59 protein-coding genes, 1 tRNA gene, 1 other RNA gene and 1 pseudogene (2 of these 62 cut by a window edge) are annotated in these 57,671 nt (G+C 38.7%); 16 read left to right on the top strand and 46 right to left on the bottom strand.

Annotation, left to right across the window (positions count from 1 at the left end; genetic code table 11):
- The 11 genes from FS458_RS10830 to FS458_RS10880 form a co-directional block, all read right to left on the bottom strand.
- Window positions 1–533 carry the 5' portion of a DUF2515 family protein gene (locus FS458_RS10830; protein ID WP_144700464.1) on the bottom strand. Its footprint begins 685 nt before the window's first position, so the window shows 533 of its 1,218 coding nt (coding positions 1–533); it begins with the start codon at window positions 531–533; the stop codon falls past the left edge of the window.
- Between the two features lie 90 nt (window positions 534–623).
- Window positions 624–1,196 (bottom strand): DUF502 domain-containing protein, encoded by a 573-nt coding sequence (locus FS458_RS10835; protein ID WP_144700466.1) that lies wholly within the window; start codon window positions 1,194–1,196, stop codon window positions 624–626.
- A 20-nt stretch (window positions 1,197–1,216) separates the two neighbouring features.
- Entirely contained in the window at window positions 1,217–2,083 is an 867-nt protein-coding gene (gene dat / locus FS458_RS10840; protein ID WP_144700468.1) for a D-amino-acid transaminase, read from the bottom strand.
- A 214-nt stretch (window positions 2,084–2,297) separates the two neighbouring features.
- Entirely contained in the window at window positions 2,298–2,549 is a 252-nt protein-coding gene (locus FS458_RS10845) for a hypothetical protein (protein ID WP_137789510.1), read from the bottom strand.
- Between the two features lie 90 nt (window positions 2,550–2,639).
- Complete coding sequence (nadE, locus tag FS458_RS10850) at window positions 2,640–3,461, bottom strand: ammonia-dependent NAD(+) synthetase (RefSeq protein ID WP_144700470.1); 822 nt, start codon at window positions 3,459–3,461, stop codon at window positions 2,640–2,642.
- A 51-nt stretch (window positions 3,462–3,512) separates the two neighbouring features.
- Window positions 3,513–3,887, bottom strand: coding sequence for a kinase-associated lipoprotein B (locus FS458_RS10855; protein ID WP_144700472.1), 375 nt, complete (start codon window positions 3,885–3,887; stop codon window positions 3,513–3,515).
- Window positions 3,884–4,201 (bottom strand): hypothetical protein, encoded by a 318-nt coding sequence (locus FS458_RS10860; protein WP_144700474.1) that lies wholly within the window; start codon window positions 4,199–4,201, stop codon window positions 3,884–3,886. The genes FS458_RS10855 and FS458_RS10860 overlap by 4 nt, the downstream gene beginning before the upstream one ends.
- A gap of 147 nt (window positions 4,202–4,348) precedes the next feature.
- The gene (locus FS458_RS10865; protein WP_144703503.1) at window positions 4,349–5,257 is read right to left on the bottom strand and encodes a rhodanese-related sulfurtransferase; all 909 of its coding nucleotides are present in this window, start codon (window positions 5,255–5,257) and stop codon (window positions 4,349–4,351) included.
- A gap of 136 nt (window positions 5,258–5,393) precedes the next feature.
- Window positions 5,394–5,468 (bottom strand) — tRNA-Arg (locus FS458_RS10870).
- A gap of 79 nt (window positions 5,469–5,547) precedes the next feature.
- Window positions 5,548–5,922, bottom strand: a complete 375-nt coding sequence (locus FS458_RS10875; protein WP_186320521.1) for a DUF2203 domain-containing protein — start codon at window positions 5,920–5,922, stop codon at window positions 5,548–5,550.
- Between the two features lie 100 nt (window positions 5,923–6,022).
- Window positions 6,023–6,307 carry a hypothetical protein gene (locus tag FS458_RS10880; protein WP_144700478.1) on the bottom strand — a complete coding sequence of 95 codons (285 nt, stop codon included), beginning with the start codon at window positions 6,305–6,307 and terminating at the stop codon, window positions 6,023–6,025.
- 188 nt (window positions 6,308–6,495) lie between these two features.
- On the opposite strand from FS458_RS10880, the gene FS458_RS10885 reads away from it, so the two are divergent.
- Window positions 6,496–7,236, top strand: coding sequence for a DUF6081 family protein (locus tag FS458_RS10885; protein ID WP_144700479.1), 741 nt, complete (start codon window positions 6,496–6,498; stop codon window positions 7,234–7,236).
- Window positions 7,237–7,375: 139 nt separating this feature from the next.
- Window positions 7,376–8,830, top strand: a complete 1,455-nt coding sequence (locus tag FS458_RS10890; RefSeq protein WP_144700481.1) for an amidase family protein — start codon at window positions 7,376–7,378, stop codon at window positions 8,828–8,830.
- A gap of 274 nt (window positions 8,831–9,104) precedes the next feature.
- Here the strand turns inward: FS458_RS10890 and ltaE are convergent, their stop codons facing one another.
- Together ltaE and FS458_RS10900 are read right to left on the bottom strand one after the other, a co-directional pair.
- A complete protein-coding gene (gene ltaE, locus FS458_RS10895; protein WP_144700483.1) occupies window positions 9,105–10,127 on the bottom strand; it encodes a low-specificity L-threonine aldolase in 1,023 nt (340 codons plus the stop codon).
- Window positions 10,128–10,163: 36 nt separating this feature from the next.
- Window positions 10,164–10,934, bottom strand: coding sequence for a class I SAM-dependent methyltransferase (locus tag FS458_RS10900; protein WP_144700485.1), 771 nt, complete (start codon window positions 10,932–10,934; stop codon window positions 10,164–10,166).
- Window positions 10,935–11,079: 145 nt separating this feature from the next.
- Here FS458_RS10900 and FS458_RS10905 point away from each other — a divergent pair, with 145 nt between their 5' ends.
- The 3 genes and pseudogenes from FS458_RS10905 to FS458_RS10915 form a co-directional block, all read left to right on the top strand.
- Entirely contained in the window at window positions 11,080–13,266 is a 2,187-nt protein-coding gene (locus tag FS458_RS10905) for an MMPL family transporter (RefSeq protein WP_144700487.1), read from the top strand.
- Window positions 13,267–13,356: 90 nt separating this feature from the next.
- Window positions 13,357–13,944 (top strand): glycerol-3-phosphate 1-O-acyltransferase PlsY, encoded by a 588-nt coding sequence (gene plsY / locus FS458_RS10910; protein WP_144700489.1) that lies wholly within the window; start codon window positions 13,357–13,359, stop codon window positions 13,942–13,944.
- A gap of 317 nt (window positions 13,945–14,261) precedes the next feature.
- Window positions 14,262–14,375 (top strand): annotated as a pseudogene (locus tag FS458_RS10915) (YjcZ family sporulation protein); the annotation flags it as partial.
- 162 nt (window positions 14,376–14,537) lie between these two features.
- Here FS458_RS10915 and FS458_RS10920 read toward each other — a convergent pair.
- On the bottom strand, window positions 14,538–14,969 hold the full coding sequence (locus tag FS458_RS10920; protein ID WP_144700491.1) for a BrxA/BrxB family bacilliredoxin: 432 nt from the start codon (window positions 14,967–14,969) through the stop codon (window positions 14,538–14,540).
- Between the two features lie 55 nt (window positions 14,970–15,024).
- A complete protein-coding gene (locus tag FS458_RS10925; protein WP_144700493.1) occupies window positions 15,025–15,696 on the bottom strand; it encodes an NAD(P)H-binding protein in 672 nt (223 codons plus the stop codon).
- Window positions 15,697–15,755: 59 nt separating this feature from the next.
- On the opposite strand from FS458_RS10925, the gene FS458_RS10930 reads away from it, so the two are divergent.
- The gene (locus FS458_RS10930) at window positions 15,756–16,820 is read left to right on the top strand and encodes an SDR family oxidoreductase (protein WP_144700495.1); all 1,065 of its coding nucleotides are present in this window, start codon (window positions 15,756–15,758) and stop codon (window positions 16,818–16,820) included.
- Window positions 16,821–16,944: 124 nt separating this feature from the next.
- Here the strand turns inward: FS458_RS10930 and FS458_RS10935 are convergent, their stop codons facing one another.
- On the bottom strand, window positions 16,945–17,625 hold the full coding sequence (locus FS458_RS10935) for an MgtC/SapB family protein (RefSeq protein WP_137789525.1): 681 nt from the start codon (window positions 17,623–17,625) through the stop codon (window positions 16,945–16,947).
- A gap of 209 nt (window positions 17,626–17,834) precedes the next feature.
- Between FS458_RS10935 and FS458_RS10940 the strand changes: the two genes are divergently transcribed.
- Together FS458_RS10940 and FS458_RS10945 are read left to right on the top strand one after the other, a co-directional pair.
- Window positions 17,835–18,170: a DUF485 domain-containing protein gene (locus FS458_RS10940; RefSeq protein ID WP_144700497.1), complete on the top strand. Its 336-nt coding sequence runs from the start codon at window positions 17,835–17,837 to the stop codon at window positions 18,168–18,170.
- On the top strand, window positions 18,167–19,708 hold the full coding sequence (locus FS458_RS10945; RefSeq protein ID WP_144700499.1) for a solute symporter family protein: 1,542 nt from the start codon (window positions 18,167–18,169) through the stop codon (window positions 19,706–19,708). The genes FS458_RS10940 and FS458_RS10945 overlap by 4 nt, the downstream gene beginning before the upstream one ends.
- Before the next feature lie 18 nt (window positions 19,709–19,726).
- Here the strand turns inward: FS458_RS10945 and FS458_RS10950 are convergent, their stop codons facing one another.
- The 4 genes from FS458_RS10950 to FS458_RS10965 all read right to left on the bottom strand — a co-directional run bounded on the left by FS458_RS10950 (window position 19,727) and on the right by FS458_RS10965 (window position 24,166).
- Window positions 19,727–21,145, bottom strand: coding sequence for an amino acid permease (locus FS458_RS10950; RefSeq protein WP_144700501.1), 1,419 nt, complete (start codon window positions 21,143–21,145; stop codon window positions 19,727–19,729).
- Window positions 21,146–21,330: 185 nt separating this feature from the next.
- Entirely contained in the window at window positions 21,331–22,191 is an 861-nt protein-coding gene (locus FS458_RS10955) for a CvfB family protein (RefSeq protein WP_144700503.1), read from the bottom strand.
- 82 nt (window positions 22,192–22,273) lie between these two features.
- Window positions 22,274–22,423, bottom strand: coding sequence for a YycC family protein (locus FS458_RS10960; protein ID WP_082861366.1), 150 nt, complete (start codon window positions 22,421–22,423; stop codon window positions 22,274–22,276).
- Between the two features lie 54 nt (window positions 22,424–22,477).
- A complete protein-coding gene (locus tag FS458_RS10965) occupies window positions 22,478–24,166 on the bottom strand; it encodes a formate--tetrahydrofolate ligase (RefSeq protein WP_144700505.1) in 1,689 nt (562 codons plus the stop codon).
- A 179-nt stretch (window positions 24,167–24,345) separates the two neighbouring features.
- Between FS458_RS10965 and FS458_RS10970 the strand changes: the two genes are divergently transcribed.
- Window positions 24,346–24,672 (top strand): 2Fe-2S iron-sulfur cluster-binding protein, encoded by a 327-nt coding sequence (locus tag FS458_RS10970; RefSeq protein WP_137789531.1) that lies wholly within the window; start codon window positions 24,346–24,348, stop codon window positions 24,670–24,672.
- A gap of 452 nt (window positions 24,673–25,124) precedes the next feature.
- Here FS458_RS10970 and FS458_RS10975 read toward each other — a convergent pair whose 3' ends face one another.
- Genes FS458_RS10975 through FS458_RS10985 form a run of 3 tightly spaced genes read right to left on the bottom strand, consistent with a single transcriptional unit; the run spans window position 25,125 to window position 26,792 of the window.
- Entirely contained in the window at window positions 25,125–25,769 is a 645-nt protein-coding gene (locus FS458_RS10975; protein WP_144700507.1) for an HD domain-containing protein, read from the bottom strand.
- A 2-nt stretch (window positions 25,770–25,771) separates the two neighbouring features.
- Window positions 25,772–26,071 (bottom strand): DUF6123 family protein, encoded by a 300-nt coding sequence (locus FS458_RS10980; protein ID WP_137789533.1) that lies wholly within the window; start codon window positions 26,069–26,071, stop codon window positions 25,772–25,774.
- Window positions 26,072–26,123: 52 nt separating this feature from the next.
- Window positions 26,124–26,792: a reverse transcriptase-like protein gene (locus FS458_RS10985; RefSeq protein ID WP_144700509.1), complete on the bottom strand. Its 669-nt coding sequence runs from the start codon at window positions 26,790–26,792 to the stop codon at window positions 26,124–26,126.
- A 70-nt stretch (window positions 26,793–26,862) separates the two neighbouring features.
- On the opposite strand from FS458_RS10985, the gene FS458_RS10990 reads away from it, so the two are divergent.
- Window positions 26,863–27,270, top strand: coding sequence for a reverse transcriptase-like protein (locus FS458_RS10990; protein ID WP_144700511.1), 408 nt, complete (start codon window positions 26,863–26,865; stop codon window positions 27,268–27,270).
- A complete protein-coding gene (locus FS458_RS10995) occupies window positions 27,263–28,192 on the top strand; it encodes a DMT family transporter (RefSeq protein ID WP_144700513.1) in 930 nt (309 codons plus the stop codon). Before FS458_RS10990 ends, FS458_RS10995 begins: the two co-directional genes overlap by 8 nt.
- Here FS458_RS10995 and FS458_RS11000 read toward each other — a convergent pair.
- From FS458_RS11000 to FS458_RS20720, 3 genes are all read right to left on the bottom strand, one after another.
- Window positions 28,189–29,076 carry a 5'-3' exonuclease gene (locus FS458_RS11000; RefSeq protein ID WP_137789537.1) on the bottom strand — a complete coding sequence of 296 codons (888 nt, stop codon included), beginning with the start codon at window positions 29,074–29,076 and terminating at the stop codon, window positions 28,189–28,191. The two genes, FS458_RS10995 and FS458_RS11000, sit on opposite strands and share 4 nt — an antisense overlap.
- Before the next feature lie 81 nt (window positions 29,077–29,157).
- A non-coding RNA gene (gene ssrS, locus FS458_RS11005) (6S RNA) lies at window positions 29,158–29,342 on the bottom strand.
- A 30-nt stretch (window positions 29,343–29,372) separates the two neighbouring features.
- Window positions 29,373–29,513, bottom strand: a complete 141-nt coding sequence (locus tag FS458_RS20720) for a hypothetical protein (protein ID WP_186320522.1) — start codon at window positions 29,511–29,513, stop codon at window positions 29,373–29,375.
- A 106-nt stretch (window positions 29,514–29,619) separates the two neighbouring features.
- Here FS458_RS20720 and FS458_RS11010 point away from each other — a divergent pair, with 106 nt between their 5' ends.
- Complete coding sequence (locus tag FS458_RS11010; RefSeq protein ID WP_144700515.1) at window positions 29,620–29,871, top strand: DNA alkylation repair protein; 252 nt, start codon at window positions 29,620–29,622, stop codon at window positions 29,869–29,871.
- Window positions 29,872–29,919: 48 nt separating this feature from the next.
- Here FS458_RS11010 and FS458_RS11015 read toward each other — a convergent pair whose 3' ends face one another.
- From FS458_RS11015 to FS458_RS11085, 15 genes are all read right to left on the bottom strand, one after another.
- Entirely contained in the window at window positions 29,920–31,350 is a 1,431-nt protein-coding gene (locus FS458_RS11015) for a hypothetical protein (protein ID WP_144700517.1), read from the bottom strand.
- 34 nt (window positions 31,351–31,384) lie between these two features.
- A complete protein-coding gene (locus tag FS458_RS11020) occupies window positions 31,385–31,771 on the bottom strand; it encodes a hypothetical protein (protein WP_144700519.1) in 387 nt (128 codons plus the stop codon).
- The gene (locus tag FS458_RS11025) at window positions 31,764–32,837 is read right to left on the bottom strand and encodes a hypothetical protein (protein WP_144700521.1); all 1,074 of its coding nucleotides are present in this window, start codon (window positions 32,835–32,837) and stop codon (window positions 31,764–31,766) included. The genes FS458_RS11020 and FS458_RS11025 overlap by 8 nt, the downstream gene beginning before the upstream one ends.
- A gap of 140 nt (window positions 32,838–32,977) precedes the next feature.
- A complete protein-coding gene (gene gabT / locus FS458_RS11030) occupies window positions 32,978–34,285 on the bottom strand; it encodes a 4-aminobutyrate--2-oxoglutarate transaminase (RefSeq protein WP_144700523.1) in 1,308 nt (435 codons plus the stop codon).
- On the bottom strand, window positions 34,282–35,544 hold the full coding sequence (locus tag FS458_RS11035; protein ID WP_144700525.1) for a peptidase: 1,263 nt from the start codon (window positions 35,542–35,544) through the stop codon (window positions 34,282–34,284). Before FS458_RS11035 ends, gabT begins: the two co-directional genes overlap by 4 nt.
- Before the next feature lie 19 nt (window positions 35,545–35,563).
- Entirely contained in the window at window positions 35,564–36,226 is a 663-nt protein-coding gene (locus FS458_RS11040; protein ID WP_144700527.1) for a 3-oxoacid CoA-transferase subunit B, read from the bottom strand.
- Complete coding sequence (locus FS458_RS11045; RefSeq protein WP_144700529.1) at window positions 36,169–36,900, bottom strand: CoA transferase subunit A; 732 nt, start codon at window positions 36,898–36,900, stop codon at window positions 36,169–36,171. The genes FS458_RS11040 and FS458_RS11045 overlap by 58 nt, the downstream gene beginning before the upstream one ends.
- Window positions 36,901–36,914: 14 nt before the next feature.
- Window positions 36,915–38,282: an aspartate aminotransferase family protein gene (locus FS458_RS11050; protein WP_144700531.1), complete on the bottom strand. Its 1,368-nt coding sequence runs from the start codon at window positions 38,280–38,282 to the stop codon at window positions 36,915–36,917.
- Window positions 38,283–38,463: 181 nt separating this feature from the next.
- Window positions 38,464–38,736 carry a YokU family protein gene (locus tag FS458_RS11055; RefSeq protein ID WP_144700533.1) on the bottom strand — a complete coding sequence of 91 codons (273 nt, stop codon included), beginning with the start codon at window positions 38,734–38,736 and terminating at the stop codon, window positions 38,464–38,466.
- Window positions 38,737–38,749: 13 nt separating this feature from the next.
- A complete protein-coding gene (ablA, locus tag FS458_RS11060; RefSeq protein WP_144700535.1) occupies window positions 38,750–40,177 on the bottom strand; it encodes a lysine 2,3-aminomutase in 1,428 nt (475 codons plus the stop codon).
- Window positions 40,178–40,336: 159 nt separating this feature from the next.
- The gene (locus FS458_RS11065) at window positions 40,337–41,743 is read right to left on the bottom strand and encodes a sigma-54 interaction domain-containing protein (protein WP_370629975.1); all 1,407 of its coding nucleotides are present in this window, start codon (window positions 41,741–41,743) and stop codon (window positions 40,337–40,339) included.
- Window positions 41,744–41,790: 47 nt separating this feature from the next.
- Window positions 41,791–42,645: a putative beta-lysine N-acetyltransferase gene (ablB, locus tag FS458_RS11070; protein ID WP_144700539.1), complete on the bottom strand. Its 855-nt coding sequence runs from the start codon at window positions 42,643–42,645 to the stop codon at window positions 41,791–41,793.
- A 224-nt stretch (window positions 42,646–42,869) separates the two neighbouring features.
- Window positions 42,870–43,466 carry a trimeric intracellular cation channel family protein gene (locus FS458_RS11075; protein WP_144700541.1) on the bottom strand — a complete coding sequence of 199 codons (597 nt, stop codon included), beginning with the start codon at window positions 43,464–43,466 and terminating at the stop codon, window positions 42,870–42,872.
- Window positions 43,467–43,537: 71 nt separating this feature from the next.
- Complete coding sequence (locus FS458_RS11080; RefSeq protein ID WP_186320523.1) at window positions 43,538–44,368, bottom strand: PHP domain-containing protein; 831 nt, start codon at window positions 44,366–44,368, stop codon at window positions 43,538–43,540.
- A gap of 47 nt (window positions 44,369–44,415) precedes the next feature.
- Complete coding sequence (locus FS458_RS11085; RefSeq protein ID WP_144700545.1) at window positions 44,416–45,255, bottom strand: sulfurtransferase; 840 nt, start codon at window positions 45,253–45,255, stop codon at window positions 44,416–44,418.
- A 94-nt stretch (window positions 45,256–45,349) separates the two neighbouring features.
- On the opposite strand from FS458_RS11085, the gene zwf reads away from it, so the two are divergent.
- On the top strand, window positions 45,350–46,852 hold the full coding sequence (zwf, locus tag FS458_RS11090; protein ID WP_144700547.1) for a glucose-6-phosphate dehydrogenase: 1,503 nt from the start codon (window positions 45,350–45,352) through the stop codon (window positions 46,850–46,852).
- A gap of 3 nt (window positions 46,853–46,855) precedes the next feature.
- Window positions 46,856–47,467: a cyclase family protein gene (locus FS458_RS11095; protein WP_144700549.1), complete on the top strand. Its 612-nt coding sequence runs from the start codon at window positions 46,856–46,858 to the stop codon at window positions 47,465–47,467.
- Between the two features lie 59 nt (window positions 47,468–47,526).
- Here FS458_RS11095 and FS458_RS11100 read toward each other — a convergent pair whose 3' ends face one another.
- Window positions 47,527–48,786, bottom strand: coding sequence for an MFS transporter (locus FS458_RS11100; protein ID WP_144700551.1), 1,260 nt, complete (start codon window positions 48,784–48,786; stop codon window positions 47,527–47,529).
- A gap of 161 nt (window positions 48,787–48,947) precedes the next feature.
- On the opposite strand from FS458_RS11100, the gene FS458_RS11105 reads away from it, so the two are divergent.
- Together FS458_RS11105 and FS458_RS11110 are read left to right on the top strand one after the other, a co-directional pair.
- Entirely contained in the window at window positions 48,948–50,105 is a 1,158-nt protein-coding gene (locus FS458_RS11105) for an aminotransferase A (RefSeq protein WP_144700553.1), read from the top strand.
- A gap of 128 nt (window positions 50,106–50,233) precedes the next feature.
- Window positions 50,234–51,688 carry a UDP-N-acetylmuramoyl-L-alanyl-D-glutamate--2,6-diaminopimelate ligase gene (locus FS458_RS11110; protein WP_186320524.1) on the top strand — a complete coding sequence of 485 codons (1,455 nt, stop codon included), beginning with the start codon at window positions 50,234–50,236 and terminating at the stop codon, window positions 51,686–51,688.
- Between the two features lie 146 nt (window positions 51,689–51,834).
- On the opposite strand, the gene FS458_RS11115 is transcribed toward FS458_RS11110, so the two are convergent.
- The 4 genes from FS458_RS11115 to FS458_RS11130 all read right to left on the bottom strand — a co-directional run.
- A complete protein-coding gene (locus FS458_RS11115) occupies window positions 51,835–55,356 on the bottom strand; it encodes a dynamin family protein (RefSeq protein ID WP_144700557.1) in 3,522 nt (1,173 codons plus the stop codon).
- Window positions 55,357–55,427: 71 nt separating this feature from the next.
- Entirely contained in the window at window positions 55,428–56,003 is a 576-nt protein-coding gene (locus tag FS458_RS11120; protein WP_144700559.1) for a GNAT family N-acetyltransferase, read from the bottom strand.
- A gap of 61 nt (window positions 56,004–56,064) precedes the next feature.
- On the bottom strand, window positions 56,065–56,565 hold the full coding sequence (locus FS458_RS11125; protein ID WP_144700572.1) for a metallophosphoesterase family protein: 501 nt from the start codon (window positions 56,563–56,565) through the stop codon (window positions 56,065–56,067).
- 140 nt (window positions 56,566–56,705) lie between these two features.
- A protein-coding gene (locus FS458_RS11130; RefSeq protein ID WP_144700574.1) for a DEAD/DEAH box helicase crosses the window boundary here: on the bottom strand, window positions 56,706–57,671 show its 3' portion. The gene runs 576 nt beyond the window's last position; 966 of the gene's 1,542 nt are visible here — the last part of the coding sequence; its start codon lies off the right edge, out of view — the gene reads right to left on this strand; its stop codon occupies window positions 56,706–56,708.

Below are 57,671 nucleotides of genomic sequence, written 5' to 3' on the forward strand. Positions count from 1 at the left end.
ATTTTAAAATTAGAACTAAGATGAAACAGAGATATCCCCCTTTTTTTACTCTCTTCGTATAGCAGCAATTGAGGATAAGCATCCTCAAAGATCATACTGTTCCCTTTTTCTAGCATATCGTACAATTTTATTAGAAATGTTTCTTCAAGAATATGTGGTAAGAACTCCCCTTTTAGATCACTCATAAAATAACCAGCGTTTCTAGAAACCATATGTGCTAAAAATGACCATGTGATCTCAGGATGTTTATTATAGAACGTTAAATAAGCTGCAGTACGTGTAACATTATTCTTGTTAAAGCGTTTAGTATCTGCTCTGATTTTTTGAACGAGCTCCTTGCTATTGCTATGAAGATTTATCTTAACTTCTCCATTTCTTCTTTTTATTCTCTTCCATTCATCTTGAAGCAACATTCGCTGCTCTTTACTTAGTTCCCAAATTACTTTTTCTCTATGAAAAAACGGAATGGCGTTTATAACCATTTCGAACGGGATGAGTGTTAACTTTGTCAATAACCGTTTTGAATCAGCCACTCTTAACACCCTCCTTTTCTTTAAATGTATGAGAAAAGGAAAGCGAAAAACACCCTTTCCATTGTAAAGGGTGTTTGTTCATTGACTATATTATTTAGTTGCGACGCCACCCGATAATAAAAACTTCATGGCATCTTCAGGTTTCACATCGAGAACCTTGACCTTGTCTTTTGGTACTAAAAAAGTAAAGCCTGCAATCTGAAACGTTTGAGGGATATATACAGCAACGTGATCTCTTAACTCGTCACTTAAGCTACTTACATCTTCAGTCGTAACAAAACCAACACTTTTTAAATCCAGTTCAGGATATTCGATCAGGACAACCTTCGAGAAAGATCTTTTCTCTCCAAACAGAGAGTGGATCGTATCTTTAATTACAGAATAAATCGTCTTAACAAATGGTGTTTTCTCTAGCACCCGATCGATGAGACTAAATATTTTTCCTGATACATATTGAGTAGACATCCAGCCTAAGACCGTGATGAGAACGAGCGTTGTGATGAGTCCGATGCCGGGTATATAATCTTCTTTTAGAACATCTTTTAGTAAGTTACCAAGGATGCTGTCTAAGAATCCAAAAATCTTATAAATAATATAAACAGCTAACACGATCGGAAGGATGGTCAAGAGTCCATTTATAAAGTACTTGAGTATTTTTTTCATGTTTTCCCCTACATTTAAGACTAGTTAACGACTGAAGTATTCTTTATAATCTGTTTCTTAAAGTCATCTTGCAGTTGTAGAGTTACAGGACCAATGCCGTATGATTGACTCTCTGAGCCTACAAGTTTTGTAACTGGTGTAACTTCCATCGTTGTACTTGTAATGAAAACTTCGTCTGCGTTTAAAAGCTCATCTACCGAAAACGCTTCTTCTAAAACTGATATCCCGTTTTGTTGTGCTAATTTAATCACGATTTGTCTAGTGATACCATTTAAAATTAGGTTCGTACTTGGATGTGTTTTCAATGTTCCTTCTTTTACGATAAATACGTTGGATGAAGATCCTTCTGTTACTGTTCCATCTCTGTGCTGAATCGCTTCTTGACAGTCAAAATCTGCAGCTTTCCGTTTTGCCATTACATTCCCAAGAAGATTTAAGCTCTTAATATCACATCGTAGCCAGCGGATATCTTCTGTTAGATACGTGCTGATTCCGTTTGCTTGAGATTCGGCTATGCTTTCAAGTGAAACAGATTTTGCAAAACCTGTTACAACACTTTGCATATTTCTTTCATAAAGATGATTTCTGGGTGCTACTCCACGCGTCATCTGAACATAAACCATTCCATTTTCAATGTTGTTCTTACTGATCAGTTCATCTGTAAGGTTTTTAAACGTAGAAACATCATAGGGCATTGCCAGTTCTAGTTTCTTAGCACTTTGTTCAAACCTTGTGAAATGCTCTTTAAACGCAAAAGGTTTTTTGTCATAAACAAAGACCACTTCATAGATTCCATCTCCAAAAAGGTAGCCTCTGTCTTGTGGATCAACTGGTATCGATCCGTCTTTAATAATTTGATCATGATACAAAACGTATGAATTATCCATGATTTTACCACCCCATCAATATAATATGTATACAGTTGAGCTTTCATCTACTTTAAATGAAAAAGTGAATGCCTTCAAGAGTCACTTTGTATGTAATCACAGTTGTTTATATATATAGTTGTTTTCATTACAGGTTGCTCGATTTTTCGCGGTAAAACAACACATAACAACAAATCAAACAAAAAACCGCTCTTGATAAGCGGCTTCTTTCTTATTATTGCTTTACAGTTTTTACGACTTTATGATCTTCTACTGTCACGATATATAGTTCCTTGTCCATTTCGATCAGAAAGTCATTATCATATTGTTCTTTTAACTCTTCTTCAATTTTAAAAGGTTTCTTAAAATGCTCGTCGATAACATTTAATCGATCTTTTCTTTCGTTCTCGCGATTAATGGTATCATAAACAAAATATGCTAAAAATACGATACCTAATGAGATGATGATCTTCGCCGTTTTACTCAAAGTTATGTATCCCCTTCCCCTTTATTCCAAGAACAAGTATAACCTAAAAGCGGCAAAACAAAAACACCTGGTTTCCCAGGTGCTCTTTACTTACTTCCACCATGTATCGTGAATGGAAGCAGGATGATTTCTTTTGTGCATGGTTTGGATGTATCTTTTTTCAATTTTTTCTTTAGATTCCAAAGTCACTTCTTTGCCCTCAAGATAATCATCAATTTCTTCATAAGTAACGCCGAGTGCTGTTTCATCAGGAATCAAAGGCTTGTCATCTTCAAGGTCAGCTGTAGGAACTTTTAGATATAGACGTTCTTCTGCGCCAAGTTCTTTTAACAGCTCTCTTCCTTGTCTCTTATTTAAGCCATACAACGGAATGATATCACATGCGCCATCACCATGTTTTGTAAAGAAGCCTGTTATCGCCTCTGCTGCATGATCTGTACCGATGACCAGACACTGATAGGCACCAGCAATGTCATATTGAACTTTCATTCTTTCGCGAGCTTTCGTGTTTCCCTTAAGAAAGTGAGAGAGTTCTTTTTCAGTCGCCTTCATAAACGCACCTACAGAGGCGTCAACTGCTGGTTTGATATCTACTGTTAAGGATACATCTGGCTCAATAAATTTCAATGCACGCTGAGCATCTTCTTCATCTTTTTGAACACCATATGGAAGTCTAACCGCTACAAACGTATACTTTACCCCTGTTTCTTCACTCAGCTCGTTCATGGCGATCTGGGCTAACTTTCCGGCAAGACTCGAGTCCTGTCCACCACTGATGCCGAGAACATACCCTTTTGCACCCGATTTTTTTACATAGTCCTTTAAAAATTGAATTCTCTTTGTAACCTCTTTTTTCGCATCAATCTTTGGTTCTACTTTCAACTCTGAAATAATCTGTTTTTGAAGTTCCAATTCTATCGCCACCTTTATCTCTATAGTATCTCATTCCACTGTCTATCCAATTTAAACAAGTTTATAGTCTTTTTCTAATGAAAATAAACATTCCAACGAACGTTTTGCCCATGGGCTATCGTCCTCTTCTAGCTTCTTTATGTATTGAACTAAGGCTTGTTTTAGAGATTCCTTGTAAGGGGGAAGTTCCCCGTCATAGTTCTTTACTGTATGCACGGGCACCCATGTTTTCTCTCCATAACTCAATGCTCTTCTTTCCTGGAAAAAAGGGACATCTGCTTGTTTGGGATTATGAAGATCACCTTGCCAAGGGTGTGTTTTTACTGCAAGCACTTCAAACAAAACCATCTGGTTTCGTTCTTCTCCTGCCTTTCCAATATACTGCCCTGTTTTATAGCTCGCGATAACAAGATTCTTGGCGCTCATCCTTTTTTCGTCTCCTTCATCGCTTGAATTTCATTGGACACTACAAAGGCAAGGTCATCGTTACCAAACATCGATAAAACCTGAAGCACAGTATCATGAGGAATGTGTTCTGCTTCGTCGATTGAAACAGTTTGCTCTAGCATATGCATCACATACTCATTCTTACTTTGGTCTGGATAAGCTTTAAGATAGACGGCTTTAGGATCGAGCTCATTATTTACACACCATTGACTATAGATGATGATCATCATACCTTCATCTTTTTGATAATTACTTATCACTTGTTCAGAAATATCGTTAACTTTATTATTCAACTCAATCACCTCTTTAATCACTCTTTTGTATCTAGGTTTTGTATCCGTTTTGTTTTCCATATTTAATGTTAAAAGTTTCTACTATATACCGTTTACTTTAAAACAGGAAAATAAAAAAAGCCAGTATAAACACTGGCTTTTTAAAGCTTAAACCGTCTGTTGTTCTTTTTGTTCCGTCTCATAACGGTTACGTGGATGATCTAAACATTCTTTCGAACAAGAACGCTTATGTTTCACTTCACACTCCGGACAGCAAACATGTTGTTTGTTACATTCTGGGTTTGCGCAGTTCACATATCGATCTTCTGTTTTTCCGCAATAATAACATGTAGCAATCACTACATCTTCCTCTGTACGGTTAACGGGAACTGAGATACGTTCATCAAACACATAAAGTTTACCATCCCACAGCTTTCCTTGGACTTCATCGTCTTTACCGTACGTTACGATTCCACCCTCAAGCTGTGATACATCTTGAAACCCTTCTTGAAGAAGAAAGCCTGAGAACTTTTCACAGCGGATACCGCCTGTACAGTACGTTAAAACTTTTTTATCTTTAAACTGGCTGATATTTTCGCGTACCCATTTCGGAAAGTCTCTAGATGCTTTTACATCTGGACGGATAGCACCGCGAAAATGGCCGATCTCATATTCATAGTCGTTACGTCCATCAATTACGATTACATCTTCATCTTGTAACGCTTCGTAAAATTCTTTTGGAGATAAACGTTTACCTGACAATTGGTTCGGATCAACATCATCTTCAAAACGCCAAGTTACGAGCTCTTTTTTATGACGAACAAACATCTTTTTAAACGCATGTTCTTCAACCTCATCTATTTTAAAAACAATATCTTCAAATCGCGGATCTGCTTTTAAATGATCCATGTAGATTTGAGTCTGTTCATACGTTCCTGACACAGTTCCATTGATTCCTTCAGGAGCAACGATTATCCTGCCTAGAAGACCTAAATCTTTACAAAACTTTAGATGCTCGTCTTTGTAGCTCTCTGGATCATCGATCGGAACATACTTGTAATACAAGAGTACTCTCATTTTTTCTGACACAATTAATCACCAACCTGCAACGTTAGTTTATTTTTGTGACGCCAAATAAAAAACCACCGGTCCCAATAGCCTTCCCCGTGGTGAGTACCGGTCTAACCGATATTCTTAGATATTCAATTGGAAGTGGCGCGCCCACCAGGATTCGAACCCAGAATACGAGAGCCGAAATCTCGTGTGATATCCATTTCACTATAGGCGCTAATTACGTCACGATTAATATCATAAGCTTTTTTAGAGAATAATACAAGTGTTATTTACATGAATTCCACAAGCAACCCTTAATTTACCAAATGAAGTGAATCCAGCTTTTCTTCAACACTCTCATAGATCGTGATGACTGGTTCCTCTGGATGCCATTTGAATACACCTTTTTCTCCATTTAATATAGCTGGAAAATGGAGTGTCGATGAGAAGGCATCCTCAAACCATACACCATGAGACAAGATATTTGAAATAAACATTTCAGCTTCAAGTTCCATAAATTGAATTCTTTTTTCCCAGGCAGCTTTTTCTTCAGCATTCAACTGAGGCTCGACCTGCTGAAAAGATTCATACCATAAATCAAACTCTCTTTGCAGATTATGTAAAGAATCAAATTCTTTTGAGAGGACCGGAAGCAATTGGTTGGCTTCTTCTAATGTATAGCGTTTCATTACATCGTTCTCCTTCATCTTCTTGTACGTATTATATCAAATGAAAAATACTTTGCACACAAAAATGACAAGAAGAAAACCTTTTGGGTTTCCCAAAAGGTTAAACGGTAAGACATATTTCTTTCTTTGGATTCTTTAAGTCTAAATAAAAATCTCGAACTGTTTCATCTTCAAGAAGTTCTGGAAAATCCCTTCTATATTCCGAACTGATTAAGATTTGCTCCACTAGATCAACTGATCCTCTTCTTAATAAAAGTCTTAACGTCAACCATTTATCACGTTTAGGTTTCAGATGAAACTTCGTAATAAACAACATGATTCTATCATCACTTGAGAACGTTTTTTCCTTTTCTTTTCGTAAATTAATTTGAGATACCGTTTTCATAGAGAACACCCTCCCTTTAATTTGCGAGCTCTTAATACCATTATTATTCAGTTTTTTCTGAAATATACTTGTCCATCCTAGAAATCTAGTTTTTTGTGGACGGGTATTAATAGAAAAGCCAGCATTTGCCTCATCAATCTTAATTTGATTAAATATGTTTATAAGCAATTAACTAGGAGCTGTGTTTAATGAAAAAACATCAAAATGAAATCGTACTCGGCAATTTCCATTCTATACTGACTGAATCTGAAACGTGGAGGATCGGAGGTTTCCCTCTTCCAGATGGATCCTTCCATGAGTTTAGAGAGCCTGAAGCAGTTGTTATCGTTCGTAATGACGAGCTGTATGTTAGAGTTAACCCTTTCACTAAATCCCACCCTTCTGTTCAGTTCTTAGATAATGCAAAACACATGTATTATTCAAATGAACCGATCAAAGTGCCACAAGACGGAACAGTTTCTTTTCAATGGAGAATGCGTTCACGTCCGATCGGAACGAATGCGAATGATCTGTATGATGGATTTGTTTCTGTAAACTTATTAGACTTCACTACAGGAGCAGCACTTGATTTCTTTGCAGGTAACGATAAGTATGCAAGTGTCTATGCGGTACTCCCATTTCCAGGTGTCTCAGTTCCTGAAACAGATAAAACAAGATATTTTTGTATCTTTAAAGAAGAGCAAGAGTTCAATCAAAGAGATTGGAACGAATTCGAGATCACCTATAACAGATCAGCTGATGAAGTGACTTTTTCAGTGAACGGAAATATCGTTCGAACAGAAAAAGATGTGCCGATCAAGTTTAATGAGTTTACAGTAGCGTTAGGACTTATGACAGAGAAAGACTTATCACCTGAAGGAAGCACCTCGCTTCATGGTCAAGGTATAATCGGTGAATGGTCTCCAATGAAAGTATCTTTCAGTGAATAGTACAGGAATCGGCTTAAAACCTTAAAGGTCTGCATGATGCGGGCCTATTTTTAATTATTCTATGAATACTTCGAAAATTCCTTTTTTTGTGACAGTTTTATATAATAAGTATTGAGTAATTAAGAGAGGAAGCGGCAAAATGTCACAAAATATTGTGTTGGATTTAAACGAGCTCACATTAGAAAAGATACAGCATCATTTTGAGAACGGTGATCTGACTTCACTAGAACTCGTAATGTATTATCTAGATCGGATCTCCAGATATGATAAGCAAGGACCTTTGATCAACTCTGTTTTAGAAATCAACCCCCATGCCTTATTCATTGCAAGAAACATGGATGTTGAAAGACAGAACGGAAAAGTTCGGGGACCCTTACACGGTGTTCCTGTCATCATTAAAGATAATATCGACACTGCCGATCAGATGCACACGAGTGCTGGATCTTTGGCTTTAGAAAACCATTATGCCAAAAGTGATGCTTTTCTCGTTAAGAAGTTGAGAGATGCAGGTGCAATCATCATCGGAAAAGCAAATATGACGGAATGGGCAAACTTCATGGCATATGAAATGCCAAACGGTTTTAGTTCTAGAGGAGGTCAAGTGTTGAATCCATACGGACCTGGAGCATTAGATGTGAGTGGATCTAGTTCAGGTTCTGCCGCAGCTGTAGCAAGTAATTTTGCTGCTCTTAGTATAGGAACTGAGACTTCAGGCTCTATTCTTTGTCCCGCTGGAAACAATAATATCGTCGGAATCAAACCTACTGTTGGTTTAGTCTCTCGATCCGGTATCATTCCCATTTCAGTTAGTCAAGACACCGCAGGTCCTATGGCTCGAAACGTCAAAGATGCTGCGATCCTCCTTGAAGCTATAGAGGGAAATGATCCGCTAGATCCTGCAACATTATCTATTCCAAAACATTCAAGCTATATAGAAGGTTTAGAACAAGCCACACTAAAGGGAAAGCGATTTGGTGTAGCGTATGAATTTTGCATAAAGCACTTAAATCCAACGCAGAGATCCGTTTTCGATGAAGCTTTAAAACTCATAGAGGATGAAGGTGGAGAGATGATCTATTTAGAACAGATCTCACCTTTTGAGAAGATTGAATCCGACTATAACGTCCTCTTACACGAATTCAAATCTGGTCTCAATCATTATTTAAGTACTGTTTCATCAAAGACAAAGATCTCCTCATTACAGGATGTTATCGATTTTAATGAACAGAATAAAGAAAGGTGTTTGAAGCACAACCAAGATCTGTTGCTAGAAAGTGATAAGACTGACGGGAATTTAACGAGTCCAGAATATCTAAAGGCGAGATTGAACGATCTTGAGATGACACAGAGAAAAGGAATAGATCTTGCTATTGAAAAACATAACTTGACTGCTCTAATCAGTCCAAACGATGTCTGGTACAGTATTCCTGCAAAAGCAGGATATCCTTCCATTTCAGTTCCTTCTGGGTTTGATGATGACGGGATGCCACTAAGTGTTATTTTTACTGGGGAAGCATACTCCGAGAAAAAATTGATTCATATAGCTTATGTCTTTGAACAGATTTCTAACAAGAGAGTTCCTGTAGTATTTTAATAGACACTAATGATTCAATATTTCTAGTAAATCTTTTGTATTTACTTCTTTGATAGTTGATTTTAATGTAAGATGCGAGACTCTCGGTGATGCTTAAAAGTGAAACGTACAAATGTGGCTCACCGTCTGCACCGCAAAAGCAAGCATCTGAAATGGAATTCGACTGTCTCCAAAAAAGTCTACACAAGACCGCCTAAAAAATACAAAGGATGGGCCTTCATTTAGAGGCTCATCCTTCTATTTACAGTTCCCTGTTTATCAGTAATATATTATGCTATCCTACTACTCGTCTTAAGGCGGAGATTGCATGTTCGATATCTTCTTCACTAACATCATAATGCGTTGTTAACCGGATCTGACCTTCACCGAACGATACGGCAAGAACTCCCTCTTGCTTTAATCTTTCTAAAAACTCTTCATTCTTCTGTTTTGTGTTTTCAATATTCATGATTACAATATTTGTATCGGGTCTATTGACTACTTCCAATTTCTTCATATCTTCGATGGCATCTGCTAACCTTCGTGCTTTATGATGATCTTCAGCTAATCGGTCGACCATCTTTGTTAATGAGATGATACCACTAGCTGCTAAGAATCCTGCTTGTCTCATTCCTCCACCCAGGCGTTTTCTCCACTTACGAGCTTTTTGGATAAATTTCCGGTCTCCTGCAAGAATAGAACCCACAGGTGAGCCTAATCCTTTTGATAAACAGATTTGTACCGAATCACAATATTGGGTAAAGTCCTTCACATTCATGTTCGTCGCTACAGCTGCATTAAAAAGCCTCGCACCATCGATATGTACAGGGATTCCTGCCTCTTTTGCCACTTCATATATCTTTTTCATGTTGTCTAATGAAACGACTGATCCTCCTGAACGGTTATGTGTATTCTCAAGACAAATTAACGTCGTATCTGGAAAATGAATATCTTCAGTACGAATCGCTTGTTTGACTAAAAGAGGATCCATCTCTCCTCGTACGCCTTCAATGACTCTTGGCTGAACACCCGCTAATGCAGAGATAGCAGCTCCTTCATAAAAGAAGATATGAGACTCTGATTCAACGATGATCTCATCCCCAGGTGAACATTTAGCCAGCACCGCCAACTGATTTCCTTGTGTTCCACTCGTAACAAACAGAGCTGCCTCTTTTCCTGTTATCTCAGCAGCTAACTTTTCGAGCTTGTTTATTGATGGATCTTCTCCATATACATCATCACCAACAGTTGCTGTGTAGATAGCGTCTCTCATTTCTTTTGTAGGTTGTGTTAAAGTATCACTTCTAAGATCGATCATGTTCCACCTCATCCGATTTTTTTCTGTCTTAACTTTCTAGTTACCTTCAATAACACCATATAAAAAACTGGCGTTTCGTTTTATGACTGAGAATCCTAAATCATAAAACTTCGTACTCGTTTTATTGTCTTTCATTACAACTCGTTTTGAAGCTACTCTTTTTGCTTCATGAATGGTCGCTTCTGTTAGGATACTATAATCAGCACTGCTCTTTAATCCTTGAATGCCAGGTGATGAGATCGTTGATTCGAACATCGGATCAAAATAGACCACATCAAAACTATTATCGTGCTGTTTTTTTAGAAAGTTATAATGATTTTCATGAACCACTTCAATTCTTCTCATCGCTTCATTCATCTCTTCAGAATTAGATTCCCACACTTGAAGACCGCTCTTCACAACAAATGAAATCGCTCTGCTGCTCTCTACTCCGACTACAGCTCCTGATCTTCCTGCTACTAAACTCGCAACGATCGCATCAGAGGCAAGGCCAAGCGTACAGTCTAGGATCTTCATTCCCGCTTTAAGCTGAGTCACTTCTATAAAAGCATCTTTTTCCTCTCGAAGGATCTGTTTTACACGAAACATAGAAGAATTGGGATGAAAAAAGAACGGTGTGCTCTCGTCTTTAGGATGATACGAGATTTTGTCCACTCCGATCATAAGAACATGGTCATTATATGTACTAATCATAGAAGAAATGGAATGACTCTCTCTATCCACAAAAGTACCATCAATCGAGACGGCTACTTCTTTTGCTTTGTTTCTTAATCGTGTTGCATTCTTTCCAGCTGTCGTAATGATCATTGTTTTCACCTATCTGTTTTATTATGAACAATTCCTTATTGTAATCGGCCTCTTATAAACCTGCTGCTAGGATTACGTATCATTTGCATATCTCATTGAACAAACCTAAAATATGGGAAGATAGAAGTATGAGGAGGCTCCAATAATGAAAAAGGGTTTATCGTTTCAAGCCTTAGGAAAATTTACATACCGTTTCCGTAAGCTCATTATAACATTTTGGGTTCTAACTACCATTCTCTTAGGCTTTTTTGCTGTTAAACTCCCTTCGATTTTAAGCGGCAGCGGGTTTGAAATGGATGGATCTTTCGCAAAAGTAGAAAACATTCTTCAAGATAAGTTTGATCAGCCGAAATCCTCTGTGATGCTCGTCTTTGATTCTAAAGAGTACTCTCCACAAGATGCTGAGTATAAGTCATTCGTTATAGACACGATTAAAAAGATGGACGGAGTCGACGATGTAGTTGACATCCAAAGTCCTTATGACGTTCCTGAAAAGACTATAAAAGAGAACGTTTCTTTTGCATCTGTTCAGTTCGATAAAAGCTTTGGAGACCTGAAAAAGTCTATTGATCAAATAAGAGATCGTATGCCAGAAGACAATGAAATTTCTGTTTCATTAACAGGTGGACCCGTGATTGCTGAAGATATGAACACTGCTAGTCAACACGATCTAGCTAGAGCAGAGGCGATCGGGATACCTGCTGCATTAATCATTCTTCTGCTCGCGTTCGGCGGTTTGATCGCAGCAGGCTTACCGATCATTGTCGGTTTAATCTCAGTCGCAAGTTCGCTTGGGCTTCTCTATTTTTACGGACAAACAACGAATGTAAGTATCTTCTTACTCAATGTTGTTCCTATGATTGGACTTGCATTAGGAATAGATTTTGCTCTTCTTCTCGTCAACCGCTTTCGTGAAGAGCTTCATCGCGGTGTTGAAAAAGCTACGATCATTTCTGTACAAACAGCTGGTCGTTCGATCGCCTTCTCAGGTTTATGTGTCTTCTTAGGACTGTCTGGAATGCTGTTGATCGATATTGATATTTTTAAGACTGTTGCCATCGGAGGCATGGTCGTTGTAGTCCTCTCGGTTCTGAATGCGATAACGTTCTTACCAGCCCTGTTAGCTGTTCTTGGCCAGAGAGTGAACGCTTTGAAATTGTTAAAAACAAAAGAGAACACAAAATCATTTTGGCATAGTTTTGCAGCTTTCGTTATGAAAAGACCTATTATCATGGCTGTGATCGCAGCTTTGGTTTTAGGATTATCTGTTACACCTGTGAAAGATATGAAGCTATCCATACCAGAGGCAGATGCACTTCCACCGGATTATGAATCAAGGTTAGCCTTTGAAAAATTTGAAAAAACGTTCGGTGAAGATGAGTTGTATCCTGTAACGATAGTTGCCGAATCTAAAAATTCTTTTCTAAAAGATGAAGAATCACTATTAGCACTTGAAAAACTTACTAATGAACTTCAAAGTCAAAAAGAAGTAAATAAAACAGAATCTATTTTCACGTACACGAATCAATTAAACGGTTCAGAACTCTTTCAAGCTCTGCAGACCGATCAAGGTAAACAGCAGTTCTCTCCTGTTCTAAAACCGTTTATCAATGACGATACTGCTGTAATTAAAGCATATTTATCAGTAGATGTGACAGGTGATAAAGCGAAACAGTTCGTCAAAAAATGGGAAAAAGAACATGAAGGATTGTCCATCACGATCGGAGGAGTTACGAAGTTTAATCAAGAGATTTTTGATGAGATCATCGAAAAGGCTCCTTATGGGTTAGCTATCGTCCTGATAACAACACTCTTCATTCTCATGATCGCATTCCGTTCTGTATTTATTCCGGTAAAAGCGATTTTTATGAACATGCTGAGCTTGTCCGCTACTTTTGGAATACTAGTTTGGATTTTCCAAAGCGGTGTCATCATGGAACCTGTTGATATTGGATTGATGATTCCCGTCTTTACTTTTGGAATCGTTTTTGGACTGAGTATGGATTATGAAGTATTTTTGATTTCTAGGATTCAAGAGATATACGAAGAGACTGGTGATAATGATCGTGCTACCTTACTTGGATTAACTTCCACATCTAAGATCATTACATCAGCTGCAGCGATCATGATTGTAATCACAGGCTCGTTTGCTTTTACAAACGTCATGCCTGTCAAACAGATCGGAATCGCTATTGCTCTTGCCATATTTATAGATGCAACGATCGTTAGGATGATATTCGTCCCGTCTCTGATGAAACTTCTTGGAGACTGGAACTGGTGGATGCCATTCATAAAGAGAAAAGAGAAAAAGCAAAGCGGCACCCTTTCTTAAAGGGATGCCGTTTTTTAAAGTAATTGTGGGAAAACGAAACATAATATCCTATAATAAAAATAGCTAGTCTCATATTTAAGGGGTGTTCATATGTTTGAAATTATCATTATTCTTTTACTTTCTTATTTACTTGGCTCGATCCCCTTTGCACTCTTAGTTGGAAAAATAGGATATGGTATTGATATCAGAGAACATGGAAGCGGTAACTTAGGCGGTACGAACACATTCAGGACTCTTGGTAAAAAAGCCGGTTTTATTGTATCAGCAGCAGATGTGTTAAAAGGAACACTAGCTGCAAGCTTACCTATAATACTCGATGTTGATATTCATCCTCTCATTGCAGGGGTTCCTGCTGTAATCGGGCATTGTTATCCGGTGTTCGCAAAATTTAAAGGCGGTAAAGCTGTTGCTACTTCTGGCGGCGTTCTACTATTCGCGCAACCATTGTTGTTTGTACTCGTCTTGTTCACTTTCTTTCTGACATTATACATAAGTAAATACGTGTCTCTGTCATCCATCATGGCTGGGGTAGGCTCGGTCGTACTAAGCTTTTTCATTGCAGGTGATTGGCTGACAACGTATATTCTGATCGGCTTTACATTGTTCTTAATCTATAGACATAGACAGAATATTGTAAGAATTGCTAAGAAAACAGAGCCTAAAGTGAAATGGATCTAAGAATCGTTCTTTTTAAGAGCGGTTCTTTTTTTTATGCCTAAACTTCGAACTTTCATTTCTTGAAGACAAGATTAACTTCCTGCCCGTTTATCAAGACTTTTTGATAAAAGTCGAAAAATAGGCTCTTCTCCTAAAAAAGTACAGGCGTTTTCACTAAAAACTCCGCATTTGTCCGTGTCCGTTTAGGTGTTTCGGTCATATGGTGTAATGTGACGTTGACCTAGACTTAAATATTTGGAGGGACTGAAATGGAAAATAAAAAAATGAATATGCCTTATGGTGACAATATGAACATTAACATGAAGCCGGTAGCGAACATGCCGATTCATCATGGTGATTATCATGGTGGAGGTTATGGCGGCTATGGACACGGATGCGGCTTTTTAATCATTGTTGTTCTATTCATCCTGTTGATCATTATCGGTGCTACTGCGTTTCATTGTAAAGAAGAAGAACATGACTGTGACGAATCATCTTCATCTTCGTCTTCATCCTCATCTCATTAAGTCATCATATTCTAAAAAAGAAAGAGAGAAGCAGATCTGCTTCTCTCTTTCTTATGTTATAAAACTGAGTCGTCCTAGACTATTGGATTAACAATGCTCATCATATGCCCCAAGAAGATTTTCAAGAATTTCTTCAGGTGCATGATTTTCAATGTTATGACGATGAATAAAGTGAACGACTTTTCCATCCTTTAGTACAGCCATAGACGGAGAAGATGGTGGGATTTCCCCAAAGAATTCTCTCATTTGAGCCGTCGCTTCTTTATCTTGACCAGCAAAAACAGTCACAAACTGGTCAGGCTTTACAGCATGATTAAGAGATGCTACTGCGACCGGACGAGCAAGACCAGCAGCACAACCACAGACTGAGTTGATCACAACAAGTGCTGTACCTTCAGATTCTTGCATAAAATAATTTACTTCTTCTGGTGTTTTTAATTCTTCAAACCCAGCACGCGTTAGTTCGTCTCTCATCGGCTGAGCCATCTGTTTCATATATTCTTCATAAGCATTCATGATTTATTCCTCCTGAAAACGATTCATTTACATACAATGTTATTATAACGTAAACAGACTAGCTTTTTAAAATGTTTCTGCTTATCTCATGTATCTTCTTGTTCTCAATAATCGTTACGGAATCAGTTTGGGCGTTGAAAGCGTCTTGTATCATCGCATTAGCAACTGAGCTCGATTCTACCGGTTCATATTTACTAGGATAGATGAAAGGAATTGCTTTATAAAGCTTTTCGGCCAATCTTTCTCCGAACCTGAACTCTTCACGATCACCGATCAATAAAGATGGTCTGACAATCGTCAAAGAAGGGAATTTCATCGAGATCAAATGGGACTCCATATTACCCTTTACACGATTGTAAAAAAAAGTAGACTTAGCATGAGCACCCATAGCTGAAATAACAGAAACATGGGTTATATTTAACTTATGAGCAAGTTTTCCTAATTTAACCGGAATATGTAAATCTACTTCTTCAAATGCTTTTTTGGATTTTACTTTATTCATCGTCGTTCCGATACAGATGAACATAACATCCGCTCCTGTATGTTCTAGGCTGTATTCAGATGCAGTAAAATCAAATATCACTTCTTTAATCTTTTCATGCTTCATACCCGAAGATTTTCTAACTAGTAAGATAATCTCTTTACACTGTGGATCCGTCAATAATTGCTTTACCACTTCTTTTCCTACTAATCCGCTTGAGCCAGCAACAATAACAGTATTCTTATTCATGTGTTACGGTCCTTTCTGTTACGAGTAAACTTATCTTATCATGAGCTGAGGTATATATCATGAACCATACTTATTTTATCACCGGTTACCCAGGATTTATAGCTTCAAAGCTTGTAAGTGCTCTTCAAGCAAAGTATCCTTCTTCTACCTTTTATTTATTGATCTTACAACATGAACGTGAACTGGCAGTGCGAAAATTACGATCTCAATCTAATAACATACATCTTGTCGAGGGAGATATTACAAAACACAATTTAGGTCTAGCCTCTCACACTATAGAAGTTCTTCATAAACAGGTTACACACTGTGTCCATCTTGCAGCTCTTTATGATCTCACTGTTGCTTATGAACCTGCATATCTTTGTAATGTGATCGGTACAAAAAACGTCTTAAGGTTTGTTGAAAAGTGTCCGAGCTTAAAGCGTTTTTGTTATTTCAGTACAGCATATGTTTCTGGAGATGAAAAAGGATTGATCTTGGAAAGCGACATTAGTATGCCTAGTCGGTTTCGTAATTATTATGAACAGACAAAACACGAAGCAGAAGTGCAAGTCCGTGATAGAATGAATGAACTTCCGATCACGATCATACGACCTGGTATTATTGTAGGTGATTCAAAGACAGGAGAAACACTCAAGTTTGACGGTCCTTATTTTATGATGCAATTCATAAAACGGCTTGCTAAGTTCCCCATTCCCTATATCGGAAAAACTTCATCCAAGATTCATCTCGTTCCTGTCGATTTCATCATTGACGCTTCAGTGTATCTCATGCACGAGACGGTCGGGAGATCTAAAACGTATCATGTGCTTAGTCCAGATTCACCTTCCATACAAGTTGCCTATACTTCTTTATGCCAGGAGCTTTTAGGGAAAAGGCCAAGCTGGACGTTGAATAGAAGAATAGCTGAACAGTGTCTATCATTTTCACTCGTTTCGAAATGGCTTGGTGTACCATTAGAAACTCTTTCGTATTTTTCTCATGATGCGAAATACGATACTTCTCAACTTGTTAAAGATCTAAAAGGATCAGGAATTGAATGTCGGCCTTTCGATGAGTATGTAGGTTCGATGGTGCACTACTATAAAAACAATGCTCATGACAAGAACTTAATACGATATTAAAGAAAGGGTGACAGATCACGTCACCCTTTTTCTTATACTATGAGATAACTCTTAAATAATTTGAATGTAACAGCCACTTTATAAGGAGAGCCTCTTCGACAGGCCATCGATCATAAACCCTAAATCATCCAAGCGTTTCAATCTCAACACTTCTGATACCCTCAATCTTTTTCACATCATCATATAGATCTGTGGTGTATCTTTTCTCATAGATGGATGCTGCCATCTCCATTTTTTTGTAATCATTCTCAAGATCCTTTATTCGAACATTTACGATCTTTACTTTCAGCTCATTGATCTCTTTCATCACATCACTCATGATGGTGTCTGGATTAACGACCAATTTTAACTTAATATCGATCTGTCTTAATGCTTTTGGGCCGATCCATTTCATGATAAGAGGAATCAGTTCGACACTGATAAGAATTAAAAAAGCACCTGCAGCGGCCTCTTTATAGAAACCAGCTCCGGCGGCAATTCCTAGTCCTGATGCTCCCCATATCATGGCTGCGGTTGTTAATCCTGAAATTACATCGTTGCTTCTTCTTAAGATAACACCTGCTCCAAGAAAACCAATCCCACTAACGATCTGAGCTGCTAAACGCATTGGGTCCATGACCGTTTGACCAGACAGAAGTGAAAATTGTCTAGCAGATTCTATGCTGACAATCGTGAGCAAACAACTGCTGATGGAGATAACAAGGCTCGTTTTAAGACCAACGGGTTTATTCTTCAACTCCCTCTCAATTCCGATGATCAATCCGAAGAATGCCGACATTCCAAGTTTCACTAAGACAAGACTCATGATGTTTACACCTCTCTCCTGTTTTTGCCCTTATTTAATAATACGCAAATCATCCCATTAAATCCTTCTAACTTCAAGAACGATTCCCGTTGAATCATAACGTTCCTCCGTATATAATAGAAGTTGATTTTATCAGAAAATAAAGATTATTCGGTAAAAGGAGGCGTGAATACTAGGTTGATTTAATTTAATAAGAGGAGGAAAATGCATTGTTACCAAAAAAACAGCAAAAATTTGAACACTCAAGGTACAGCGAAGTCGTGAACACGAACACATTTCAGCAATTAATGTCTGAGAAAAAACGTTTCATCCTGCCAATGACCGTGTTTTTTTTACTGTTTTACTTCAGCCTTCCTATCCTAACCGCTTATACAGATGTATTGAATCAAAATGCGGTCGGTGATATCACTTGGGCTTGGATCTTTGCTTTCGCTCAGTTCATCATGACATGGGCTCTGTGTATGATCTATACGAAACGAGCCAAGCGCTTTGACGAACTCGCTGAAAAAGTGATAGCTGATATGGACAAGGAGGCTTCCTCATGAATGGTACAGCATTTTCTTTGTTTTTAGGAATCGTTGCTCTTACTTTAGTCATTACCTATTTTGCTTCTAAGAAAACAAAAACAACAAGTGATTTCTACACAGCTGATGGCGGATTGACCGGAATGCAGAACGGTCTTGCCATTGCCGGAGACTATATGTCAGCTGCTTCATTTCTTGGAATTGCAGGCACGATCGCACTATCTGGGTTTGATGGCTTTTTTTATAGCATCGGTTTTCTCGTTGCTTATCTTGTAGTTCTGTTCTTAGTAGCAGAACCTCTTCGAAATCTTGGTAAATATACGATGGCTGATATGATTGCAGCGAGGTTTAATGATAAAAAGGTTCGCGGTGTTGCAGCACTGAATACGATGGCGATCTCTACCTTTTATATGGTAGCCCAATTAGTAGGTGCTGGTGCTCTTATCAAACTATTATTAGGGATTGAGTACATATATTCTGTACTTATCGTAGGCGTATTGATGACGGTCTATGTGGTGTTCGGTGGTATGACTGCTACATCATGGGTACAAATCGTAAAAGCAATTCTTTTGATGCTTGGAACGTTTATCATTTCTGTCATGGTGTTTGCTAAATTTGGTTTTAGCTTTACTGAGATGTTCAACCAAGTTAAAAGTGCTACACCACTGGGCGAGTCGTTTTTGAACCCCGGTAATAAGTTTAAAGATCCGCTTGATACGATCTCCTTAAACTTAGCACTTGTCTTAGGAACTGCAGGTCTTCCTCATATACTTATCCGGTTCTTTACGGTAAAAGATGCTCCTACTGCCAGAAAATCCGTTGTGTATGCAACTTGGCTGATCGGAGCGTTCTACATCATGACGATCTTTTTAGGATTTGGTGCAGCAGCTTTTGTTGGACAAGATCAGATCGTAGCTGCAAATGCCGCTGGAAATATGGCAGCTCCACTGTTAGCAGAAGTACTCGGAGGAGAGTTTCTGTTTGCCTTTGTTTCTGCCGTTGCGTTCGCTACCATTCTAGCCGTCGTAGCTGGATTGGTACTATCAGCCGCTTCAGCTTTCGCTCATGACTTTTATACACACATCATCAGAAAAGGTCATGTATCAGAAAAAGAACAGATGAAAGCCGCCAAATGGGCTTCAGTAGGGGTAGCGATCATCTCCATCATACTCGCTTTATTCGCACAAAAATTAAATGTCGCTTTCTTAGTCTCTCTTGCCTTTGCTGTAGCAGCTAGTGCGAACCTTCCCATTATTCTTTTAACGATTTTTTGGAAGCGCTTTAATACGGCAGGCGCAGTAACTGGGATGTTAGTGGGACTCATTAGTTCACTTGTTTTAGTAATGATCTCACCTAGTGTATGGTCTCCTGTAGAAGGAGCGGCGATCCTTACAGGAGAAGCCATCTTTCCTCTTGCAAACCCAGGAATTGTTTCCATACCACTTGGGTTCTTAGGAGCTATCATCGGAACGATGCTTTCCAAACCATCAGACGTTGATAAGTTTAATGAAATTCTAGTAAAAGCAAACACGGGGTCTGGCCTTCGAAAAGGTGCATGATTCTAAAAAAACCGGCTATTAATCAGCCGGTTTTCTTGTGGGTTCAGTTTGTTTTGGAACGAAGGGATAAAATAAGATGCCTGATGCAAGTAAGGCGATTCCGAATAAGAAGGTCTTGATATCTGCCGTTCCTGCATAGATGACCCAGAACGAATAGATGGCAGCTACTGCAGCAATAATACCATCTGTCGTTCGACTTCTCCCCGATTCTCCATACGTCTCACCTTTCATAACGAGCTTCAACTGATAAAGAGAAGCGAACAAATATGGAACGAGAAAAGCGAGTGTAGCAATAAAGATCATAAAATCAAAAGCAGACGCCATCGACTGAGAAATAACAGAAAACAAGAATAGCTGAGTACAAAGGTTTGTGATCCATAGAGAGAAAACGGGAGCACCTTTTTTGTTTTCTTTTAAAAAGTTCGTTATAAACATCCGCTGCTGTGCTGCCTGAAACGGCACTTCAGCGGAAAGCAAAACCCAACCAACAGTCGCCCCTAATAACGAGACCACTCCTAAGACGGCCATAATCATACTGCCGGATGGTCCAATTGCTGCCATCAATGAATCAACAAGTGGTTTTTGAGAGTTGATCAATTCTTCTTGCTTAAGAGTTCCCATGACTAACAACGTGATACTTAAATACAAAAGAAGTGCAATGATCAGACCAAGGATCGTCGCCTTTTTTACATCTCTCTTCTTTTTGGCACGAGTCGCGAAAACAACAGCAGATTCTACTCCTACAAATGCCCATAGGGTTGCGATCGCCGCATTATTTATCTGAGAAAGAAAACCAGAAGTAACACCGCCTTCACTCTCGATCGGTGCATAGAAAGGAACTAGATTACTGCTTTGGAACGCGAATAAACAAGCTATTATAAATAATAAGAATCCTAAAACTTTGGCTAAAGTTGCAATAAAGTTTACCTTTCCTGCTCCCTCGATACCGTTAAGAATCAAGATGTGTACGCTCCACAAAAGAACGGAACAGATAATAAACGTGATGACTCCTCCTATTCTTACAGAAGTCCCCATCACGGTGAATAAAATGGCTTTGTTCGTCATAACAGGGAAAAAAGTTGAAAGATAACTGGCAAACGTAGTGATGATCGCAACGTTACCTGACCAGTTAGCCACCCAATATCCCCAGCTTACAAGGTATCCTGCTAATAGTGAGGATTGTGAATTCTCTTTAAATAAAGCCTTCGCGTAGTTTTGAGGACCTCCATTTAATTCAGGTTTTCTTAAACTCAGGTTTCCAAAAACAAGAGCTGTCATCAATACACCAAAACCTGTGATCAGCCAGGCTGTTAATACACCAGATGGACTAGCTACTTCTGCTAATGATCGTGGCAACATGAAAATACCCGATCCTACCATATTTCCTACAACAAGCGCTGTTAAGACCCAAAAGCCTAGATTTCTTTTCAAAGTGATTCCACCTTTCTCTTCGTATTTTACCCAATGAAGTACATTGCAAATCCTGAAGTAACATTGGCTAAAAAGACTAAACGAAAAAGTAAGAATCGAAAATAAAAAGTAGAGCTGTAGAAAAACAATAATTATTATAGGAAGTATCCCTTTAAAAAGAAAAAAGAGCCTGATAAATCAGACCCAGTTCCTTAAATTTGAAGATACGTTTTCCCATCTTCTTGAATGATTTTCTCTTCTTTCATAAGCTTACCTAGAGCTCGTTTAAATGCAGCTTTGCTCATCTGAAAAGTTTCTTTGATCTCTTCTGGAGATGATTTGTCTGTAAGTGGCATCTGCCCTTTGTTTTCTCTTAAATATTGATAGATTCGTTCAGAATCCTCACTGTAAGCAATCTCTTTTCTTGCTCTCATCGATAAGTTCATTCTTCCATCTTCTCGAACGAATGCTACACGAGCTCCAAGCTTCTGCCCAAGGCGCGGTTTCACCTTCAATTCGTCGTTATGAATGAATCCGATGTGCCCTGATTCAGTAAACAGAAGCACGCCTGCTTCATTGATCTTGTAAACATAACCTGATGTTTGTTGGTTAAACATTTCTTCTGTTGCTGCTTCAGCTTGCTCTACCATCTCTTCTTCTGTAGCTAAGTCAGCAAAGATACGGCCTTTTTTATCCAGCTTCATACCTGAGTATACACGGTCGCCAAGATGAGGCCATTCGTCCCATGATTCAGGAAGGTCGTCTTTTGATAAGAGGATATCTTTTTTAATACCGATATGAAGAAATACTCCTAACTTACGATTGACTCCAGCAACTTCTAACCAAGCTAATGAATCAAGACGAACTTTTGGTATCGTTTCGGTAGCCGCCAGTCTTCCTTCGTGATCTTGATATAAAAAGACTTCTACCATGTTTCCTTCTTCATGCTTACTTTTTGCTTCAGATCGATGTAAAAGAACTTCTTTTCCATCTTCAAGATCTAATACATAGCCAAGATCCGAAATTCGTACAACTTTAAGTGTATACACTAAACCAGGTTTTTTTGTTTCCATATTTTCATTCCTTTTTTTAAATAGATAGATTAAGAAAAAAAGAAAAAACCTACATAGTAGGTTTTCGCCTTCTTGTTCTTAATTATTCATCCTTATTTTCTTTGGATGCTTCCAATTCCATCAGCTTTTTCACCAAAATATGCTGAGGCATATGCATCAACTGTTCGAGTGGCACGTTTAGCGCTTTTGCTAACTTTACCGCAGTATCAGCTGATAATTGTAATGGTTTCATATGCACCCCTCCTACAGAAGTATAGCAGTTTATAAGGATACTTTACACTATTTCTTAAAATAGTCCTACTGCTTTCCCATCTTCTGATACATCCATGTTGTTTGCCGCCGGAACTTTAGGCAGTCCTGGCATCGTCATTACATCTCCTGTAAGGGCAACAATAAACCCAGCACCAATCGACGGTTTTAGTTCTCTGATCGTAATCGTAAAGTTTTCTGGACGACCGAGTTTTTTCGGATCATCTGAGAAGGAATATTGAGTTTTAGCCATACATATCGGCAACTGATCCCACCCGAAATCAGTAAACTGCTTCATTTGTTTTACAGCTTTTGGTGAGAACTGCACTTCTCCTGCTCCGTACACTTTTTTACAGATTGTCTCTATTTTTTCTTCTAAAGAAGCGTTTAGTTCATAAAGAGGTTTATAGTTATTCTCTTCTGATTCAATGGTTTCTAACACTCTGTTTGCTAATGCTTCTCCACCTTGTCCGCCTTTAGCCCAAACATCAGCTTCTTCAGCAGCAACACCTTTTCTATTGCACCAATCTTTTATGAAAGCAACCTCTTCGTCCGTGTCGGTAACAAATTTGTTGATAGCTACCACTACAGGCACACCAAATTCTTTCAACGTTTCTAAATGTTTCTCAAGGTTTGGCATTCCTTTTTGAAGAGCTTCTAAGTCAGGATTCTTCAAATATTCTTTTGCAAGACCACCATGCATCTTAAGCGCTCTTACTGTAGCAACTATAACAACTGCACTTGGATTGATACCCGCATATCTCGCTTTAATATCTAAGAACTTCTCAGCTCCTAGATCAGCACCGAATCCCGCTTCTGTTACGACCATCTCACCGAGTTTGGATGCTAACTTTGTCGCAATAACGCTGTTACACCCATGAGCAATGTTAGCAAACGGTCCACCATGAACAAGTGCCGGCGTGTTTTCTAAAGTTTGAACGATATTCGGACGAATCGCATCTTTCAGTAATAAGGTTAATGCACCATGAGCATTTAGATGTCCAGCGGTTACAGGCTGATTGTCGTAATCAAACGCCACTACCATCTTAGAAAGTCTCATCTTCAAGTCTTCTAGATCATTAGCCAGACAGAAGATCGCCATCACTTCTGATGCTACGGTAATATCGAATCCATCTTCTCGTGGTACACCTTGAACGGGTCCACCTAAGCCGATGACAATCTTTCTTAATGCTCGGTCATTCATATCTAACGCACGCTTCCAAACGATTCGGCGTGGATCTATATTCAATTCATTCCCTTGATGTATATGGTTATCGATCAATGCAGCTAATGCGTTGTTAGCGGTTGTAATGGCATGCAAGTCTCCTGTAAAGTGCAGATTGATATCTTCCATCGGCATGACTTGAGAGTACCCTCCACCTGCTGCACCACCTTTAATACCCATGCTAGGGCCAAGCGATGGTTCACGTAAAGCGATAATCGTTTTCTTTCCAACTCGATTGAGTGCTTGTCCAAGCCCCACGGTCACTGTAGACTTGCCCTCTCCTGCTGGTGTTGGACTAATCGCTGTAACTAAGACTACTTTTCCATCTTCAACATTCTGAAGCTTTTGAAACAGATCTAATGAGAGCTTTCCTTTGTATCTTCCATAAGGTTCCCAATCATCTTCTTCAATTCCTAGTTGTCCTACAATTTCTTCGATTCGCAGCATTTTCGCTGATTGGGCAATCTCGATATCACTTTTGAACGTAACCTTTTCTAGCATGTTGATTTAACCCTCCATCATATGTAATTGACTCCACTCTCTATTGTATATGAAACAAGTATGTGATGCGATTAGTTTTTCTATTACAACTTCTAAACATGTAGTTTACTTGGTAAGAGGTTATCGTATAATAAGAATGGAAAGAAATACTAAGTATTTATTTTAAGGAGGCAGGTAAAATGGCAAAAATTGATGTGCGTGGATTTGGTACATACGAGATCGAGAACGGCAAAAAACTAGTAAATGCACTTGAAGACAACGGAATTGATATCCTTCACCGCTGTGGAGGCAAAGCAAAATGTACAACATGTCGAGTGGAAGTTTTGTCAGGAGATCTAGGACCGATCGGTGAAAATGAAGCGAATATTATCGCTACGAAGGGTCTATCAGGTAATGTAAGGTTGTCTTGCCAGATCTGTGTGAGTGAAGATGCATCGATTAATCCAGTTCTTACTGTAACATCAGAAGGATTAGACGCAGGACCTCGACCAGCAGAAGAGTGTTAATATTAATTAAAGTCTGATTTGTTATAATTGAGTTTCTATGAAAGTGGTTAATTTCCGCTCACACTAGCTCGCTTTCCAAGGGGCGAACGGTGAGCCTCCTGGCGCTTCGCACCATTAGGAGTCTCCACCTGTCTAGTTGCAGTGGCAAGCCCCTCGAGGTCAAAAGTTTAACGGCCAAGAAGGCAAAGTGCGCCTTCCTCGCCCATCCAACTTTTGCTTGTCGGGGCTGAACGTGCCACTTCCACTTTTCTGACTTTCCGCTCGTCCCATAGGAGTCGGCGACCTTGCGCTCCAATCAACTTGCATAGGAAGAGAAAAATAAACATTCAAAAGCAACTATTCTTTAGTTTAGTTATAACTAAAAAAGGCCATTATTTTGGCCTTTTTTAATGCGGATTATTCAGCTTTAAATTACAAGAGAGAATCTACTTCTTTTGTCCATGACAACTTACTCACTTTCTGCCTTCCCACTCTTCAAAAAACTGCTCTAGAAAGTTTTCTAGAAAGGCATGCCGGTCATCTGCTAGTTTTTTTGCATAAGGAGTATTCATCCCATGCTTTAATTTTAACAACTTTTCGTAGAAGTGATTAATAGCTGTACTCTTTTCATTCCGATATTGCTCTTTTGTCATCGTCTCTCGAACAGGAATCTCAGGATCATACATCAATTGCCCCTTCGCACCTGAATATGCGAATGTTCTGCCGATTCCGATCGCTCCAATCGCGTCTAAACGGTCGGCATCCTGTACGACTTTACCCTCCATCGATTCCATCTCTTTTCCACTGCCGCCTTTAAATGACATCGTTGAGATGATTGATAATATGTGCGTGATGTAAGGTTCCTCGACAGAAATAGATTCTAACCAATTTTTCACTTCTTGAAGACCTTTTTCTTCAGTTCCTGCAATCTTTTCATCTGCTATATCATGAAGAAGTGCCGCCATCACACATACAAAGTAATCTGCACCTTCTTTTTCTGCGATGTTCAGAGACAGATTTTTAACACGATAGATATGATACCAATCATGTCCACTGCTCTCGTTTCTTAACTTATCTTTTACAAATGTCTCTGTCTGTTGGATCATCTTCTCTTTCATACTTACCCCACTGTATAAGAATGTTTTCTTTCGTTGTTGTTTTGCAGCTGATCTAGCAATTCATACGCTTTTTTCTTTGAGGTGATATTTTCGTTAACTAAAGATTCTAATATAGCAATAAAGTAACTTCCGTCAAACGATAATTGTTTAATTAATGTAACTTCTAATGCTATTTTCACTTGAGATTCACTTGCATCCGTATAATGTTTTCCAAAATCCACAAAATGAAGGTCACCATCGTTAAGACGAAACCCTTTTGAAGCTAACAAAGCTATATAGTCGCCTAGAACGTTCTCATTCATTTCTACCTCAACCCCAAAATCAAAAGATTCTAGTAAATTGTACCAGTAATATTCAGGAATTATCAATGACTTCTTTCTTTGCTTGTATGATCTTCCCGTTTAATGCTTGTGTTACGAGATGATCAGCATCTTTGTTCTTGTTTCTAGCCACCCATTCATAAACAGGTTCGATCTGAAGTTTATTCAATAGTGTTTCGATTTTATCTGCCCAGTTCTGGAGGTTCGTTTCATAACAAGGCCATTCTCCTTTGAGCTGCTCTATAACAACCTTCGAGTCCCCTTGAATTGTAACCTCTTCATATTGGACTCCAAGATCTTCAAGTTCTTTAATCGCTATCCACAGTGCAGCATATTCTGATTCGTTATTGGATTCAAGATTGGTAAGACTCGCGTTCTTTTTAATTCGATAGGTTATGCCGTTTTGAGAAAAATGAATAATAATGCCTTGACCACTAGTTCTTGTTTCCGACTTATAACCTCCATCGAAATAAACAGAGATATCTTTTGGTTCTTCTTTTTTGACTTGCGTTAATTTAGTCAGCTCTTTCTTCGTCCAAGTTACATCTTTTGTATCGATGAAAACCAATTCAGACACTCTTCCGGTCTTCTCCAAATCAGTTGCTGTAAAAAGGGCTTCAGTTAAGGACATAGGATCAGAAACAAATCGAATCTTAAAGGGGTATTTGGGATGTTTATACATATACTCTATTGAGAAGTTCATAGTAATCTCCTTTTTGTTTTTTATAAAGTCCTTTATAATACGAATATAATCATATAGAGGAGAGAAAGAATTGATAGAGATATACATTGATGGTGCAAGTGCAGGTGATCCCGGACTTTCCGGAGCTGGCGTATATGTAAAAGTCGGAAACGGCACTACACATTCATATCGTTTTCCAATCGGTATGATGAGTAACCATGAAGCGGAATTTAGAGCTCTTATTCATGGATTGAAATTATGTATTGAACATGATTGGAGAATCGTATCGTTCCGCACAGACTCACAAGCAGTTGAGAGCGCGGTGGATAAAAGATTTGCCAAAGATAAACGTTATACAAAACTTTTAGAAGAAGCTTTACATCTTACAGAGCAACTGGATCTGTTTTTTATTAAGTGGATTCCTTCAAAGCAAAATAAGATCGCAGACGAACTTGCACGACAGGCCATCCAGTTAAACAAGAGACCGTCAGATGTTTAGAAAGACTTGGTTTGCCGACTTCAATCTACTCCTTGTAGCTCTGATCTGGGGTTCGACTTTCGTTATCGTCCAGAAAGCAATCGCGTTCTTAGAACCTTATTCATTTAATAGCGTGCGTTTTTCCATTGCCGCCATAACATTATTGCTAATTATCTTCTTGTTTAACCGTTCGTCACTCAGTCATTTTTCAGACAGAAGCATATGGATCAGCGGCATTATACTTGGCTTTTGGCTATTTTTAGGGTACGGGTTTCAGACCGTCGGATTGTTATATACCACGTCTTCAAAAGCTGGGTTCATAACAGGATTAAGTGTTGTCTTGGTGCCTTTGTTCAGTTATTTATTGTTAAGAAACAAACTGAGTTGGCAAGTCGGGATTAGCTCTATAATAGCTGTAATCGGTTTATATTTACTAACGATTCACAACAATCTTTCTCTGAACGTCGGTGATGGCTATGTACTATTATGTGCCATTTCATTTGCTCTTCATATTGTGTTCACAGGAAAGTTTGCTTCATCATACAACGCTATTTGTCTAACGATTATCCAACTTGTGACCGTTGCTGTATTTAGTTTTATAACTGCAATCATGATAGAAGATTGGCAGCAGATGTTCACAGCCCAGTTGGTTCGACAGCCGGAAGTAATCAGTGCTCTACTAATCACCTCATTCTTTGCAACTGCTCTCGCTTTTTTGGCTCAAACACACTTTCAATCGTTTACAACGCCTGCAAGAGTGGCTTTAATCTTTGCGATGGAACCTGTTTTTGCGGCACTTACTGCTTATATCATGCTGAATGAACGATTGGGTTCAAAATCATTGTTAGGATGCGGGTTGATTTTACTCGGCATGATTTTATCTGAAATACGGTTCAATAAAAAGTTGATAAAACGCAAACAAAAAGAGTGGGATCTTACTTAACCCACTCTTATTTGAATCTCTAATTCTTCTAATGCGCTTCGAACACTCTGTTTATCTAAAATATATCGGCATTCTTCTAAGTCTCTATCGACTACTTCAGGAACATCTGTAAAAATCGTACATAAATCTTTGCTAAGAACAGCCATCTCGCGCCCTGCTTCGAGTTTCTTCAGATACCTCTTATATCTAGGATCTAGATTCTCAAAATTTTCATAGATCGATTCAACAGCACCATATTGTTGTATGAGTGGAAGTGCAGCTTTATCGCCGACTCCTGCTACCCCAGGAATATTATCACTCTTATCACCTAATAAGGCTTTTACATCGATCCACTGTGCAGGTGTTATTCCGTACTCTTCTTGGAAGTGATTCAGCGTATACTTCAGCTCATCTCTTTTTACTGTAATCAACTGTGATGTCTTCTCGCAAAGAAGTTGCAAAAGATCGCGATCGTTGCTGTAGATGATGCATTCTCCGTCACGTTCGTTTCTCCAGCGATATGCCAGTGTACCGATGATATCATCCGCTTCATATCTCGGAATCGTAAGTTGCGTAATTCCGATGTTATCAAAAAGTTGAACAAGTGTCTCAAATTGCTGGATAAGTGGCTCAGGCAACTCGTTTCTTGTTCCTTTGTAATCAGCAAATTTTTCTCTTCTGAGTGTCTCATCACGTTTAACATCCCAAGCCACTACAATGTGAGAAGGCTCATGATCTCGAACGAGCATAAGCAGTTTCTGAATGGTAACGCGTATGGCATTCGTAAACTGACCTTTTGAGTTTCGAGGAAGATCATGCATTTCTTTTCCATAAGCTGTTGCAAAATAACATCTGCTAAGCAGATTAAATCCATCAATTAACAGTAATACTTCTTTCTTTTCCATCTTTTTTTATCCCCCGGTAGAAATATGTTATGAAAAAAGCGCATTTTACATGTGATGTAAAATACGCTTGTTGTCGTTTAAGTAAAATCCGCTCTGCCGTGACTTTATATGCCTTTGGAACCTGATCTCTCAGGTGGGTATCCGCAGCTGCCGTTACAGCCTTCCAAGTCGAATGCAAGGCTTGGCTGTCTGACAGATCATATTGGATTCCCGTCATTAGCACATAGGTTAAAGACATGGAAAAGCCACTAACATCGCAGATTTTTATTATACTACCAGTTTCTTAAGAAGTAAAATCATTTTGTTTTTTTGCCATGATGCATCTTTTCAACTTCCATCTCTGCATAAGACGCAAATTCGGTTTGGTTTTCTGCACCATTTTCTTTCACGTTGTTATTGCGCTGTGCATTAGCGTTAGCTTTTTTCTGCTTACCCATATCGTATCCCTCCTTTTTCTTACTATGGCTAAATGAATTGAAAATATAACTTACATAATTTTTCCTTGATTGGTTAACTTAAGACTAAAAAGGAGGGTTTCGATAAATGGCAAATCCTTATTTATGTCCCAACTGCAAGACGAACAGAACGCGTTTTAACGTGATCGAACAAAATCCTGTAGCTGTTAAGCTAGATCCATCCACTGGTGATGTTGTTCAGCAATATGAAGATGGTCAGTTAGACATGTTCCATCTTCCGTATAAAGGTTCAGAACGATTGATTCAGTGCGGAGCATGTGGAATTGTTGGAGAAGAAGAGATGTATATCAAACGTGCTCAAAGTAATCCTAGAGCATAGAAAAAAAGACTGCCGCTAAAATTATCGGCAGTCTTTTTCTACGATTTATCACTTGGCTGTAGGAAGTTTCAAAGGAACTTCTACCTTTTCTTTTAGAGGATAGATTTTTGTTAATTTTGAAAGTGTGATGGTGAGATCATCGTTCGGAAGTTCTTCGTGAAAGAATAATAAAAACCCAGACTGTTCACCGTCGTATGTTTGCATCACATCGAAATTTTGCAGTGTTTCTCCTGATGAATTTTTGATCGTAACGAGGTTATTCATAAAACGTTCTTGGTTTTGGATCCTATTCTCATTATAGTTGGGTTGAAAATAAAGATATTCGTCGTGTCCTACATTCTCTACTTTGCTTTCTATAGAAAACCGAATTCCTTTTTCGTTATTGGAAACATCATTTTCAATTCCTCTGTAAACCACTTTAAAATCAGTGTCGTCAGCGATCACTTCATTTTTCTTAATATCTTTTTCAGGATTGCTGGAAAATTGCACTAGATCTTGTTTAGATACTGAAAATGCATACGATTTGTCCGTTCTATGAACGGAGTGCGTAAACGACAATCTTAAAGAATCTGAATCATTCATATTAAGAAGTTCATCTAGAGCTGAATACGTTTCCAGATAGTAATCTGAATCTTCATTTTCTGTGATATCTGTATGTAACGTGTAAAGACTCTGTCCATTTTCAATGGTTCCAAATAGAGAAACAAGATCCTGATTAACCTTTGAATCCAACTTGATTCTAGATCCCATTTGATAGACTTCAAACGCATCTAAATGAATCTTTTGGTCATTGAAAAGCTCTATGGATTTATCAATCGTTTCGGTAGCCAGAACAGGCGGTACGTCAAAGACATTATGAGGCTTGATTTTAAAAGTTAAGTTATCGATTTTCGTCTTTCCTTTGTTCGAAGTGAATGTTGGGTTAAGCAGCTTAACCGTCTCACTGCTAAGAACCTCTTTCCACTCTTCATCCGTTTCAACTTTATCGTATTGGATATGTATCGTCATGGACCGGTACAATTTATGCTTGTACACAACACCACCGATCGCGCCTTCTCCTTCATAGATATCAATAGGAAATTGAAAAGTTTTTCCCTTCTTGGATGTGACCTCAACTTGATTAAACGATAATCCAGGAATATCACTCTCCTCTTTATCCCGTTCTACAAGGTCTACACTGTATAGTATGTACAGCTGTTGCCCGAAGTTATAGGTTCTTTCTACCTGGAACTTCCGCTGATTATTCGCTAACGGTATAGAGATCTGACTGTTTTTTAATAACTTGAAATGATCGGCAAACTTAAGGTCACTAAATTTTGATTTCTCTGTATCCATTAGTTCTTCCCAATCTTCCATCACAACAAAATTTTCATCGTTAACTTTCCACGTTGGCTCTGCGCTTTTTTCATATTGCGTGTAAATGACAAACGCAATTAACAGCAAAAGTCCAATGATGATCTTATTTCGCTTGTTGCTCAAAGTAACCTGTCTCCTTTACCACTTTCATGGTTTATCAGTTCATAATCATGATGTTCTTATATTTAATGTCCACTGGATTAGTAAGAGGCTTTAGATAAGAGAGATTTGATACTGTGATCGTCAAGTCACTCTCAGGAATCAAGATCGGTTTCATCTCACCCTTTTCCATCTCTTCTTTGTTATAAAAAGTAATATAATAGGTGGCTTTGTTTTCTTCTTCTGCTCTTTGCACTTCAAAATTATTGATTCTCTTTTTATTCTCACCTGAGATTGTGATGATATTGTTTTTGTATACTCTTTCGTAATCGTCAGATACTTCAGCATCACTATAATAATGATCCGGAATCAAACGCAGATGATTTAGTTGTTGATCCATTTCCGTTATTAAGCTCAACTTGATTCTGGGGCTTTGTTCAAACATAGTTCCCTTCATAGCGTAGTACCGTACCATTCATTCTTAATATTTCTTGATTCTTTAGAATAGGTTGATTTTTATTGTTAATAAATCTTTTTATATCTTTCCTAGGAATTCTCCATGAGAAAGTTCGAGGATCTTTATGTATAGAAGAAGTAAATGTGAGAGTTTTTTCTTTCTTCTTCTCCATATTTTCCGGCATATCATAAACGGGAACATAATAACCATTTTCTTTGGTTCCAAGAATTCCATATGTAGAAGGTACATCGTGTAGTGTGTTATCTTTGCTTGCAAATCCGATTAAACTTTCATCATTTGGAATTTCTACGCTTAGTCTCTGTTCGTAAAGTAAAGCATCTATTGATTTGATCTTAACTTTTTGGTTATCTCCATATGTAAACGTTTGATCGATCGGTTCACTTTTCAAAACTTTTGTATAAGGATCTTCAGAAGGTACCGTTAACGCTATATCCTCGATCGAATCTACCCCATTGTCCTTAGATGAAATGGTAAGGTCTTGTAGCCGAACGATTTTTGCTTTTGATACGATCGACCAATCGTTCTCTGAAGAATCAAACATACCGGGCATCAGCATCATGGAACGGTATAAACGGTGCTTATAAACGAACCCTTCGTCTCTTGTACCTGGTTGACCCATCTCTTCACCAGCCTTGAGGACGAGCTCCTTACCCTCTTTTGTTTGAAACTGCATGTTTTTAACAGAGAGCCGTGGGATATGATACTCGTCTTTATCTCTTTCTTTAACGTCCACACTGTATAAAAGATACATGCGGCCATTCATGTTCCAAATCTTTTCAATCTTTAACGTGCGATACGATTCTTTTAGCGTCACTGTCTTGTTTACTTCTTTAAGAAAACCGTATTTATCAATCAGCTCTAATTCATCAAACTTGATATATTCTCTTTTCATTCCATCTTTTAATGTGTTCACAACCGAAAATTGTTCCGAATTCACCGTCCAAGTTGGTTCAGCGCTTTTTTCGTACTGTGTGTAAACAACAAATCCACCAATTAAGACAGAACCGATCAGCAATTTTTTTATGATTTGCAAGTCGTACAGCCCCTTTAGTATCTATACCATCATATTAGCATGATTTTCCGAATTTTCATTTCGTAAATATCCATTAATTTGAAAAAAATACTTATAACTAGAAAGCAACCTCGTCTTAAAGACGAGGTTGCAACAAGGATTTATGACGATACCATTTCACTTACTTTCGCAAGCTGTTTCTCAATCACGTTCAAGCCTTTAAGAAGCTGTTCATCAGAGATTACGAGTGGTGAGAGTATCCGGATAACGTTGCTGTAAAGACCAGCTCCCATAATGGCTACGCCATTTTGGTTACAAAGTGCAATGATTTTCTTCGCACGATCAGGGTCTGGTGTTTTCGTCACTTTATCTTTCACGATCTCGAGCGCACACATAGCACCTATACCTCGAACATCACCAACAAATTCGTATTGATCTCTCCATTTTGAAAAGGTGTTGGTAATTCTTTCCCCGATCTGATTCGCTCTTGTTAACAAACCTTCTTCTTCAATCATTGAGATGACCTCTAGCGCTGCAACACATCCTAATGGACTTCCTCCATAGGTACCCCCGATCTCACCTGGCGCTGGTGCATCCATGATCTCCGCTCTGCCTGTTACAGCTGATATCGGCAGGCCAGCAGCTATCGATTTCGACATCGTCATGAGATCTGGAACAACATCAAAATGTTCCATCGCAAACATCTTTCCTGTACGGCCGAATCCAGTTTGTATCTCATCGGCGATTAACAGGATATTGTATTTATCACAAATCTCGCGAAGACCTTTAACGAACGTTTTCGAAGGAATAACGAAACCTCCCTCACCTTGAACAGGTTCAAAAATGATCGCTGCAATTTCCTCAGGTGGAACTTCTCCTAAGAAGAAGTCTTCAAATTTCTTTAAGATCGCTCTATCGGTTTCCTCAACGTTACGATCCTCACGATAATAATAAGGATAGGGCATCTTATATGTTTCTGGTGCAAAAGGTCCAAACTCGAACTTATATGGTTTTACTTTGCTTGTTAAACTCATGGCGAGCAACGTTCTACCGTGAAATCCACGTTCAAACGAGATGATGGCTTTTCTTCCAGTAAATTTCCTTGCGATTTTAACAGCGTTTTCTACAGCTTCTGCACCACTGTTCAAAAAGAAAGTTTTCTTATGATGATCACCAGGTGTGATCTCGTTCAGCTTCTCTGCCAGCTGAACGTACGGTTCATACATCATCACGTGAAAACATGGGTGAATGTATTTTTCCACCTGGTTTTTAAGTGCTTCTACTACTCTTTGCGGACAATGACCAACGTTTAATGTCCCGATCGCTCCAGCAAAATCAATATATTCGTTACCATCAACATCAACCATCGTACTTCCGCTAGCATGATCCACAAAATTCAAGACTGTATTAAAAGGACCTCTTGGGACGTTTAATTCTTTCCGTTTTAATAGCTCTTCTGATTTCTTCATACATTATCGCCTCCACACCAGTCATAGATCGTTAAAGCTATGATCTCAGCAGCTTCCATGATCTTTGAAATCTCAATATATTCGTTTGGATAATGTGCGACCCCTGTAACCCCTGGCCCGAACACGATCGCCGGAGTGTCGCCGACATGAGATAATAAGCCGCCATCAGTTCCCCATGGAGACGCTTCTATGATGGGTTGATCTCCAACTACCTCTTCAAAATTCTTTGAGAGCATTTTCATGAGAGGATGTTGTGTTTCAATCAATCCTGGCAGCCATTGTGCACCGAACCATTCTACAGAGATCTTATGCTCTTCTAGCCACGGGTCTGAGACATTTAATAGATATTTCTCTAATTCGTTTTTTACTTCTTCCAATGTTTCGTTAGGAGCAACGCCTATTCTTCCTTCTATTTCAACCGTATCTGGAACAGACGACGGCCAGTTTCCACCAGATATCTTCCCTACGTTGATCGGAACAGGTATCGGTATATCCTTATATAAAGGGTCTGTCACTCTATCATTTCTGATGATTTCCAACTGTTTGATAGCCTCTAATACAACTACCGCTTTTTCGATAGCGCTAACTCCTTCATACCGTGTGCCGCCGTGTGCCGCTTTTCCTTTTACGGTAAGCCGGAACCACATAGAACCTTGTTGAGCAGGAAAGATCTTCATATTCGTAGGTTCGGGAATAATGGCTGCATCTGCTTTGTATCCTCGTAGAACTGCAGCGAGCGTTCCAGCACCGCCACTTTCTTCTTCTATGACACTATGAAAGAGTAGATCACCTTTTAACTGAACCCCTGTTTCTTTAAGTGCTTGAATGGCTAGCAGTAGGGAGAGGTTTCCACCTTTCATATCTGTTGATCCTCTGCCGTAGAGTCTACCATCTATTATTTTTCCACTGTAAGGATGATCGTTCCATTGGTTTATATCACCTTCTGGGACGACATCCACATGACCGTTTAAAACAAGTGAACGTCCGTTTCCTTTTCCCCGCCAGATTCCAACAACATTAGGACTTGTACTAAAATCTTTCCGGTTTGCACAAAAATTAGGATGTTTCGCTAACTCTTCACCATCCGGATACCACATATCAACCTCGAGTCCAATTTCCTCGAGTTTTCGTGCGATCAACTTTTGTACACCCGTTTCATTTCCAGTCGTGCTCGCTTCTTGAACCGTTTTTTGTAAAAAGTTAATGGCATTTTCTTGTTCGCTCATCAACCAGTTTGAGAGTTTTTCTTTAACTAACATGTGTTACCTCCCTCACTTCTCATTGAAAAACAGAGATCTGTTCATCAACAACGATAGAAGCACCCGTTGTCTGGATAACATCTTCTACCGTATATGGGCTCATGATTTCACGCAGATAAAGTTTTCCATCTTCACAGTGAAAAACGGCTTTCTCTGTGATAATCATGTCTGCGCCTTCCTTGACCGTAAGCGGAAGAGAACAGTTTTTAACAATTTTAGGATTTCCGTACTTATCCGTGTGGTTCATCAATATAATGACTTTCTTTGCTTTTTGTGCAAGATCGATCGCTCCACCCATTCCAGGAACCCGCTTTCCTGGGACGATCCAATTGGCAATATCACCTTTTTCACTCACTTCTAGTGCTCCTAATATAGTTACATCAAGCAATCCCTTTCTAATGATTCCGAATGCTGTAGCACTGTCAAAATAAGAAGCTCCTGGCTTGATGGAAACTGGGTATCCTCCGGCATTCGATAGGTTACCATCTTCACTGCCTGCTTCTGGTGACCCACCCATGCCTAATATACCGTTTTCCGTATGCAGCATGATATGTAGGTCTTTTTCAATATAATCTGCAACAAGCGTGGGAATACCGATTCCAAGGTTAACGATCATTCCATTAGTTATTTCGAGGGCTGCCCTTCTTGCGATCCTGTGCCTTGTTTCAATTCCCAAACCCATTTCCAGTCCACTCCTTTACTCTGAATGATATAGTCTATAAAGACGCCTGGCGTAACGATTTCTTCCGGGTTAAGGGAACCTATGGGAACGATCTCTTCTACTTCTGCGATCGTTATCTGTCCTGCCATAGCCACGAGTGGATTCGTATTTCGAGCGCTCTTATCATAGATGAGATTTCCATACCGATCAGCTTTTTTTGCATAAACGATTGCTACGTCAGCTGTTAGAGCTGGTTCGATCATGTATTCTTTGTTCTTGACCAAGACTTTTTCTTTGTTCGCTTCAACAACCGTTCCTAGACCAACATCTACTAAGATACCGCCTAGCCCCATACCTCCAGCTCTTATTTTTTCAGCAAGTGTGCCTTGCGGAAAAAATTCCACTTCTAGAGACCCATCTTGCATCTGTTTACCAGCTTCAGGGTTTGAGCCGATATGAGAGGCTATTAATTTTTTTACCCTTTTTTCCGTGATCAGCTTACCAGGTCCGATCCAAGGGAAACCTGTATCGTTGCTTATCAGAAAGATATCATTAATATCTTTTTCTAAAATGAGATTAACAAGGGTTGGAGGAGCACCCACTCCTCCAAAGCCGCCGACCATAAGTGACATGCCATTATGAAAATATGCAGAGGCACTCTCTAGTGTGATCTGTTTATCAACACCTTTGGCCATTCACAACACCTCTTTCAGCTAGTTGCTTCTGTAATATATAAACCTTCTGTAATGAGCTGGGTAGTCAGTTCACCAATGGATTGATCTAGAATCTCCATGATATCTGTGATCTGTTCTTTCGTTACGTTTAGCGGCGGAGACAAAAGAATAGAGTCGCCAGAAAATCCAGTTACTCCCCCTACCGCAGGATAAACAAGCAAGCCGTTGTCAAAACAGATGGATAATAATCGATCTGTTACTTTTGTAGTGATCTCAAAAGGTTCTCGTGTGATCGGATTTTTAACAAATTCAATGCCACATAATAAACCCTTGCCTCTTACATCACCGATTAAGGGATATTTCCATTGAAGGCGATGTAGATGATTGATCAGATACTGGCCCATATCCACTGCATTTTCCTGAAGTTTATTTCTTTCCATATAATCAATAACAGCTAGGCAAATGGCAGCAGATTGTGGATTTGCACTAAATGTGTGTCCGCTCATTACTACTTTACTTCCTGCTTCGATCACGTTCATAATTCGGTCTGAAACGATGGTTGCGGCCATCGGTGTATAGCCTGCACTCATGCCTTTTCCTATCGCAATAATGTCAGGAGTTACATTCCAATGTTCCATCGCGAACATTTTCCCCGTACGGCCCATGCCTGTCATTACTTCATCAGCGATCAGTAAAATATTATATTTATCACAGATCTCTCTAATTTTTCCGAAGTATTCGTCTGGTGGTACGATCGCTCCTCCAGATGCGCCGATGATCGGTTCCGCGATAAAAGCAGCGATCTTGTCTGGTCCGATAGCTTGAATCGATGATTCTAAGTCATCTGCACATTTCACACCGCAACCAGGGTATGTCTCTTTTAATGTGCACTGGTAACAATATGGTGGATGTGCAGCAGGAAAGTCTTCAAGCAATGACGTGAAACGTTGTCGTCTTAGTTTGTGACCCGACATTGATAGTGCGCCAAGTGTTATTCCATGATAACTGGTCCATCGGGATATCACTTTTGTTTTCGTCATGTTTCCTTGTTCTTGAAAATACTGAATAGCAACCTTAAGTGCTGTCTCGGTTGCTTCTGATCCACTATTTACAAAGAACACTGAATTCAAATCTCCTGGGGCATAATGAGCTATTTTTTCTGCTAATTGTTCTGCTGCTTCACTTGTAAACTGCGAACGGTAAACGAAAGATACATGATTTGCTTGATTCCACATGGCTTCCGCAACTTCATGTACTCCGTGACCGATATTACACGTGATCGCACCTGACGAGCCATCAATATATTGCTTTCCATTTTTATCGTATAAATAGATTCCTTTGCCATGACTGATAACAGGGTAATCGCTTCCTAGAACCGGTTTGATGAGATGTGATTTTCTCATAAAAAAGGCTCCTTCCTCATGAAGGTTAAAAAGGGAATATCTTTATTTAAAACTATCTTCACTGTCGCACTCAAAAAACAGTTGATCTCCGATTCGTATACTCGCTTAATAAAGATTTTAGCGACCAACCTCCAGAGAATAGTTTTGTTGAAAAAAAAGATACTCCCTTACTCTACTGGTGTTACAACTTAAAATAATTCTTCTTCAAAAACCTCGGTATGTTCATTAATTCTGTATAGGAAATCGTTGAATCTATCTTCTTTGTATCAATTAACATGAGTTGATCCTCAATCTCATCCACAATATGGTCTTCTTGATATTCCATGCCGCAAGAAGAACAGGATACAGAAGGGATCACAGTTATTTGGACTGCTCTTGAACCATCAGGCAGTTCCCAATATCCTGTTAATCCTGCCTTCTCTGCTTCTTCGCTCTCACACCATAAGCACTTCATGTTATCCTCCTCTCTATGCATTTCTTTGTTCTTCAGGAGTCGCTGAAATTCCTTCGTCTTTTGTCTGCTCAAACTTATATTTTTTCTCTTTCAATTCATCACGTTTATCACGCTTATCTTTTAGTGAACTATGCTCAGGATTCGTATCATAATCTTCTCTTCGTTCAAGTCGTTTCAACCCTTTTGGTACAAGATTGAAAGCTTCATCGCTCATAAGTGCTGAAACTCCTATCGCAGGCTTGATGTGGGCTGTTCCCATCACTTCATTAAAATAAGCATCTGCTCTTCCTGCTTGATAGTTTTGAGGTTCCGGATAAGAAGTGATCACTCCTTCAAAGTTACGAAGCACTACCTTTTCAGGTGATTGAGAGATGAGATAGTTTGGCTGAACAGCAATCTTCCCTCCGCCTCCAGGAGCATCTACGACAAATGTCGGCACAGCGTAACCAGAAGTATGACCACGCAAACCTTCTATAATCTCCAAACCTTTAGAAACAGGTGCACGGAAATGGCCGATTCCTTCAGACAGATCACATTGATAGATATAATATGGTCTTACTCTAATTTTCACTAGATCATGCATCAGCTTTTTCATAATTGGAACACTATCATTGATCCCTGCAAGAATAACAGATTGATTGCCTACAGGAACTCCGGCATTCGCAAGCATCTCACACGCTTTTTTAGATTCTTCTGTAATCTCGATCGAAGTGTTGAAATGCGTGTTCAACCAAACTGGATGATATTTCTTTAAAATATTGCATAGGTTTTCTGTAATCCTTTGCGGGAAAACGACTGGAGCACGTGTTCCAATCCGAATAATTTCAAGATGAGGTATTTCTCTTAAGTTCTTTAATATATATTCTAAGATGTTGTCATTAATTAATAACCCGTCGCCACCTGAGATCAAACAGTCCCTAACTTGTGGATTGTTTCGAATATAGTTAATGGCTGCATCCAATTGTTTCTTTGGTACACCCATACCGATCTGACCAGAAAAACGTCTTCTCGTACAATAACGGCAATACATCGAACACTGATTCGTTACAAGAAAAAGAACACGATCAGGATAACGGTGCGTAAGCCCTGGAACAGGGGAGTCTTCGTCTTCGTGCAAAGGATCTTCCAAGTCGTATTTCGTCTTTAATATCTCCTTTCCGATCGGAACGGATTGCATTCGAATCGGACACCTTGGGTCGTCTTGATCCATGAGCCAAGCATAATAAGGTGTAATATTTAACGGGATCGTCATCGTGGAAATTTTAACGCCTTCTTCTTCTTCTGGCGTCAAGTTAATGATGCTCTTAAGATCTTTTAAATTTCTGATGGTGTTAGTCAGCTGCCACAGCCAATCATTCCATTGCTCTTCTGTAACATCTTTCCATAATTCAAATTCACTCCAATGTTTCTTTGGTTTGAATAATCCATTCACTACAGGCATTCTAATGACCTCCTTTATTTCTACACTCTTCAATTATGCAAGAAGCGTGCCAACTTACAGAAAGTTCAGAATATAACGATTTATCCTATAGTTTATGCATCCTTTTTACAATGTGGGCCAATTAATAAAACAAAAGTGAACTGCCGAATTTTCGGCAGTTCACTTTTGTTTTATTTTATATTGCAGAGTTTGTCTAGGTACTCCTAAAATTTTTGCAGCTTGAAGGATATTGCCAGAAGTATGTTGGAGTGCCATCTCTATGATCTGTTTTTCATAATCTCCTAAAGCTTGTCTTAATGAAGGTATGTTTGATAATTCTTTTCTGACTTTACCTCTAATCTCATCAGGAATGGTTACATGTTTCGGAAGTAAGGAAGACTCGATCAAAGAATCATTTTCCGCAAAATTCATACAGTGCTCGATCGCGTGCTTGAGTTCTCGCACATTGCCCGGCCAAGAATAACGGTGAATGAAAATTTCAGCTTCAGAAGTAAATCCTCTTACCTTTTTTCCAAAGTTATGATTAAAATAGTCTACAAAATGTTTCACTAAGAATGCTATATCCCCTTTTCTTTGCCTCAAAGGGGGTAATTCGAAATAAACTACATTTAACCGATAGAAAAGATCTCTTCGCAGCTTTCCTTTTTCCATACAAACATCTGGTCGTTCGTTTAAAGCAGAAATGATCCTAACATCAACACTTCTTGATACATGACTTCCTATGCGCTCTACAATACCTTCTTGAACGACTCTTAATAGCTTTGCTTGCAATTCAACAGGCATCGAATTCAGTTCATCTAGAAATAGAGTGCCTCCATCTGCTAGTTCAAACACTCCTGGCCGATCAATGGCACCAGTAAAACTGCCTTTTGTTGTTCCGAATAATATCCCTTCGAGTAGTGGTCCAGGAATCGCGGCGCAGTTTTGAACGACGAACGGATTTGAAGAACGTTTAGAAGAATTGTGTATCGCTTGAACAAACATCTCTTTGCCTGTTCCCGTTTCTCCATATAACATGATTGGCGAGTTTGTTTGAGAGGCTTGGTTACATTGTAATTTTACCGCGTTTAATTCAGGGTCGTCTGTTATGATATCGGAGAAGTGGTAAGCTGCCAGCGGTTGATCTTTATTTGTTTTTTTCTTAACTTTCATCTTTTTTTGCAGATCGATCAGCTGTTCAGAGAGTACTTTAATCTTTGAAAGATCTTTTGCTACCTCAACAGCACCTATCAGTTCTCCATTCAACCAAAGTGGCAGGGTAGAATTTACCGTGTCGATCTGTTTGCCTTTTCGGTTCATATAGGATTGATGTTCATTAAAGATGGGTTTCCCTGTTTCTATTACTTTAAGTAATGTGCTCGTTTCCTTTGTTAAGGAAGGAAACGCATCAAGTACATGATGATGATGAACCTCGTCTGATGTTAAACCATCTAATGAAGCAGCCACCGAATTATAAAAAATAGTAATTCCATCTGCATCAACTACATGTATACCCTCATCAATCGTCTTTAATATGGCATTTAAAGTTTCTGCTGTTTCTAATGATTTAGATATCAAAAAGATCACCACCAAGAGTGCTTAATTTTTGTCACTATATGCCTAAAATTCGGCACTCATTTCGATAAATCCTTCACCCAAATGTTCATATCTTCGTATTTATCAAAAATTTTACAGTTATTCGCTAGTCTTCCTTTAAATCTGTAGCCTTTTTGATGAAAAACGGCGTTCATTCCAAATGAGAGGGCTCTAGCGATTGAATAGGAACAATAAATATTTCTTTGAAATAACTCTTTTTCAAGCTGATCAATCAAATGCTTCATAAGACCAAATTTTCGGTGCTCTGGGGTTGTCGCGCAATCTGTGATCTCAGCGTTATGATACGATTCATTTACGTCTGCAGAAGCAGCACTAACGATTCTTTTATCATGCTCAATTACACAAAATAATGTGCCTGATTGAATCATCTTCCGTACATACTCTGCATCGTTCATAGGTGTAGGATACACTTGGAATACGTTCCCATAAAGCTCTGCAAGTGAATTTGCATCCTCTATATCAGCCATCCTTATAGAATAGTTGCTTTGAAGAGACTGATACTTTGATCCCGTTCCTATCTTTAATACATCTTTTAAAATACGATCTTCATCTATCCAATACGCGCTGTTTCTTCTGTCATTTGTAAGGTATTTACACATGGCGAATGCTGAGGCACCATTAAAATATCCACTAAACTCTCCTTCATTAATATAACCGAGCTCTTGCCAATAAGAGAGATCATCTCCTTTCGATTTAACAATGATCTTATGAAATCCATTGATTACTGCTTCTTCTTCAAGCCATTGTGATAAAGAGTTGACGTTTCCTCGATAATCGTCTGCTCGTATGCGTTCGCTGTAAAAATCAAAACATGTATCTGCTATAAAATGAGTCCTATTGATTCTTTTGTTTTCGTAGTATGTGGTCTGCATGGTTTTTGCCTCCTATAATGTCCTTGTTTCATAACTTCAATAATATACGCTTAGAATCCTGCACAAAAAACCACCCTCTGTTTAAAGGGTGGTTTCATCTAAGGCTGTTAAGTTAAGATTGCATTCGTATAACATGTTGTTTTGAACTAGTCCCGCTCACATTTGCTCGCTTTTCAAGGAGCGTGCGGAGAACCTACACGCTGTTAGAACAAACCGGATGTATATTATAAAGCTCTATGCGGAAGTTTCCAATTGAGTTTCAGTGACAACATTCTAAACACAACTAAAGAAATAAAAAGAATCATATATTCCACAGTGCTATTAACCATATTTAGACCAACGACTAAACCGCCTAATAAAGCCCAAACAGCATAGATTTCTTCACGCAATACGACCGGCTTTCGGCCAGCCAGCACGTCACGAATCATACCTCCGCCAATACCTGTTAAGATTGCAGCAACGATAACAGCACTGATGGGATGATTCATACTTGTGGCAGCGATAGCACCTTGAATCGCGAATGCAGAAAGACCGATGGCATCAAAGAAATGAAGACTCCTTTTAGAAAATTGAATCATGCTCTCTGGCATAAAAAACACGATCCCCATGGATGCCAGTGCTGATTTCAGTAGAAGTCCCTGCTCCCAAATCGTGTCTACAGGAAGGCCGATTAACACATTACGCAATATCCCTCCGCCAAACGCTGTGACGAGTCCTAAAATAAAGACGCCCAAAATATCATAATCTTCTTCCATTGCAACTAATGCACCTGAAATGGCAAATGCGATCGTTCCAATGATGTTCAATAAATCCCAAGTCAAACCCATTCTTCCTCTCAAAATCAATATGCTCCGTATTGAATCTTATAAGGTTCTAGGCCGACTGGCAAGCATTATTTACTAAAACTTCTCAATTCGTTTAAGGTGCTGATGGGGACTGAACAGCTGCCTATGTCTCCATGGAAAACTTCGCCGTTACGAAAGCCATGAAAATCACTTCCTGCTGTTTTGATTAAGGAGTATTTATCTGCTAAACCCTCGTAAAAAGCTACTTGTTCCTCTGTGTGATCTGGATGACTATACTCTAGTCCGATCAAACCGTTCTCACTTAAAATCGGAATGAGTTCATCTGCCTCATAAATACCTGGATGAGCTAGTACAGGTACTCCTTTTGCTTGTTTGATCAATTGAATCGCTTCTATTGGAGAGATGCGTTCTGTTGAAGCATAAGCAGCTTTCCCTTTTCCTAAATACTTTTCAAATGCTTCTGGAAGTGATTTCACAATTCCTTTTTCCATCAAAATCTCTGCAATATGCCCTCTTCCTACATTTCCTTTGCCATGTCTTTTCTCTTCTAATTCCGATTCCTTCACTTGAATTCCGAGGTTGTTCAAATTTTGAAGAATCATTTTATTTCTTTTATCTCTAACAGAAGTAAGACTGCTTAATGCTTTTAAAAAATTTTCGTCTTTATAATCTACAAAATAACCTAATACATGAATGTCTTGGCCTTGATATAAGGTACTTATCTCGACACCAGGAATTACGGTAAATCCTGGGTACTTATTCGCTTCTAACATCGCTTCCCCAATTCCATTCACTGTATCATGATCAGTGATCGCGATCGCTCCAAGACCTTTTTTAACTGCTCTTCTAATATTTTCTACAGGAGAATAGGTCCCGTCAGATGCTGTGGTATGAGTATGTAAATCGCATTGTTTCATTATTTTTTTCTCCTAAATAATCATATTGATTACGGTACATGAAATTTTTAATCCGTAGTTTCTTTCATTATTGGATTTTCAACATAGCTGATCCAATCACTCCAGCTGCCCGCATATAGGGATTTATCGGTAAAGCCCGCTTCATCCATAGCTAATATGTTTACACATGCCGTTACACCAGATCCGCAATACACAATAACTTGTTTATTTCCAGTCCAACCATTATATTTCGTTTGTAGATCTTTCTGACTTTTCCACCAGCCCGGTTTTTGCATATGACTTTCCCAGGGGATGTTTATCGCATTAGGTATATGACCACCCACATGATCGATAGGCTCGAACTCTCCTGTGTATCGTTTGTATTCTCGTGCATCGACGATAAGTGTATCCTCTTTGTTCATTTCACGTAATACGTCTTCTCTACTCTTCAACATTTCAACTCTCACTTTTGGAGTGAAATGTGCAGGTTTCTCGGTAGGCATTTTACTTGAGATGGCATATCCTTTTTCTTTATAGTGTGTATAGCCGCCTTGCATGACATAAACGTTATCATGTCCTAAGTATTTCAAGATCCACCAAAGTCTTGCAGCCATGCTGCCAGATTGATCATCATAGGCGACAACAATTTTTTCTTGGTCAACACCACAACGGCTAAAAAATTGTGATAGTATGTTTACGGAAGGTAATGGATGACGACCACCATGGGCTGAAACTGTGCTTGAGAGATGTTGCTCAAGATCCACATAAATAGCAGATTCAATATGATCGTTCTTATACAGTTCATACCCTTTTTGCGGTTCAGCTAATGTGAACCTGCAATCAAAGATCACGATATCAGCACTGTTCACCTTTTGGTTCACCCATTCAGGACTTACGAAATTTGACATATTTGACCTCCTGTTTTATGAAGTGGTTCGTTATTTTAACTTCATCTAGGGAAAGCTGTAACTATTAGAAAAGATAGAAAGAAGTGACGTACAGATGATACATAGTATTCCTAACGCATCCATCGTATTGTTCGGAGCGACTGGTGACCTTGCTCACAGAAAACTTTTCCCCGCTCTTTATCAATTGTATCAAAAGGGACATATGAAAGAGAACTTTTCTGTTGTAGGTGTTTCAAGAAAAGAATTCTCTCATGAAGAGTTTCAAGCTGAAGTTGCATCTGCTATTCATGAACATGCAAAAGGTGCAGATCGCCAAATCGTAGAAAAGTTTGCTTCCCATTTTTATTATTTAAAGATGGATGTAACGAGTGAAGCAAGCTATCATGAGTTAGAAGAGCTGTTGAACGTACTCGACAGAGATTATCAAACGAATGGAAATCGCCTGTATTATCTTGCGATGGCTCCTAAGTTCTTCGGAACGATTCCTACTTTCTTAAAATCAGAAGGAATCACGAATACAGAAGGTTGGCAACGTATCGTAATCGAAAAACCATTCGGTAATGACTTGCCATCTGCAACAAAATTAAATGAAGAGATTCAGCAAAGCTTCAATGAGAATGATATTTACCGTATCGATCACTATCTTGGAAAAGAGATGGTTCAAAACATCCAAGTGATCCGTTTCGGAAATGCCATCTTTGAATCCATCTGGAACAATAAATATATTGACTCTGTTCAGATCACTTCAAGTGAAACATTAGGTGTTGAAGACCGTGCAGGCTATTATGAAAAATCAGGTGCCCTGCTTGATATGGTACAAAATCATATGCTTCAAATGGTCATGATGGTGGCAATGGAACCGCCTGGTGAATTAAAACCAGAACACATCCGAGACGAAAAAGTTAAAGTTCTTCGATCATTGCGCTTCTTTTCAGAAGAAGAGGTGAAGAAGAATGTGATCCGCGGTCAATATTCAGAAGGAACGATGAACGGAAATCAAGTTCCTGGTTATCTGAACGAAGAGAACGTAGATCCTGAGTCTCGAACAGAAACATTTGTAGCAGCTAAGCTTTTCATTGATAATTTCCGATGGACAGGCGTTCCGTTCTATATTCGTACTGGTAAACGTATGGCTGTAAAATCTACAGAGATCGTTATTCAATTTAAACAGGGTCCGATGGCACTTTATCATGCGAACACAGAAAATTATCAGCCTAACTTGTTAAGAATTCATGTTCAACCGGATGAAGGTGTTAGCCTTACACTTAACGCAAAACCAAAAGGTGATACTCCTGATCTCTTGCCGATCGATATGACTTACAACAATAATAGTACAGCAGAAATGAATTCACCTGAAGCATACGAGAAGCTTCTGCACGATTGTCTTCTTGGTAACTCTACTTATTTCACGCGATGGGATGAAGTGGCACTCAGCTGGGACTTTATTGACCGTATAACGAAATCGTGGCAAGACGGAACAGGTTCTAACCTCACACACTATCCATCAGGAAGCATGGGGCCTGAAGAAGCTGACGAACTATTAAAAGCTGACGGACATTCTTGGTGGGAACCTACAAAAGTAAGAGAGGAATGTTAATTCATGAAAATATATGATGTCTCTTTACCGATCTTTGAGGGAATGCCAGTCTATAAGAACAAACCTGAAAAACAACCCGAGTTCAAAACAGCACAAAATGCACATGTAACAGAAACTCGCATCTCAATGGATGTTCATACAGGAACACATGTTGATGCTCCGTTGCACATGGTTCCTGGCGGTGATACGATCGAAACTCTTCCGATCGAAAAATTGGTTCGAAAAGCTAAAGTTATCGATCTAACAGGTTCTACTGGTTTTATTTCGGCTGAAGATCTGGCTGATAAGGGTATTCAAAAAGATGATTTTGTCTTATTCAAAACAAAAAATTCTTGGGACACCGAGTTCAATTTTGAATTCATATATGTAAACAGTGATGCGGCTAAAGTATTGGCTGAAATCGGTATAGCAGGTGTTGGAATTGACGCATTAGGAGTAGAGAGAGCACAAGAAAACCATCCTACTCACAAACAGCTATTTCAAAACAATATCATCATTATCGAAGGACTTCAGTTAAAAGAAGTTCCTGAAGGCGAATATCTAATGGTCGCTGCTCCTCTAAAAATAAGAGGTCTTGATGCATCTCCTGCAAGAATCGTACTTATTGAACAATAATAAAAACAAGGGCTTGCATAGATCCACATGCAATGCCCTTGTTTTTTTAAAATTGATTCTTATTCTAAAGCAGGTTTTAATTTCTGAGTCGGATTAGAATCTTTCTTTTCTTCATCTCCCCCGCCTTTTTTCTTGTCAGGTTTGATAGCAAAAAATGCAGCAATGGCTCCAATAATACTTACTCCTGCCGAAGTATAAAAAACAATCTCATGTGATTGTTTCATTAGTATCGCATAGATCGGCGGTCCGAGAGCTACACCAACAAATCTCATCGAACTATAGATGGAAGTGATCGTCCCTCTAGCTTCTTTTTCAATTCCTTCTGTGATTAACGCATCTAAACTTGGCAGAGCCGCACCAATTCCTATACCTGCCACAAAAAGTGCACCTAAAAGAAAATAGACGTTTTCTGTAAACGTGATTAAAAAGACTGAGCCTCCCAAAAGCGCCATAGAGATAAACGTACACCACTTCATGATAATTTTATTTTGTTTGATCTTTTTACCTGCAATAAATGAAGAGATCGACAGTGCTAATAACGGAACAGCAATTACCAGCCCTTTCATGACTCCCTTTACACCATACTTCTCTTCTAATATGGTCGATAGATAAAACAAGATACCAAACAGAACAAACATGATAATGCCACCGATTAAAAAAATGGCGAACAGCCATCTTCCTTCGTTATGGAAAATTTTCTTTACGTTTTGTAAGTATTCTTTAAAAGGTTGTTTTTCTTGATCCTTTTTTGGCACTTTAACTAAGAACATGACTAACAAGATAGAAACAATACAAAATACAGGGATGAGCCAGAACGGTAAAAACCAAACGATCGTTGCAAGAAATGCTCCTAGAATCGGACTTAATACTTTACCAACCGTATTTGATGTCTCGATCAACCCTAAACCTGAACTCACTTCTTCTTCATCCTTAAACATGTCCCCTACTAATGGGAGGACGACGGGGGCGGCTCCTGAAGAACCAACACCTTGAAAAAATCTTCCAATAAGTATAAAAGTAAATGCATGATCAGATTGCCATGCCGCCCACCCACAGATCAATCCTCCGATTCCGGCTATAAAAAGACTAGGGATGATTACTTTTTTACGCCCAAAACGGTCTGACAGGTATCCAGCGATCGGTATTAACAAAATAGCTACGATCGAATACACCGTAATGATCAAGGAAACCTGAAAAGAGCTTATATTAAGTTCTTTACCGATCTCAGGCAAAACGGGTATGAGCATAGAATTCCCCAATGTCATCACAAGGGGAATGGATGCGAGTGCAAGTAAGTCCCACTTTTTCTTAGCTTCCATAATTTCCTCCAAAACCGTACTATTACATCTTTAGTATTGTAAAAAGTCATAAAACCATACAAGAAAATCCACCCATTGACTCAAGAAACGAATTAAAGCTACACTAATGGCAACGTTAAATTTGTCAATTGGTGCGAAACGAAGAAAGGAAGTTATTTTTTGTGGAACAATTATTAAACAACAGAGCTAAAAACATACAAATTTCAGGCATTCGAAAATTCTTTAATGAAGTGACTCAGTTCCCAAACGCGATCTCATTAACATTAGGACAACCTGACTTTCCGACCCCTATGCACGTAAAAGAAGCTGCGATAAGAGCGATACATAATAATCAAACAGTATATTCTCATAACGCAGGATACATAGAACTTAGAGAAGCAGCATCTTCTTTCCTAGACGAAAAATATGCTCTTGCTTATGACCCAACGTCTGAAATCATTGTAACGGCCGGGGCAAGTGAAGCGATTGATATCACATTGCGAACCATATTGAGTGAGGGCGATGATGTGCTTCTCCCTGCTCCCATCTATCCTGGATATGAACCCGTAATTACTCTTTGCGGTGCGAATACTATCTATATTGATACAACACACACAGGGTTTAAGGTGACACCCGAACTAATCGAAAAACATATTACAGATAGGACAAAAGCTATCATCATCCCTTCTCCTTCTAACCCAACAGGTGTTGTTTTGGAGGATTATGAATTACAGGCTCTTGCTCAATACTTCTCAAACAAAGAAATCTTTGTAGTATCTGATGAGATCTATAGTGAATTGAAATACGAGGGTGTACATCGATCGATCGCGAACTATGAAGGCATGCGTGAAAAAACGTTTGTGATCAACGGACTTTCAAAATCACACAGCATGACCGGTTGGAGAATTGGGTTGCTTTTCGGACCAAGTAATCTTATGCAGCATGTCTTAAAGGTTCACCAGTACAACGTTACTTGTGCCTCAACCATCTCTCAAGCAGCTGCTATTGAGGCATTAACAAACGGTAAAGATGATGCATACGAAATGCGAAACGCATATAATGACCGGTTAGATTATTGTTACAATCGCCTTCACGATATGGGGTTCACGTTCGAAAAACCAAACGGAGCGTTTTATCTCTTTATTTCCATAAAAAAATATGGACTCTCTTCTTATGAATTTGCACTAAAACTTTTACAAGAACAAGAAGTTGCTGTTGTACCTGGTGATGCATTTACACTTATCGGAGAAGGATATATTCGCATCTCCTATGCAGCTTCTATGGAACAGTTAAAAAAAGGTATGGATGGCATAGAAAACTTTATAAATTCCCTTAAGTAAACTGCCCTCAAACTGGGCAGTTTTTTCGAATAAGTTAACATAAACATATTACGGTTAATTTAAAGTTTCTGAATAAGAACTTAAATTAGAAAAAAACTAAAATTAATTTATTCAAAGGATGCGTTTTTGTGAAGTTAAAAGCTTTATTAAGTCACTTATCTATACAACCTACCATTGAGGATGATCCTGAGATCACAGGCATTACATCCCACTCTAAAAAAGTTCAGCCCGGAAACTTGTTTTTTGCGATTTCAGGTGTTCAAGCTGATGGCCATCAGTACATACAAGAAGCGTTTGATAATGGTGCGGCAGCTGTCATCGGTGAATATGATGAGAACATAGGTCCTGGTATTTATATATACGCGGAAGAAACGAAGCGTTTATTAAGTCTTGCCGCTTCCTACTTTTATGAAGAGCCATATAAAAAACATAAGATGACGGGCATTACAGGAACGAACGGTAAAACAACAACATCCTTTTTATTACAGCATATCCTCAATGTACACGGTATGACTTCTGCTCTTTTTGGTACGGTATATCATTATATCAATTCCGCAATTGTGAAAAGTTCACATACTACACCAGATCCTGTTACCCTTCAGAAGATGCTTTTGGAAAGCGATGATGATGTAGTAGTTATGGAAGTTAGTTCACATGGGATCGAACAGAATAGGATAGATGGGATAACGTATGATCAAGCGATCTTTCTAAATCTAACTCATGATCATCTTGATTATCATGGAACGATGGAATCATACTTTCTCTGTAAATCTAAATTGTTTTCATACTTGAAGAATAAAGGGACAGCCCTTATCTGCAGTGAAGGTGAGTATGGCAAGCGGTTAAGGGATGAACTGCGGTTAAAAAACGACTTGCAGGTTTGGACCTATGGTAAACGAAAGTCTGATGATTTTTATATTGAAGACGTCGGAATTGATTCTTTTAACCTTGTGCATGAAACATTACAGGTGACCGTTTCATTACCATTACCAGGAGAATATAACGCCCTTAATACGACTGCTGCGATCGCAGCTGCATTAGATTATGGGATACCGATAAAGAACTCTGTTGAATATCTAAAAAGTTTCGGAGGAATTCCGGGTCGCTTTGAAGAAATCACACTCTATAACGGGACAGAAGTTATCGTTGATTATGCGCATACTCCTGATGGAGTTTCTCAAGTGCTTGAAGCCGCGAGTAAAAAAGCAGGAGATCGTCCTCTTTATCATGTTTTTGGATTTAGAGGAAACAGAGATCTATCGAAACGGACTGATATGATTAAGATCTCATTAGAATACAGTACGAAGACCGTCTTGACGGTAGATGACTTAAACGGTATAGATCGTGATCAATTACTTCTTGAAACGGAAGAAGCGATTCCTAGATCTTCTCACCAGCCTGTGATCATAGAAGATCGGACTGAAGCTATATTCTTTGCTCTTAAAGAAGCTCCAGCAAATTCAGTAGTAATCATTACGGGTAAAGGGCCAGAAAAGTATAAAGAAACATACAATCACCCTTCAACGTCTGATCTTGATTCTGTAGAGCTCTACCAAACGCTAAACAAACCGACTTGTATCTAAGAAATACAACTAATCAAAAGGAACAGCACCCTCATCAAAGAGAGTGCTGTTTTTTTGAAAGCTTTTTAGATCTTGTAATGGGTTTTCCGTTTTAGATGCTTGCTTCTTACAATTCGGTCAACCATTTTCACTCTTAAGAATGACGATTATTTTTCAAGCTTTTTCATCTTTGTAAGTGAGTTGTTCAGTTCTTGAATTCTTGCCTCAAGATCACCAGGCTTCTTTAGTTCTTCAAAATAGTTGACAATTTGATTGATCATGTGAGTCTTGAATTCGTTTTCTGTGTTGACTAAAACCGTTTCATAGTGGTGTGTGAGTTTCGTATCAGCTTCCCACAGCCAATTTTCTACTTCACTGTCTATTTCATCAATAAGGTGGTTCTTCAGTTCGTTTGAACCATTTTGTTCAAAGAACTGTTTCGGATTTTTAAAATAAGATAGCCACCTCTTATGTTTCGATTCATCCTTTATCTCAAAATCTAAAAAGAAGGATGGCGTTTTAAATAGATCTGCTGTTTCATTTCTCTCTTGCAGACTTACGCCTCCTTGACTTGCATTAGAGATCAAATGAGCTACTTTTTCTTTCATGTCTTTTTGTATCCAATGATCTAAACGTAACGAACATGCTTTGAACTCTTGATTCAAATCATGCGAGATCTTACCAAAAAGTTCCCCTATGCATTGCGCTAACGCACTCTTAGAACTTTGAACCGCAGCCGGATGAATCGTTTCTTTATAAAAATCATGATAACGTATCAATACACGTTGTCTTACATAATACAAAAGTTCTTTTTGTTCTTGAAGAAATTGTTTTTTCGATATTCTAATATAATCATTACTGAAATTGATCAGTGTGTTTTCTCTCTTCTGAAGAAGCTCTAAATACTCGTCTTCTTTTTCCATTCTCTGAACTGTTTCTTTGATCATATTTTCAATGACAGTGTTTGCATGGGTTATGGAAGATCTTGCACTCTTGATCATGGTGTTTTCCAACTCATTTTCGATGTAATGAGTTAAGCTTGATGAAAATGCATCAAACCCGCTTTCTGATCGCTTACTTGCGATCAGTTCGTTCTTACTCGAAACCGGGAATAATCTCGGGTTTCTGATACCAAATGCAAGGAGGTTGTTCTTTACATGTAGCACAACATCATTCTTGTCTTCTTCCGTTTCAGCAAGATCTGCAGCATTGATCGCAAAGAACATCTTATCTGATGAGAAGGTATCTTTAATTCTTCCTAACTGAATCAAAAATTCTCGATCTGCATATGAAAAGGCATGGTTAAAGTAGGTAAGATAAATGATAATATCAGCGTGTTTCATATATTCAAACGCGACTTCTGTATGGCGAGAATGAATCGAATTAGCTCCTGGTGTATCAACGAGCACAAGACCTTTTTCAGTTAACGGACAGCTGAAATAAATCGTTATTTTTTTTATAAAACAAGCTCTTGTTTCATCGGCAGCATACTCACCGATCTCAGAAATCCCTTTATTTAGAACTTTTCCTAGATGACCGTTAGCCCAAGCGTAACCTGCTTTGTAAGACGCCAATCTCTCATCTGAAGAATTCAGTAACTCGCTTAATTCTTGATTTGAGGTTTTCAAGAGCATATTGAGCTCCTGCGTTAGTTCTTCTTCACTCTTCATCTCAATCTTGATCGAACCATGCTGATGTTCACGATCTGGATACCGTATCTCATTAATAGCAGCTGTTGTAGGATTCGGTGAGGATGGAAGAATACTTTCACCAAATAATGCGTTCGCAAATGATGATTTACCTGCTGAAAACGCACCGAAGAGAACCATCGTAAACGATCGTTTTTCAAGTCTCTCGTGAAGTTCTTCCATCTCAGCAGCTAAATGTGAGAGCCCTCCGACCGGCTTAAGTATCTTAGCTGCCAATGATAATTTTTCTGTTTCTAGAGGAAGAGAATCTTCACTTGAATGTAAAGTAAGAAAATTTTCCTCTTCCAATTGTTCTTCCGCCGTTTCTATTGGTCCTTTATCAAATCTTTCCTTAAACATCTCGATCGATAGAGGCTGGTATTCAGCAAGAAACTTTCTTTCAAATTCATCTATTGGTCGATCGCCAGACACATTTTCATAAAGCAGTTCTTGAAGGTCATGTTTTTGCTCATCCCAGTTTTCTGCGATTTCTTTCTCAAGATATAGCTTTTTTCGATCTTTTTCTAACTTGTTCAACTCTTCTTCCAAGTTTGATAGCTCATTATCTGTTTTTGAGTTCAAAGATGTTCTAACAGCATTGATACATTCTGTGACCTCTTGACGTGCTTTCTTTTTAATTTCATTGGATAAATTGTTGCAATAGTTTAAAAGACCTTGCCCTTGTGATGACAAACCCGGTGTGATGAATGAATGCAACATGTCTTTGTCGGCTTTTATAGGTTCCCAATCTGGGAGATTATGGTCTACCTCTTTTTGAAGAGAGCTTACAAAGTTTTGAGCATGCCAGTTGATATGAGCATCGATCGATTTCTGTAGAATTTCTAATAACTCTTCTATTCGAACAGTCCGTTCTTGCTCTGTTTTTTGTTTTGAAAAGAATAGCCCTATTTTAAAGTCTGTTTTAGCAGATTCAAGAAAGGAGCTTGCTTTTTCTCTCGTCTCATATGGCATTAATTGTGCGGATTCTAGAATATTAATAAGTTGGTCCTTAACACTTTCTTCTTTTTCATTGATGACCTGTTTTATCTTAGATCTCTTTTTTGTTAGATCTTCATGTTCTTGAGACAATGAAGCTAACCTCTGGCTAACAACATCAATGGTTGTTAAACCTTCTTCTTTTCTTTCTACAAATTCATGTACAAACTGCTGAAGCTGATTATTCACTTGTTTTAAAAGAAGGGCGTCTTTATTTTGCTCAATTCTTTTTAAATAAGCCATTAGCGCAGTTAGGTCATTGTGCGACAAATCTTGTCTCTTAACACTGGTGAAAAAGATATGTTCTTTCGGTATCCCAAGAGATTGAAAAGAGGCAAACACGTTTTCCTTAAAAGCTGTAAACTTCAACTCTTCTTCACGGTGCTTATCAATCTGGTTAACGATTAAGCGGACATCTTTCCCTCTTTTGATCAGTGATGAGATGAATGCCATGTTCGTTTCAGAGAGTATATGATTATAATCCATTACATAAAAGATCAGATCCGAAAGATAGACGACGTTTTCTGTCGCTTTCTTATGAAGAGGGTCAGTCGAATCAATTCCTGGTGTGTCGTAAAAAGCGATATTCTCTACGTTCTTTTCGTCACCGCCATAATAGATCTCTATCTCCTCAACAAGCTCTGCATCTTTACAGAGCTCTTTTATCTCATTTACGTCATATGGAGCGTGGAATGTAACCACTTCTTTGTTTTTTAGAGTAACAACTGCTCTTTCCTCTCCTCTTACCATCTTAACGATGTTTGCACTTGTAGGAATCGGAGAGGACGGAAGTATGCCTGTTTCTGAAAGTGCATTGATCAAGCTAGATTTTCCTGCGGAAAAATGCCCGCAAAAAGCTATAGCAAACTCTTCCTTTGCTACCTTAAGGAATAGTTTGCTTAATTGATCTTCTTCTTTTTTATTGTCCGTTTTTTGAAATACTTCATATAATCCGATCAATCTCTGTTTTTCTGTTATCAATAATTCTTTTTCAGTTGACTTCATCGTATCCACCTGTCTTCAATACTGTATCACTATCCACTTTACCATATATATGATAGCGATTTCACCATTGATTATCTATTATCTTGGAATCCGAATGAGTTATTTTGAATGGAGTTAAAAAAATACGCCATAAAGTATTCATCTTCAAATTTGCCTTCTATGATCACTTGATCTCTTTGCTTTCCTTCTATTATAAAACCTGCTTTTTCATAAACTCTTACTGCCTTTTCGTTTCCAGAAAAAACAGTAAGCCATATCTTATGTAGATTGTTAGTCTCTCCCCATCTTAACGTATGGGCCAGAAGTTCTTTTCCAATACCAAGGCCTTGTGCTTCTGGATGAATCCAAGTTCTAAAAACACCGGTGTGTTTTTTCATTTGAAGTTCTCCTTTTAGCACTCTAGCGATCCCTACAACTTTTTTATTTCGTTCGACAGCTGTGTATAGATTCCCCTTACGCTTAACCTCATGAATAAACTCAATCTCTTCTGAAACTGAATGAAGCTCCTCTTTTTGAAGATATCTACCGGCTTTTACGATCGTTTCTACATGTTTTGTGATATCTGCTGCATCTTTTTCTTCTACGGGTCTTAAGATGATCTCTTCCCCATTTTTAGCTGTAAAGAAGAAGTTGTCCCCATCTGGCATGGCTTTATTCCTCCAAAAGTTATGATTGTATTATTATGTCTTCTTTACAGGTTGTCATGCATCAAGAAAAATAATGATGATTGAGTATGATCGATGACTGATCGATCATTGCAATGCCATATGAAAACCGTTTCTGCCTTCTTTTATCTGTTGGCGAACCGGGATTAAAAAGGATTGTATTCCCCTTTCGCTCATGAAAAGGGATGTGGGAGTGTCCAAATATGATCAGGTCAGCTTGATCTCCTTCACATTCTCTATATGCGCGTTCTGGTGTCGATCTTCCTTTTCCAAGATGTCCATGAACCATTGCAATTTTTATATCTTCCATATCAACAAGTACTTTTTCAGGCAGAGTTTTGCTCCAATCCTCTTTGTCTACGTTCCCCTTTACTCCATAAATTGGCGCATACGTTTTAAGTTCTTCGTAAACAGATTGAGCTGTCCAGTCTCCTGCATGAAAAATGTAATCAATTTCGTTTCTTAGAATGTCTCGAATTGGTTCAGGAAATATCGTTCCTTTTTTCGGCATATGTGTATCAGAAATTATTAGGATTTTTTTCAACTCAGTAAACCTCTTTTCATGAGCCACCATCATTTATGGCTGTTTTTTTATAATGCTATTTCATAAGATTTATTTAAACATAGTTAGAAAACGAAAACAAAAAAGCAAGGGAGACTTTCTCCCTTGCTTCTTAGTATGATTTATCTGTTTTTAAAGTCTTCACGAACACGTTTTTGTGAACGGTATGATTGATCACGGCTGCCGCTGCTGCTGCTGCGGTTTCCACCATCGCGAGAACCACTGCGCTCGCCTTTAGAGTATCCAGAACGGCGATTATCTCTTCCGCCTCCACCCTCTCTTTTAGGGCCTCCTCCAGAACGTCTACGATCAGAGAAACGATTATTAGGACGTCTCTTTTTAACTGATAGTGGCGGCTCATCTGTAAGGTTGATCGGAGTCGTATCAGGTTCTTTCGTAAGAAGCTTAAGCGCTGCAGCTAAAAGTGTTACAGAATCGTTCTCTTCTAGTAACTCAACTGCTGTTTGCTTATAACCGTTAAAGTTATCTTGCTCAACAACTTCCATCAATTTTTCAAGTGTGATCTGCTGTTGTCCTTCCATTGCTTCTGATACAGAAGGAATCGCACGTTTTACCATTTTACGCTTTGTAATTTTTTCGATCGTGTATAGGTGATCGATTTCACGCGGTGTGATAAACGTTAATGCATAACCAGTTTTTCCTGCACGTCCAGTACGTCCAATACGGTGAACATAGCTTTCTGGATCTTGAGGAATATCGAAGTTATAAACGTGAGAAACACCAGAGATGTCAAGACCACGAGCAGCTACGTCTGTTGCAACAAGAACTTCGATCGTGTTGTTTTTGAACGCACGTAACACTTTGTCACGTTTAGCTTGCGGAAGGTCACCGTGGATTCCTTCAGCTGAATATCCGCGTTTACTTAATGCTTCAGACAATTCATCTACACGACGCTTCGTACGTCCGAAAACGATCGCAAGCTCTGGAGAGTGAATATCCATGAAGCGGCATAACGCATCAAACTTTTGACGTTCTTTAACTTCAACATATTCTTGCTCAATGTTCTTAACAGTCATTTCAGACGCTTTTACTTTGATAAGTAATACGTCCTTCATGAATTTTGCAGC

Origin of the sequence: Fictibacillus phosphorivorans, assembly GCF_007673525.1 — a bacterium.
In the GTDB taxonomy this organism is placed as follows: Bacteria; Bacillota; Bacilli; order Bacillales; family Fictibacillaceae; genus Fictibacillus; species Fictibacillus phosphorivorans_C.

Excerpts from the sequence above, each read along its gene's own strand:
- FS458_RS10880 (WP_144700478.1), bottom strand. The coding sequence starts at position 6,307 with ATGAAAACGGTATCTCAAATTAATTTACGAAAAGAAAAGGAAAAAACG.
- FS458_RS10985 (WP_144700509.1), bottom strand. The coding sequence starts at position 26,792 with ATGAACTTCTCAATAGAGTATATGTATAAACATCCCAAATACCCCTTT.
- FS458_RS11040 (WP_144700527.1), bottom strand. The coding sequence starts at position 36,226 with ATGGGTTTGGGAATTGAAACAAGGCACAGGATCGCAAGAAGGGCAGCC.
- FS458_RS11085 (WP_144700545.1), bottom strand. The coding sequence starts at position 45,255 with ATGTCAAATTTCGTAAGTCCTGAATGGGTGAACCAAAAGGTGAACAGT.
- dat (WP_144700468.1), bottom strand. The coding sequence starts at position 2,083 with ATGGATAATTCATACGTTTTGTATCATGATCAAATTATTAAAGACGGA.
- plsY (WP_144700489.1), top strand. The coding sequence starts at position 13,357 with ATGTTTGAAATTATCATTATTCTTTTACTTTCTTATTTACTTGGCTCG.
- FS458_RS11000 (WP_137789537.1), bottom strand. The coding sequence starts at position 29,076 with ATGGAAAAGAAAGAAGTATTACTGTTAATTGATGGATTTAATCTGCTT.
- FS458_RS10955 (WP_144700503.1), bottom strand. The coding sequence starts at position 22,191 with ATGGAAACAAAAAAACCTGGTTTAGTGTATACACTTAAAGTTGTACGA.
- FS458_RS20720 (WP_186320522.1), bottom strand. The coding sequence starts at position 29,513 with ATGGGTAAGCAGAAAAAAGCTAACGCTAATGCACAGCGCAATAACAAC.
- zwf (WP_144700547.1), top strand. The coding sequence starts at position 45,350 with ATGATACATAGTATTCCTAACGCATCCATCGTATTGTTCGGAGCGACT.
- FS458_RS10980 (WP_137789533.1), bottom strand. The coding sequence starts at position 26,071 with ATGAATGAGAACGTTCTAGGCGACTATATAGCTTTGTTAGCTTCAAAA.
- FS458_RS10960 (WP_082861366.1), bottom strand. The coding sequence starts at position 22,423 with ATGAAACCATTACAATTATCAGCTGATACTGCGGTAAAGTTAGCAAAA.
- FS458_RS10930 (WP_144700495.1), top strand. The coding sequence starts at position 15,756 with ATGAACCATACTTATTTTATCACCGGTTACCCAGGATTTATAGCTTCA.
- ablB (WP_144700539.1), bottom strand. The coding sequence starts at position 42,645 with ATGCAGACCACATACTACGAAAACAAAAGAATCAATAGGACTCATTTT.
- FS458_RS10905 (WP_144700487.1), top strand. The coding sequence starts at position 11,080 with ATGAAAAAGGGTTTATCGTTTCAAGCCTTAGGAAAATTTACATACCGT.
- FS458_RS10935 (WP_137789525.1), bottom strand. The coding sequence starts at position 17,625 with ATGAGTCTTGTCTTAGTGAAACTTGGAATGTCGGCATTCTTCGGATTG.
- FS458_RS10965 (WP_144700505.1), bottom strand. The coding sequence starts at position 24,166 with ATGCTAGAAAAGGTTACGTTCAAAAGTGATATCGAGATTGCCCAATCA.
- FS458_RS11100 (WP_144700551.1), bottom strand. The coding sequence starts at position 48,786 with ATGGAAGCTAAGAAAAAGTGGGACTTACTTGCACTCGCATCCATTCCC.
- FS458_RS10875 (WP_186320521.1), bottom strand. The coding sequence starts at position 5,922 with ATGAAACGCTATACATTAGAAGAAGCCAACCAATTGCTTCCGGTCCTC.
- FS458_RS10900 (WP_144700485.1), bottom strand. The coding sequence starts at position 10,934 with ATGATCATTACGACAGCTGGAAAGAATGCAACACGATTAAGAAACAAA.
- gabT (WP_144700523.1), bottom strand. The coding sequence starts at position 34,285 with ATGAAGAAATCAGAAGAGCTATTAAAACGGAAAGAATTAAACGTCCCA.
- FS458_RS10855 (WP_144700472.1), bottom strand. The coding sequence starts at position 3,887 with ATGAGCGCCAAGAATCTTGTTATCGCGAGCTATAAAACAGGGCAGTAT.
- ltaE (WP_144700483.1), bottom strand. The coding sequence starts at position 10,127 with ATGATCGATCTTAGAAGTGATACTTTAACACAACCTACAAAAGAAATG.
- FS458_RS10975 (WP_144700507.1), bottom strand. The coding sequence starts at position 25,769 with ATGAAAGAGAAGATGATCCAACAGACAGAGACATTTGTAAAAGATAAG.
- FS458_RS11095 (WP_144700549.1), top strand. The coding sequence starts at position 46,856 with ATGAAAATATATGATGTCTCTTTACCGATCTTTGAGGGAATGCCAGTC.
- FS458_RS11115 (WP_144700557.1), bottom strand. The coding sequence starts at position 55,356 with ATGAAGTCAACTGAAAAAGAATTATTGATAACAGAAAAACAGAGATTG.
- FS458_RS11055 (WP_144700533.1), bottom strand. The coding sequence starts at position 38,736 with ATGAAGTGCTTATGGTGTGAGAGCGAAGAAGCAGAGAAGGCAGGATTA.
- FS458_RS10970 (WP_137789531.1), top strand. The coding sequence starts at position 24,346 with ATGGCAAAAATTGATGTGCGTGGATTTGGTACATACGAGATCGAGAAC.
- FS458_RS11010 (WP_144700515.1), top strand. The coding sequence starts at position 29,620 with ATGGCAAATCCTTATTTATGTCCCAACTGCAAGACGAACAGAACGCGT.
- FS458_RS11020 (WP_144700519.1), bottom strand. The coding sequence starts at position 31,771 with ATGTTTGAACAAAGCCCCAGAATCAAGTTGAGCTTAATAACGGAAATG.
- ablA (WP_144700535.1), bottom strand. The coding sequence starts at position 40,177 with ATGCCTGTAGTGAATGGATTATTCAAACCAAAGAAACATTGGAGTGAA.
- FS458_RS11080 (WP_186320523.1), bottom strand. The coding sequence starts at position 44,368 with ATGAAACAATGCGATTTACATACTCATACCACAGCATCTGACGGGACC.
- FS458_RS10865 (WP_144703503.1), bottom strand. The coding sequence starts at position 5,257 with ATGAGAGTACTCTTGTATTACAAGTATGTTCCGATCGATGATCCAGAG.
- FS458_RS11120 (WP_144700559.1), bottom strand. The coding sequence starts at position 56,003 with ATGCCAGATGGGGACAACTTCTTCTTTACAGCTAAAAATGGGGAAGAG.
- FS458_RS10835 (WP_144700466.1), bottom strand. The coding sequence starts at position 1,196 with ATGAAAAAAATACTCAAGTACTTTATAAATGGACTCTTGACCATCCTT.
- FS458_RS10945 (WP_144700499.1), top strand. The coding sequence starts at position 18,167 with ATGAATGGTACAGCATTTTCTTTGTTTTTAGGAATCGTTGCTCTTACT.
- FS458_RS10995 (WP_144700513.1), top strand. The coding sequence starts at position 27,263 with ATGTTTAGAAAGACTTGGTTTGCCGACTTCAATCTACTCCTTGTAGCT.
- FS458_RS10890 (WP_144700481.1), top strand. The coding sequence starts at position 7,376 with ATGTCACAAAATATTGTGTTGGATTTAAACGAGCTCACATTAGAAAAG.
- FS458_RS11035 (WP_144700525.1), bottom strand. The coding sequence starts at position 35,544 with ATGTTAGTTAAAGAAAAACTCTCAAACTGGTTGATGAGCGAACAAGAA.
- FS458_RS10885 (WP_144700479.1), top strand. The coding sequence starts at position 6,496 with ATGAAAAAACATCAAAATGAAATCGTACTCGGCAATTTCCATTCTATA.
- FS458_RS10925 (WP_144700493.1), bottom strand. The coding sequence starts at position 15,696 with ATGAATAAGAATACTGTTATTGTTGCTGGCTCAAGCGGATTAGTAGGA.
- FS458_RS11045 (WP_144700529.1), bottom strand. The coding sequence starts at position 36,900 with ATGGCCAAAGGTGTTGATAAACAGATCACACTAGAGAGTGCCTCTGCA.
- FS458_RS11050 (WP_144700531.1), bottom strand. The coding sequence starts at position 38,282 with ATGAGAAAATCACATCTCATCAAACCGGTTCTAGGAAGCGATTACCCT.